This window comes from Streptomyces sp. NPDC048441, assembly GCF_043200235.1.
Classification (GTDB): Bacteria; Actinomycetota; Actinomycetes; order Streptomycetales; family Streptomycetaceae; genus Streptomyces.
Genome location: NZ_JBICXM010000014.1, coordinates 1 through 57671 on the forward strand (window position 1 = coordinate 1; position 57671 = coordinate 57671).

The 57671-nt window shown below is 70.1% G+C and carries 48 protein-coding genes and 1 pseudogene (1 of these 49 running past the window's edge); 21 read left to right on the forward strand and 28 right to left on the reverse strand.

Annotated features, from left to right (window positions below; genetic code table 11):
- The 6 genes from ACGFSB_RS29340 to ACGFSB_RS29365 form a co-directional block, all read right to left on the reverse strand.
- On the reverse strand, positions 1-4672 hold a 4672-nt coding region (locus ACGFSB_RS29340), incomplete at its 3' end, for a beta-ketoacyl synthase N-terminal-like domain-containing protein (protein ID WP_393405455.1).
- Positions 4673-4889: 217 nt separating this feature from the next.
- Positions 4890-5519 carry a LuxR C-terminal-related transcriptional regulator gene (locus ACGFSB_RS29345; RefSeq protein WP_393405457.1) on the reverse strand — a complete coding sequence of 210 codons (630 nt, stop codon included), beginning with the start codon at positions 5517-5519 and terminating at the stop codon, positions 4890-4892.
- Between the two features lie 194 nt (positions 5520-5713).
- Positions 5714-5932 (reverse strand): ferredoxin, encoded by a 219-nt coding sequence (locus ACGFSB_RS29350; protein ID WP_393405459.1) that lies wholly within the window; start codon positions 5930-5932, stop codon positions 5714-5716.
- 2 nt (positions 5933-5934) lie between these two features.
- Positions 5935-6984, reverse strand: a complete 1050-nt coding sequence (locus ACGFSB_RS29355; protein WP_393405461.1) for a cytochrome P450 — start codon at positions 6982-6984, stop codon at positions 5935-5937.
- Between the two features lie 322 nt (positions 6985-7306).
- On the reverse strand, positions 7307-8071 hold the full coding sequence (locus tag ACGFSB_RS29360) for a thioesterase II family protein (protein ID WP_393405463.1): 765 nt from the start codon (positions 8069-8071) through the stop codon (positions 7307-7309).
- A 20-nt stretch (positions 8072-8091) separates the two neighbouring features.
- The gene (locus ACGFSB_RS29365; RefSeq protein ID WP_393405465.1) at positions 8092-9030 is read right to left on the reverse strand and encodes an oxidoreductase; all 939 of its coding nucleotides are present in this window, start codon (positions 9028-9030) and stop codon (positions 8092-8094) included.
- A gap of 82 nt (positions 9031-9112) precedes the next feature.
- Between ACGFSB_RS29365 and ACGFSB_RS29370 the strand changes: the two genes are divergently transcribed.
- Positions 9113-9766 (forward strand): TetR family transcriptional regulator, encoded by a 654-nt coding sequence (locus ACGFSB_RS29370; RefSeq protein ID WP_393405467.1) that lies wholly within the window; start codon positions 9113-9115, stop codon positions 9764-9766.
- A 20-nt stretch (positions 9767-9786) separates the two neighbouring features.
- Here the strand turns inward: ACGFSB_RS29370 and ACGFSB_RS29375 are convergent, their stop codons facing one another.
- The gene (locus ACGFSB_RS29375) at positions 9787-10110 is read right to left on the reverse strand and encodes an HGxxPAAW family protein (protein ID WP_393405469.1); all 324 of its coding nucleotides are present in this window, start codon (positions 10108-10110) and stop codon (positions 9787-9789) included.
- Positions 10111-10186: 76 nt separating this feature from the next.
- On the opposite strand from ACGFSB_RS29375, the gene ACGFSB_RS29380 reads away from it, so the two are divergent.
- Positions 10187-10654, forward strand: coding sequence for a MarR family winged helix-turn-helix transcriptional regulator (locus tag ACGFSB_RS29380; protein ID WP_393405471.1), 468 nt, complete (start codon positions 10187-10189; stop codon positions 10652-10654).
- A 55-nt stretch (positions 10655-10709) separates the two neighbouring features.
- Here the strand turns inward: ACGFSB_RS29380 and ACGFSB_RS29385 are convergent, their stop codons facing one another.
- The 4 genes and pseudogenes from ACGFSB_RS29385 to ACGFSB_RS29400 form a co-directional block, all read right to left on the reverse strand.
- Positions 10710-11138: a DUF1214 domain-containing protein gene (locus tag ACGFSB_RS29385; protein WP_393405883.1), complete on the reverse strand. Its 429-nt coding sequence runs from the start codon at positions 11136-11138 to the stop codon at positions 10710-10712.
- A gap of 456 nt (positions 11139-11594) precedes the next feature.
- Positions 11595-12055 (reverse strand): annotated as a pseudogene (locus ACGFSB_RS29390) (DUF1254 domain-containing protein); the annotation flags it as partial.
- A 126-nt stretch (positions 12056-12181) separates the two neighbouring features.
- The gene (locus tag ACGFSB_RS29395) at positions 12182-12445 is read right to left on the reverse strand and encodes a type B 50S ribosomal protein L31 (RefSeq protein WP_393405473.1); all 264 of its coding nucleotides are present in this window, start codon (positions 12443-12445) and stop codon (positions 12182-12184) included.
- Positions 12446-12928: 483 nt separating this feature from the next.
- A complete protein-coding gene (locus tag ACGFSB_RS29400; protein WP_393405475.1) occupies positions 12929-13912 on the reverse strand; it encodes a Ku protein in 984 nt (327 codons plus the stop codon).
- Between the two features lie 78 nt (positions 13913-13990).
- Here ACGFSB_RS29400 and ligD point away from each other — a divergent pair, with 78 nt between their 5' ends.
- Together ligD and ACGFSB_RS29410 are read left to right on the forward strand one after the other, a co-directional pair.
- Complete coding sequence (ligD, locus tag ACGFSB_RS29405; RefSeq protein ID WP_393405477.1) at positions 13991-14938, forward strand: non-homologous end-joining DNA ligase; 948 nt, start codon at positions 13991-13993, stop codon at positions 14936-14938.
- Positions 14935-15876, forward strand: coding sequence for a DNA ligase (locus ACGFSB_RS29410; protein ID WP_393405479.1), 942 nt, complete (start codon positions 14935-14937; stop codon positions 15874-15876). The genes ligD and ACGFSB_RS29410 overlap by 4 nt, the downstream gene beginning before the upstream one ends.
- Before the next feature lie 38 nt (positions 15877-15914).
- Here the strand turns inward: ACGFSB_RS29410 and ACGFSB_RS29415 are convergent, their stop codons facing one another.
- Positions 15915-17060 carry an RNA polymerase sigma factor gene (locus tag ACGFSB_RS29415; protein WP_393405885.1) on the reverse strand — a complete coding sequence of 382 codons (1146 nt, stop codon included), beginning with the start codon at positions 17058-17060 and terminating at the stop codon, positions 15915-15917.
- Between the two features lie 8 nt (positions 17061-17068).
- Complete coding sequence (locus tag ACGFSB_RS29420; RefSeq protein WP_393405887.1) at positions 17069-17476, reverse strand: YciI family protein; 408 nt, start codon at positions 17474-17476, stop codon at positions 17069-17071.
- A 194-nt stretch (positions 17477-17670) separates the two neighbouring features.
- Between ACGFSB_RS29420 and ACGFSB_RS29425 the strand changes: the two genes are divergently transcribed.
- Positions 17671-18099: a nuclear transport factor 2 family protein gene (locus ACGFSB_RS29425; RefSeq protein WP_393405481.1), complete on the forward strand. Its 429-nt coding sequence runs from the start codon at positions 17671-17673 to the stop codon at positions 18097-18099.
- A 27-nt stretch (positions 18100-18126) separates the two neighbouring features.
- Here the strand turns inward: ACGFSB_RS29425 and ACGFSB_RS29430 are convergent, their stop codons facing one another.
- Entirely contained in the window at positions 18127-18930 is an 804-nt protein-coding gene (locus ACGFSB_RS29430) for a nuclease-related domain-containing protein (RefSeq protein ID WP_393405483.1), read from the reverse strand.
- 347 nt (positions 18931-19277) lie between these two features.
- Between ACGFSB_RS29430 and ACGFSB_RS29435 the strand changes: the two genes are divergently transcribed.
- From ACGFSB_RS29435 to ACGFSB_RS29460, 6 genes are all read left to right on the forward strand, one after another.
- Positions 19278-19940, forward strand: a complete 663-nt coding sequence (locus ACGFSB_RS29435) for a class F sortase (RefSeq protein ID WP_393405486.1) — start codon at positions 19278-19280, stop codon at positions 19938-19940.
- Between the two features lie 45 nt (positions 19941-19985).
- Positions 19986-20759: a hypothetical protein gene (locus ACGFSB_RS29440; protein ID WP_393405488.1), complete on the forward strand. Its 774-nt coding sequence runs from the start codon at positions 19986-19988 to the stop codon at positions 20757-20759.
- On the forward strand, positions 20756-22057 hold the full coding sequence (locus ACGFSB_RS29445; protein WP_393405490.1) for an ATP-binding protein: 1302 nt from the start codon (positions 20756-20758) through the stop codon (positions 22055-22057). The genes ACGFSB_RS29440 and ACGFSB_RS29445 overlap by 4 nt, the downstream gene beginning before the upstream one ends.
- Before the next feature lie 133 nt (positions 22058-22190).
- Positions 22191-22550: an SH3 domain-containing protein gene (locus tag ACGFSB_RS29450; RefSeq protein WP_393405492.1), complete on the forward strand. Its 360-nt coding sequence runs from the start codon at positions 22191-22193 to the stop codon at positions 22548-22550.
- Between the two features lie 79 nt (positions 22551-22629).
- Positions 22630-23997, forward strand: a complete 1368-nt coding sequence (locus ACGFSB_RS29455) for an FtsW/RodA/SpoVE family cell cycle protein (RefSeq protein WP_393405494.1) — start codon at positions 22630-22632, stop codon at positions 23995-23997.
- Positions 23994-25454: a peptidoglycan D,D-transpeptidase FtsI family protein gene (locus ACGFSB_RS29460; protein ID WP_393405496.1), complete on the forward strand. Its 1461-nt coding sequence runs from the start codon at positions 23994-23996 to the stop codon at positions 25452-25454. The genes ACGFSB_RS29455 and ACGFSB_RS29460 overlap by 4 nt, the downstream gene beginning before the upstream one ends.
- Positions 25455-25477: 23 nt before the next feature.
- On the opposite strand, the gene ACGFSB_RS29465 is transcribed toward ACGFSB_RS29460, so the two are convergent.
- Entirely contained in the window at positions 25478-26590 is a 1113-nt protein-coding gene (locus ACGFSB_RS29465) for a ferritin-like domain-containing protein (RefSeq protein ID WP_393405498.1), read from the reverse strand.
- A gap of 221 nt (positions 26591-26811) precedes the next feature.
- On the opposite strand from ACGFSB_RS29465, the gene ACGFSB_RS29470 reads away from it, so the two are divergent.
- The 4 genes from ACGFSB_RS29470 (at position 26812) to ACGFSB_RS29485 (ending at position 30217) form a co-directional block, all read left to right on the forward strand.
- Positions 26812-27750 carry a diiron oxygenase gene (locus ACGFSB_RS29470; protein ID WP_393405500.1) on the forward strand — a complete coding sequence of 313 codons (939 nt, stop codon included), beginning with the start codon at positions 26812-26814 and terminating at the stop codon, positions 27748-27750.
- Positions 27751-27858: 108 nt separating this feature from the next.
- Positions 27859-28587: a TetR/AcrR family transcriptional regulator gene (locus ACGFSB_RS29475; protein WP_393405503.1), complete on the forward strand. Its 729-nt coding sequence runs from the start codon at positions 27859-27861 to the stop codon at positions 28585-28587.
- Between the two features lie 34 nt (positions 28588-28621).
- Positions 28622-28900: a hypothetical protein gene (locus ACGFSB_RS29480; RefSeq protein WP_393405505.1), complete on the forward strand. Its 279-nt coding sequence runs from the start codon at positions 28622-28624 to the stop codon at positions 28898-28900.
- Positions 28901-29059: 159 nt separating this feature from the next.
- A complete protein-coding gene (locus ACGFSB_RS29485) occupies positions 29060-30217 on the forward strand; it encodes an NlpC/P60 family protein (protein WP_393405507.1) in 1158 nt (385 codons plus the stop codon).
- Positions 30218-30235: 18 nt separating this feature from the next.
- Here the strand turns inward: ACGFSB_RS29485 and ACGFSB_RS29490 are convergent, their stop codons facing one another.
- From ACGFSB_RS29490 to ACGFSB_RS29510, 5 genes are all read right to left on the reverse strand, one after another.
- Positions 30236-31468 (reverse strand): styrene monooxygenase/indole monooxygenase family protein, encoded by a 1233-nt coding sequence (locus tag ACGFSB_RS29490; RefSeq protein ID WP_393405509.1) that lies wholly within the window; start codon positions 31466-31468, stop codon positions 30236-30238.
- A gap of 84 nt (positions 31469-31552) precedes the next feature.
- On the reverse strand, positions 31553-32182 hold the full coding sequence (locus ACGFSB_RS29495; protein WP_393405511.1) for an ATP/GTP-binding protein: 630 nt from the start codon (positions 32180-32182) through the stop codon (positions 31553-31555).
- On the reverse strand, positions 32163-32564 hold the full coding sequence (locus ACGFSB_RS29500) for a DUF742 domain-containing protein (RefSeq protein WP_393405513.1): 402 nt from the start codon (positions 32562-32564) through the stop codon (positions 32163-32165). The genes ACGFSB_RS29495 and ACGFSB_RS29500 overlap by 20 nt, the downstream gene beginning before the upstream one ends.
- A complete protein-coding gene (locus ACGFSB_RS29505; RefSeq protein ID WP_393405515.1) occupies positions 32561-33082 on the reverse strand; it encodes a roadblock/LC7 domain-containing protein in 522 nt (173 codons plus the stop codon). Before ACGFSB_RS29505 ends, ACGFSB_RS29500 begins: the two co-directional genes overlap by 4 nt.
- Positions 33083-33090: 8 nt before the next feature.
- Positions 33091-36039, reverse strand: a complete 2949-nt coding sequence (locus tag ACGFSB_RS29510) for a nitrate- and nitrite sensing domain-containing protein (protein ID WP_393405517.1) — start codon at positions 36037-36039, stop codon at positions 33091-33093.
- Between the two features lie 357 nt (positions 36040-36396).
- On the opposite strand from ACGFSB_RS29510, the gene ACGFSB_RS29515 reads away from it, so the two are divergent.
- Positions 36397-37242: a protein phosphatase 2C domain-containing protein gene (locus tag ACGFSB_RS29515; RefSeq protein WP_393405519.1), complete on the forward strand. Its 846-nt coding sequence runs from the start codon at positions 36397-36399 to the stop codon at positions 37240-37242.
- 162 nt (positions 37243-37404) lie between these two features.
- Here ACGFSB_RS29515 and ACGFSB_RS29520 read toward each other — a convergent pair whose 3' ends face one another.
- Entirely contained in the window at positions 37405-37908 is a 504-nt protein-coding gene (locus ACGFSB_RS29520; protein ID WP_393405521.1) for a MarR family winged helix-turn-helix transcriptional regulator, read from the reverse strand.
- A gap of 285 nt (positions 37909-38193) precedes the next feature.
- Between ACGFSB_RS29520 and ACGFSB_RS29525 the strand changes: the two genes are divergently transcribed.
- Entirely contained in the window at positions 38194-39036 is an 843-nt protein-coding gene (locus tag ACGFSB_RS29525) for a lysozyme (RefSeq protein ID WP_393405523.1), read from the forward strand.
- Positions 39037-39129: 93 nt separating this feature from the next.
- Here ACGFSB_RS29525 and lon read toward each other — a convergent pair whose 3' ends face one another.
- Both lon and ACGFSB_RS29535 read right to left on the reverse strand, forming a co-directional pair.
- Positions 39130-41547 carry an endopeptidase La gene (gene lon, locus ACGFSB_RS29530; RefSeq protein ID WP_393405525.1) on the reverse strand — a complete coding sequence of 806 codons (2418 nt, stop codon included), beginning with the start codon at positions 41545-41547 and terminating at the stop codon, positions 39130-39132.
- Between the two features lie 183 nt (positions 41548-41730).
- Entirely contained in the window at positions 41731-42519 is a 789-nt protein-coding gene (locus ACGFSB_RS29535) for a rhomboid-like protein (protein ID WP_393405527.1), read from the reverse strand.
- A 170-nt stretch (positions 42520-42689) separates the two neighbouring features.
- On the opposite strand from ACGFSB_RS29535, the gene ACGFSB_RS29540 reads away from it, so the two are divergent.
- From ACGFSB_RS29540 to ACGFSB_RS29555, 4 genes are all read left to right on the forward strand, one after another.
- On the forward strand, positions 42690-43385 hold the full coding sequence (locus tag ACGFSB_RS29540) for a spermidine synthase (RefSeq protein ID WP_393405529.1): 696 nt from the start codon (positions 42690-42692) through the stop codon (positions 43383-43385).
- A 65-nt stretch (positions 43386-43450) separates the two neighbouring features.
- On the forward strand, positions 43451-44191 hold the full coding sequence (locus ACGFSB_RS29545; RefSeq protein WP_393405531.1) for a response regulator transcription factor: 741 nt from the start codon (positions 43451-43453) through the stop codon (positions 44189-44191).
- A gap of 13 nt (positions 44192-44204) precedes the next feature.
- Positions 44205-45290: an ATP-binding protein gene (locus ACGFSB_RS29550; RefSeq protein WP_393405533.1), complete on the forward strand. Its 1086-nt coding sequence runs from the start codon at positions 44205-44207 to the stop codon at positions 45288-45290.
- Between the two features lie 259 nt (positions 45291-45549).
- A complete protein-coding gene (locus tag ACGFSB_RS29555) occupies positions 45550-49356 on the forward strand; it encodes a multifunctional oxoglutarate decarboxylase/oxoglutarate dehydrogenase thiamine pyrophosphate-binding subunit/dihydrolipoyllysine-residue succinyltransferase subunit (protein WP_393405535.1) in 3807 nt (1268 codons plus the stop codon).
- A 73-nt stretch (positions 49357-49429) separates the two neighbouring features.
- Here the strand turns inward: ACGFSB_RS29555 and fxsT are convergent, their stop codons facing one another.
- From fxsT to ACGFSB_RS29580, 5 genes are all read right to left on the reverse strand, one after another.
- Positions 49430-52465 carry an FxSxx-COOH system tetratricopeptide repeat protein gene (gene fxsT / locus ACGFSB_RS29560; protein ID WP_393405538.1) on the reverse strand — a complete coding sequence of 1012 codons (3036 nt, stop codon included), beginning with the start codon at positions 52463-52465 and terminating at the stop codon, positions 49430-49432.
- Between the two features lie 55 nt (positions 52466-52520).
- The gene (locus tag ACGFSB_RS29565) at positions 52521-53798 is read right to left on the reverse strand and encodes an aKG-HExxH-type peptide beta-hydroxylase (protein WP_393405540.1); all 1278 of its coding nucleotides are present in this window, start codon (positions 53796-53798) and stop codon (positions 52521-52523) included.
- Entirely contained in the window at positions 53795-54073 is a 279-nt protein-coding gene (locus ACGFSB_RS29570; protein ID WP_393405542.1) for a hypothetical protein, read from the reverse strand. Before ACGFSB_RS29570 ends, ACGFSB_RS29565 begins: the two co-directional genes overlap by 4 nt.
- A 112-nt stretch (positions 54074-54185) precedes the next feature.
- Positions 54186-57308 carry an SAV_2336 N-terminal domain-related protein gene (locus ACGFSB_RS29575; protein WP_393405544.1) on the reverse strand — a complete coding sequence of 1041 codons (3123 nt, stop codon included), beginning with the start codon at positions 57306-57308 and terminating at the stop codon, positions 54186-54188.
- A gap of 7 nt (positions 57309-57315) precedes the next feature.
- A protein-coding gene (locus ACGFSB_RS29580; protein WP_393405546.1) for an AAA family ATPase crosses the window boundary here: on the reverse strand, positions 57316-57671 show its end. It continues 658 nt past the right edge of the window; 356 of the gene's 1014 nt are visible here — the last part of the coding sequence; the start codon falls outside the window, past its right edge — the gene reads right to left on this strand; its stop codon occupies positions 57316-57318.

Sequence of the window (57671 nt, forward strand, 5' to 3'; positions counted from 1 at the left end):
TACGAGCCGCAAACACCGGCGAAAACTCCAACAACTCCCGCGCCATACCCACCCACTGCGACCCCTGACCAGGAAACACAAACACCACACCACCAGCCCCAGCCCCAGCACGCCCCGCAATCACACCCGACGCCAACCGCCCCGCCGCCAACTCACCCAAACCCGCAACCAGCTCACCACGATCACCACCCACCACAACCGCCCGATGCTCCAACACCGCACGCCCCCCAGCCAACGTGAACCCCACATCACGCAGACCCAGATCCCCACCCTCACTCACCCACGCCAACAACCGCCCCGCCTGCTCCGCCAACCCCACCTCACTCCGCGCCGACAACACCCACGGCACCTCCGACGCATCCACCACAACCGGCACATCAGCCGACGGCAACTGCACCTCAACCGGCGCCGCCTCCAGAATCACGTGCGCATTCGTCCCGCTGATACCGAAGGCCGACACCGCCGAACGACGCGGCCTCTCCAGCTCCGGCCACTCCTGCTGCGACGTCAGCACACTGACGGCGCCGGACTCCCAGTCGACGTGACGCGACGGCGTGGAGACGTTCAGCGAGCGCGGCATGACGCCATGGCGCAGCGCCTGCACCATCTTGAGGACACCGACGACGCCCGCGGCCTCCTGAAGGTGACCGATGTTGGACTTGACGGAGCCCAGCCACAACGGCCGGTCCATATCCCGTCCTTGGCCATACGTGGCCAGCAGCGCCTGCGCCTCGATCGGGTCACCCAGCGACGTACCCGTACCGTGCGCTTCCACCACATCCACATCAGCCGACGTCAGCCGCGCACTGGCCAGCGCATCACGAATCACCCGCTGCTGCGCAGGCCCGTTCGGCGCGGTCAGACCATTACTGCCACCGTCCTGATTCACCGCCGACCCACGCACCACCGCCAGCACCTCATGCCCCAGACGCCGCGCGTCCGAGAGGCGTTCCACCACGATCAGGCCGACACCTTCGCCCCAGCCTGTGCCGTCGGCGTCGTCGGAGAACGGCTTGCAGCGGCCGTCGGCGGAGAGACCGCGCTGGCGGGAGAACTCGACGAACATGCCGGGCGTGGACATCACCGTCACACCGCCGGCCAACGCCAACGAGCACTCACCGTTGCGCAGCGACTGCACCGCCAGATGCAGCGCCACCAGCGACGACGAGCACGCCGTATCCACCGTCAACGCCGGACCCTCCAGGCCCAGTTGATACGAGATCCGGCCTGACGCCACGCTGGAGGTGTTGCCGGTGAGCCGAAATCCCTCCGTGCCGTCGGCGGGGGCGTCGAGGTGCGGGCCGTACTCCATGTTCGTGGCGCCGATGAACACGCCGGTCCTGCTGCGCCGCAGGCCGTCCGGGTCGATACCGGCCCGCTCCAGGGATTCCCACGCGGTCTCCAGGAGCAGCCGCTGCTGCGGGTCCATCGCCGCCGCCTCCCGCGGACTGATCCCGAAGAACTCCGCGTCGAAGTCCCCCGCCCCGGACAGGAACCCACCCCGGCGCGTGTAGGTCGTGCCCGGGTTCGCCGGGTCCGGGTCGTAGAGGTTCGCCAGATCCCAGCCACGGTCGTCGGGGAATTCGGATGTGGCGTCCACGCCGTCGGCGAGGGCCTGCCACAGCCGCTGCGGCGAGTCGATCCCGCCGGGCAGGCGGCAGGCCATGCCGACGATGGCGATGGGGTCGTCGTCGGCGGCCGTCGTGAGGGCGGCGTCCTGCACCGTGTCCGCGCTGTCCGCGCTGTCCGGGACGCCGAGGCCCTGGTCGTTCAGATGCGCGGCGAGGTCCCGCAGCGTCGGGTAGTCGAAAAGGATGCTGGCGGGCATCCGCAGGCCGGTCGCCGAGACGAGGCGGTTGCGCAACTGTACGGACAGGCCGGAATCCAGGCCGAGGTCACGGAAGGTCGCGTCGGGGTCGCCGGCGGCGGTACCGGTGATCTGCGCCATGTGGTCGGCCAGCCAGCGGACCAGGAAACCGTCCGGTTCGCTGCGGACGCGCTCGCGCAGGGCGAGCGTCGCGGAACTCAGGTGCTGTTCGGTCTCCTCGGGTGCCGGGCGTTCATCGAGCCAGTACCGCCGGCGCTGGAAGGCGTAAGTGGGGAGATCGACGGTGCGGGCCTCTCCGACTGCCGCGGCCCAGTCGACGGGGACACCGGCGGCCCAGGCTTCGGCGAGACCGGTGAGCAGCGCCTGCGGTTCGGGGCGGTCGCGGTGCTGCAGCGCCACCGCGAGTTCCGTCTCGGACGTCGCGACGAGCGGGGTCAGCGCGCTGCCGGGGCCGAGTTCGACGAACCGGGTCACGCCCTGCTCGCGGCAGGTGGCGAGCGCATCGTGGAAGCGGACCGTGGCGCTGAGGTGCCCGATCCAGTACTCCTCCGTCAGCTGCGCCCCGGCCTGTCCGGTGACGGTCGAGATGATCGGGATGCCGGGCTCGGACACGGTGATGCCACGGATGCGGCGGGCGAACTCGTCGAGCATGGGAGTCATCAGCGGCGAGTGGGCGGCGTTCTGGACGCGCAGCCGGCTCGTGCGGTGGCCGCGGGCGCGGAACGCGTCGGCGATCCGGGTGACCGAGGCGTCGGCGCCGGAGAGCACGACGGCGCGTGGTCCGTTGATGACACCGACCGAGACGTCGTCGACGCCGTCGAGGGCCTCGAGGAGCTCCTCCTCCGTCGCTTCGACCGCGATCATGGCGCCGCCGGGCGGCAGGTCCCCCATGAGTTCGCCGCGGGCGGCGACGAGTGCGGCGGCGTGGGCCAGCGGCAGCGCACCGGACACATGGGCGGCGACGATCTCGCCGAAGGAGTGGCCGACGAGCAGATCGGGGGTGACGCCCCAGGAGGTGACCAGGCGGTGGAGGGCAACCTGGAAGGCGAAGAGGGCGGGCTGCATGTAGCGCATACCGTCGAGTGCCTCGGCGGCGGCCTCGTCGTCGACGCCGCCGAGCAGCACCGCGCGCAGGTCGAGTCCGGGGACGAAATGGTCGAGCACCTCGTCGAGGGCCCGCGCGAACACCGGGTACGTCTCGTACAGTTCGCGCCCCATGCCGACGCGGTGCGAGCCGACGCCGGAGAACAGGAATGCGGTACGCCCCGCGGTGGCGACGCCGCTCAACGCTTCGTCGTGCAGCCGGGTCAGGCTCGCGGTGAGGCTCTCCCGGTCGTCGCCGACGACGACGGCTCGGTGCTCGAACGCGGACCGTCCGGCCGCCAGCGTCCGGGCGACGTCGGCGGCTTCGGCGTCCGGACGCTGCTCGAGGTGGGTGAGCAGCCGGCCGGCCTGGGCGTCGAGGGCGCGGCCGGTGCGGGCCGACAGGACCCAGGGCACGGGGCGGGCGGTCGCGGGCCGGGCCACCGGGGTGCCGGGCACGGCGGCGGGCGGTGCTTCGGTCAGGACGACGTGGCAGTTGGTGCCGCCGACACCGAACGAGCTGACGCCCGCGACGAGTTGGGCGTCGGGGGCGGGCCAGGCTGCGAGCTGGGTCTGTACCCGTAGATTCAGCTCGGCCAGCGGGATCGCCGGGTTGGGGGCGGCGAAGTGCAGGCTGGGCGGCAGCTGGCGGTGGCGCAGGGACAGCGCGGCCTTGAGCAGGCCCACGATGCCGGCGGCGGCCTCGAGATGGCCGACATTCGTCTTGACGGAGCCGACCCGCAGCGGCTCCCGGCCGACGGCGCTGCGGCCGATGACGTCAGAAACGGCGGTGGCCTCGACGGGGTCGCCGACCGGGGTGCCGGTGCCGTGCAGTTCGACGTACTGGACGGTGTCGGGGCTGATCCCGGCGTCGGCGTAGGCCCGGCGCAGGACGTCCCGCTGGCCCGCGACGTCGGGGTCGGTGAGGCGGTCGCCGCCACCGTCGTTGTTGACGGCGCTGCCCTGGATGACGCAGTAGACACGGTCACCGTCGGCGATGGCTCGGGCGAGCGGCTTGAGCAGGACCACACCGCCGCCCTCGCCGCGGACGAATCCGTCGGCGCTCTCGTCGAAGGTGGCGCAGCGGCCCTTGGCGGACAGGGCGCCGAGACCGGCGGTGGCCCGCATACTCTCCGGCGAGAGGATCAGGTTGACGCCGGCCGCGAAGGCCAGATCGGAGTCGCCGCTGCGGATGCTCTCGCAGGCCAGGTGGACGGCGACCAGCGACGATGCCTGCGCCGCGTCGACGGCGAGGCTGGGGCCCCGCAGGCCGAGGTACCAGGAGACCCGGTTGGCGATGATGGCTCGGTGCCGGCCCGTGAAGTCGTGCAGTTCACCGCTGCCGGCCGCGTCGCCGCGGGCGGCGAGGGTCGCGTAGTCGTCGGACGAGACGCCCACGAACACACCGGTGCGCGAGCCCCGCAGCCGGTCGCCGGGGACACCGGCATCCTCCATCGCCTCCCACATCAGCTCGAGTGCGAGCCGCTGCTGGGGGTCCATGGCGGCCGCCTCGTCGGGGCCGACGCCGAAGAACGCGGCGTCGAATCCCGCGACCTCGTCCAGGAAGCCACCACGCCAGGACCGGCTGCCCTCGCCGCGCTCCCGCGGCCAGGGCGAGACGGCGTCGGTGCCCTCCGACAGAAGCCGCCACAGCTCTGCGGGGGTTGACGCCGAGGGGACTCGGCAGGAGGCTCCGATCACTGCGATAGCGGTGTCGTGGGCGCCGCCCGTCCCCTGGTCACCTGACGTGGATGCCTTCATACGGCGAGTATCTGCTTCCGACCGGAGGCAGGACTTCGGCCAGAGGACGGTGCTCGGAAGCCGGGCTCAGGTACTGCACGGGGCCGTGGAACCTGGACCTTCGACCAGGGGCCGGCCCTGGTCCGACGACGGGGATAGGCCCTGGTCCGACGACGGGGGTAGGCGCACGGTCGGAACCGTGCGCCTACCCCCGTTCGTACGCTCTGCCGCTGCGCCCTTACACGGCCGGCGCCAACGCGATCAGCTGGGCCCGAGACGCCACATGGGCCTTCGCGAGCACATTGGAGACGTGGAACTTGATCGTCTTCTCGCTCAGGCCAAGGCGGCGGGCGATCTCTTTGTTCGCCATGCCCCACCGCACCAGCTGGAGCACCTCGGACTCACGCGAGGTCAGCGGTGCGTGGGTGGGCACCGCCGCCAGGTGTCGCGGGAGTACGGCGCGCGTCATCTTGAGCAGCGCCCCGCTGAGGCCGGGCGAGACATAGCAGGTGCCGTCCGTGGCCCGATGTACCGCCTCGACGAGTTCCTCCTCGGGATCGTCGCAATGCACGAGAGCGTGCACGTTCACCTGGGTGGAACGCATCCAGTGTGTGGCGGTGTCCATGTCGGCCACGATCACGAGGGCGGCGGCGCCGTCGAGTTCCTGAACATGGCTGATTTGCAACTGTCCTTCCAGCACCACGACGTCCGGTTCACATGACTCCGCCACCGACAGGAGCTCACCGGCGTCGGCGGCCTCGCCCACGACGGAGAATTCCGGATCCTGCTCCAGCGCCCTGCGAATACCGAGACGCGTGTAAGGATGCGCAGCACATACGATAATTCGCACCTTTATTCTATGATCCACCTCGAAGAACCCCCGCTCTTTTTAGCTGCTCTCCCCTGTCACGCAAAATTAACGCAGGGGCATAGAATGAGCTTGCGGGTAGCGCATTCCTCCGTCCGCCTGTGCCCACCGAGAAGAACTCGGCGGGCACAGGACGGGATTCGCTTCGCGAATCGAAATGCGTTTCCCGGCGCGTTTCCACCCTTACTGGGCGGTCACTTTTCCATTGCGTGGGGTACGCGATGCTCGACCTCGATCGCACCCACCGGGCACATCTGGGCGGCCGTCTCGACCAGCTCGTGCAGGTCCTCGGACGGCTCGGCGATCTGCAGCAGCACCAAGCCCTCCCGGTCGTCCTGGTCGAACACCTCCGGGACCGTCACCACGCAGTTCCCGGCCCCCGCGCACAGCTCCCTGTTCACCGTGACTCGCATGGTCACCACGTCACCGGCAGCTCGGCGACCCCGAACGTCACCGCCATGGGACGTTGCGGGACATCGGCGAGGGGCAGCTCGGAGCGCAGCTTCGGGAAGCGGCGGGCGAGTTCCACGAGCGCGACCCGCAGCTCCGCACGGGCAAGTGGCTGACCAATACACTGGTGCAGGCCGAAACCGAACGCCATGTGGCGGTGCGCCTCACGCCGCTTGGGGTCGAACAGCTCCGGGTCGGTGAAGACCGAGTGGTCCCTGTTGGACATCGCGAGCATCGCCACGACGCCCTCGCCCGCACGAATCCTCTGACCGCCGATCTCCGTGTCCTCCATGGCGAGGCGCGGCAGTCCCGTACGGACGACGGTGAGGTAGCGCAGCAGCTCCTCGACCATGCCCGAGGCCAGCTCCGGTTCCTCGCGCAGGGCCTCGAGGTGCTCGGGGTGTTGCAGGAGCACCAGGGCCGAGAGCCCGATCATGTTCGCAGTGGTCTCGTGCCCCGCGACGAGCAGGAGCATGGCCAGGCTGACCAGTTCGTCCTTGCGCAGCTCGCCGGTGTCCACCCGCTCGATCACGAGCCGGCTGAGCAGGTCATCGGCAGGATCGTTCCGCTTGGCGTCGACCAGGTCCCCGAGGAGACCGGCCAGGGCGCCGAGGGCCGCTTCGACCTCCGCCGGACCGGACTTCCGGTCCATGATCACGCCACTGTGCTTCTGGAAGAAGTCGTGGTCGGCGTACGGAACACCGAGCAGATGGCAGATCGTCATCGACGGCACCGGCAGCGCGAACTCGGACATCAGGTCCGCGGGCGCGCCCATCTCCCGCATCCGCTCCAGCGCCTCGACCACCGTCTCCTCGATCAGCGGCTCGATCCGCCGGATGTTCTTGATCATGAACTCGGCGGTCAGCATCCGCCGGAAGCGGCTGTGCGCGTCGCCGTCCATGAAGATGAACAGTCCCGACGCGTCGTCCTGCTTCGGCGGAATCGGGTTCAGCACCGGGAACCCCGGCTTGTACTGATCGGAGCTGAAGCCCGGGTGCCGCAGCAGCTGCCGCACATCCTCATGCTGGGTGATCAGCCAGGCCCACCCCCCGAAAGGAAGTCGGACTTTACCAACGGGCCCCTCGAGTCGTTCCAGTTCGGCCCCTTTGACAGGAATGAACGGATTGTCGTCCGGACCAATGAACGGGTATGCCGGCAGGCCGGCAACATCTATCTCGGTCACGTCCCCCACGTCGTACAACCCCTCGCAAGACTAGGCATCCGAAAGAGGAATTCAGCCTAACGGGTAGTTGCCGGAAAAACCTTCGGCAGTGAGCTAGTTCACACAGCCTGCGCCTTGCCATCTAGCTGTTAATTACCCACCTTGCAATAGCTATTTATAAAACTCGGGTCAAAATCCTCCGGGACACCACCGCGGCTACGCTCTGCCTCTGTTCTGTCAGATAGAAATGGTCGCCCGGGTAGGTATCCATCTCGAAACCGCCGTCGGTGTGGTCGGCCCATGAGCGCGCCTCGTCGAGGGTCACTCGGGGATCCTCGGTGCCGACCTGCGCGTGAACGGGAGCGGCCAGGCGGGGCCCGGGTGCATAGCGGTAGGTCTCGGCCGCCTTGTAGTCGCTACGGAGCGCGGGCAGCACCATCCGCAGCAGATCCTCGTCCTCGAAGACCCGCGGGTCGGTACCGCTGAGCGAGCACACCTCCGCGATCAAGCCCCGGTCGTCGCGCAGATGCACCGGGGCCGCGTTCTCGCGCAGCCGGGACGGTGCACGTCTGCCGGAGACGAAGACGGCGAGCGGCGTCATCCCTCGCTGCTCCAGGCGCAGAGCCAGCTCGAAGGCGACCATGGCGCCCATGCTGTGCCCGAAGATGGCGAACGGCCGGTCGGCCCACGGGAGCACCTCGTCGACCAGCGCGTCGGCCAGGCCGGTGATGGAGTCCACGCACGGCTCGTGCCGACGGTCCTGGCGCCCCGGGTACTGAACGGTGAGCGCCTCGATGTCGGGTCCGAACGAGCGGGCGAACGGAAGGTAGAACGACGCGGAGCCGCCTGCGTGCGGCAAACACAGCAGCCTCGCGCGCGCCTGCTCGGCCGGCTTGTACCGGCGGATCCAGGGACTGCTCTCGGCGGTCTTCGCGGTCACCTCTGCACCTTTCGGAACACTCAGGCGGCAGCCGGGAACGTGAACCGCACGGAGGTCATCTCCTCCGACAGGTCCCACAGCCGACGGCCGCTCTCCGCGTCCGCGGCCCGCGGCGCAAGCTCCACCGTCTTCGGGGCGCCGCGCAGCTCGGCCATGCCGTCAGGACCGATGAACTCTCCACCCTGCACACCGGGGGCGGTCGCCGCGAAGAGCGTGGACAGCGCGCCCTGGTCCGGCGTCTGGGCGAGCGGCAGCAGGAGACGGCCGAAGAGGAACTTCACCATGCCGGTCGGCGTGCTGGTCTGCAGGTTGGTCGAGGTGTAGCCGGGGTGGGCGAGCACGCTGCGGATCGAGCTGCCGGCCGTGGTCAGCCGCTGATGGAGCTGCCAGCCGAAGACGGCGTTGGCCAGCTTCGACTGGTTGTAGTAGCCCATGGGCGAGTACTTCTGCTCACCGGTGAGGTCGTCGAAGAAGAGCGTGGCCTGACGGTGATTGGGCGAGCTCACCGTGACGACACGAGGGTCGTCCCCGGCCTCGAGGAGGTCGAGCAACAGGCCGGTGAGCGCGAAGTGACCCAGGTGGTTCGCCGCGAACTGCACCTCGTAGCCCTGCGCGCTGAGCGTCCTGCTGGGCGGCGCCATCAGGCCGGCGTTGTTGACGAGCACATCCAAGCGCGCGTGATCCGCGTGCAGTTGGTCAGAGAAGTCACGGACCGAGTCCAGATCCGCCAGGTCGACGCGGCGCACCTCAAGATCGGCACCGGGGATCTCGGCGGTGATCTGCGCGACCGCGGCGCGCCCCTTGGCCTCGTCCCGCACGGCGAGGATCACGTGCGCGCCCTTGCGGGCCAGTGCCCGGGTGGTCGCCAGGCCAAGACCACTGTTGGCTCCGGTGACGACGAACACACGCTTGCTCAGGTCGGAAATCTGCTCGGCGGTCCAGCCACGCTGATTACTCATACGACACACGCTGCCCGACGTGGCATCCAGTGTCAAGCTGAACCCTTGGTGCCAGAAAGGGCATGAAGTGTATTCTGAGGCAGTGAGTACCCACCCTGAAGTGAGCCTGGCCCAGCGCAAGCGTCAGCTCGTCTCGGACGAGCTGACGGGAGCCGCACTGCATCTGCTGGCCCGGAAGGGGTTCGACGCGGTCACGGTCGACGAGATCGCGTCCGTCGCAGGCGTGTCCAAGCGGACCTTCTTCCGGTACTTCGCGTCCAAAGAGGACGTGGTGATCCAGTTCCTGGCGGAGATGGGCACCAACATGCGCGCGGAGCTGGCGGGCCGCCCGGCGCGGGAACCGCTGTCGCTGGCACTGCGGCACACCGTCCGGGTCTCCGTCGACGCCTGCGCGGGCCACACCGAACAGGCCCTGCGCATCGTGCAGTTGATACTGGGCACGCCCGCCCTCCTCGCCCGCTTCCTGGAGCGCCAGGCGCAGTGGCGCGACGAGCTGGCCGAAGAGCTGGCTGCCCGCCTGGAGCTGGATCCGCGTGCCGGCCTGTACGCGCAGCTGGCCGCCGGTATCGCCCTGTCCGCCTTCAGCACGGTGCTGCAGCGGTGGAGCACCAGCGGCGGCGCCGAGGACCCCACCGCGCTGACCGACCAGGTCTTCGCCATGATCGCCCCGGCACTGGACGCGGTCGCGAAGTCGGCGTCCCAGGAACGGGTGGAGGGGTTCACGGCACCGGAGTGAGCCCCTCGCACCGATGGCCGTCAGGAAGCGTCGGCCGTACGAACCCGGCCGCCACGCCGTCCAGCCATCCGGCACCCGAGGCAGTCCGTGTGCCCCGCACGCACGGACAGGTCCCGCACCGACATGCGACGCTGGTCGGCGCTCCGCGGAACGGGCGGCTTACCCCACCCCGCGAGATGCAGGACCCACGTGACCAGCAGTGCGGCCACCAGGACTCCGAGGCCCAGCCAGATTCCCGGGCGCCAGCCGACAACGCCCACCCCGATGACCAGAGCCCCCACCGTGGCAACGGCAGACCCTACCCATCCCGCGACGGTGTGCCCGTCGTCGTGGTGTCCACTCACGTACCTGCCTCCTTGCGCCTGCGGGCTACAATGCCTTAGCAAGTGAGGAATTTATCTTACGCACTAAGGGAATTCAATGGAGGGCAAGCCGCGCCCCACCGCCGCCGCCGCGGAAGCGATCGCCGCACTGGACGATCTCGTGGCGACGAACCTCGTCGGCCGCGAGGAGTTCGCCCGGAATCTGGGGCTGAGCGTCAAGGACCTCGTCTGCTTCGCGCACGTCCTGGAAGCCGATGGCACGCCGGTCACGGCTGGTGATCTGGCCGGACGCGCTCACGTCACGACGGGTGCGGTGACCGGCATCCTCAACCGACTGGAGCGCGGGGGCTTCGTGGCCCGCTGCCCGGACACCGCCGACCGGCGCCGGGTACTCATCACCGCGGTCCCGGCCGCCACCGAACGCGTGCAGGCCGTCTACGGTCCGTACACCACGCTGCTCACCGAGCTCAGCGCGGACTACTCGCCGGACGAGATCGCGGTGATCGCCGACTGGCTCAAGCGTGCCGGCGCGCTGGCACACACGTACCTGGACGGATCGTGCTGAGGTGGGCAGCCGCCGGCCGCCGACAGGCCCTTGAGGGCGGCGTGCCAGACGGTTCCTAGCCGCGGCGGATCGGCGGCAGCTCGTACGTGCCGTCGAAGACCGCGGCGTGCGGCGTGTACATCCGCAGGATCGGGCGGAAGTGGCCGCTGGGGGTGGGCAGCCAGTTGGCGGCCGTCTTGTCGTCCGCGGGGCGCTGAGGCTGGAGGCGAAGAGTGAGGGAGCCGTCGTCGTCGTAGCTCAGGCCGGGGGTACGGTCGCCGATCGAATAGCGTTCGATGGAATTCGCGACCAGGTAATAGTCCGGCAGTCCGTACATCGTGATCGACCAGAACGCGTCCACGGGTGGCGGCTTCTCGAAGCGCAGGGTGTACGACTGCTCGCCCTCCAGGGGCTGTCCGTCGCCGTCGTTCCACGCCATCGCGTACGCCGCTTCATAGGCGTGATTGCCCCAGAGCCCGGCGCGGGCCGACGCGGCGCGCACCATGCGGCCCAACTCCCGGTCTGTGTAGATCCATTGGGCATCCTTGAGCGTGCCGACCTCGAAGTAGTCGGCGTTGTAATCGAAGGCGTGGTACGTCAGCCGCCAGCCGTTCTGCTCCGGGCTTTCGCCGTTCCGTGAGGCGTCCTCGACCTTCTCCCGACCTACGGCGAAGCCCGCGCGAAGGGCTTCGGCGAGCTCCGGCTCCGGCAGCGCGTAGGGACTCTGCGCGTCCAACAGGCCGAGCGGGGCGAAGCGTTGCTGATACCTGAGGTCGGCCGGCGCGGGCGGGAAGGCGGCCGTTCGGGCCCGCAGCTTCTCGAAGAAGAGCAGCTCCGGCTCGTCATCGGAGATGTACGTGTAGGTCGGAAGACCGCGGGGCTCGCCGGAGGCCGTCCAGTACGGCTCCAGGAGCGTGTCCTCCTGGAGGGCCCGCACCGCCGCCACGTCGTCCGGCCCTGCGCACGCCCACCGCCCGACGATCGTCGCCACCTCGGTCGGTACGGAGATCTGCGTGGCGCCCAGCGGGACCTCCTCGTCCCAGCCGGGCGGCGTGAGCAGGTAACTTGCCGCCCCGGTGCCGGTCGCGCGGCGTCCGACGTACGCGAAGTTGTTGGTCCACGCGTCCACGAACTGCAGGACGTAGTAGCGCCCTGCCGTGTCCGGCACGTCAGAAGCAGGGCGCCACCGGACAGGTCGAGCAGGGCCAGCGAATAGATGGTGTCGTTGTTGACGCTCACGAAGGGGTCGTCCGGGCCCGCCAGTTTGTCGGCGTGACTGAACTCGTTGAACGGCGCGGGGCCCATCGAGCCCATGCCCTTGCGGGAGAAGCGGTCGACTTCATCGAGGTTGGACACCATCGGGTAGCCGTAGATGTACGCCTCGGCCGCCAGCGCCTGGAGATCGGTCGTGCCGTCGGTCATACCCGCCGCCTTCTCGTGGTCGAGCTCGTCCGTGATCAAGGTTCTAGGGCCATGGTCGGGCCGCCGTGCCCCTCTTGCCACTCCTGCGGCACTTCGCGGCGTGGCGCGGTTCGGTCGGCCCGCTGATCACTCCGGGGCACCCGGGGGTCCCTGGTCGCCGAACCGGCGCTCGAACTTGGCCACCTGCCCTTCGGAGTCCACGACGCGGGCGCGGCCGGTGTAGAAGGGGTGGCTCTCGGAGGAGATCTCCACCTCGACCAGCGGATACGTCTCACCGTCGTCCCACTCGATCGTCTGATCGCTAGCTGCGGTGGACCGAGTGAGGAAGGCGTAGCCCGCCGATCGATCCCGGAAAACCACGGGGCGGTAGTTGCCCTTGTCCTGAGTCATTCCTCAAGGGTCACCGCGAGGCGCGGTCCAGGCGAGCCTGGGGACGCCAGGCGGAGTACGGGCCCCTGCCGGGGGTGGGGCGGGGGCCTCTCCCCCCGCAGCCTTGCCTGCACCGAACAAGCCTTTCCCGCCCACCCGCCCGATTGCCCCGCAGCGATTGAGGGGGTGGGCGGGTGGGTCGGCAGCGGGCAGGGCGTGTGGGCAGGGCGGTGTGGTGGGGTGGTGAACTCGTCGGCAGAGGAGCGAACACGCCCCTGCCGACGAGGGCTCGGCCCCGATGCACCTGCTGTCGGCAGCGCTCGCGCGGGGTCGTGTCGGTATTTCCGCCCGGAGCACGGTTCCCAGAACTCCGGTGCCGCAGCACCCACGCGCTCAGACCGTGATAGCGAGGACGGACATACCGGCGCGGCCCCGCTGCCCAGACAAACCGAAGCCGCTACACAAACCCCCACCCCACCCGCCACAGGCGCCGCAGGCCTCCCCCTAAGCCGACGTCCGCTTCTTCGCCGCAGGCTTCTTCGCAGCGGCCTTCGACGTGGACTTCTTAGCCGCCGCCTTCGACGTGGACTTCTTAGCCGCCGCCGTCGACTTCTTGCCGCCCACCTCCTTCGGCGCCGAAGGAGCGGCCCGCTTCCGCCCGCCCCGCGCCAGCGGCGTCACCTTGCCCTCGCCCTCACCCTCGCCCCGCGCCGTCTTCGCCGCGCGAACACTGCTCTCCAGGGCCGCCATCAGATCGATCACCTTGCCCCCACCCGCCTCCGCCCCCGCAGCAGCCGGCTCCGCAGGACTCGTACCGCCGACCTTGGCGGCGATGAGTTCCTCCACCGCCGAGCGGTAGTCGTCGTGGAGGGAGTCCATGTCGACCTCCCCCAGCGTGTCCATCAGCGCGTCCGCCAGGTCCAGCTCCGCGTCCCGCACCGTGACGTGGGACTCCGGAGCCACTCCCTCCGGAGCACGGATCTCGTCCGGCCACAGCAGCCCGTGCATCGCGATCACGTCGTCCACCACCCGCAACATGCCGAGCCGCTCCCGCCCCCGCAGCGCGAACTTGGCGATCGCCACCTTCTGGCTCCGCTTCAGCGCCTCCCGCAGCAGCGTGTACGGCTTCGCAGCGGGGACCCCGTTTGCCGACAGGTAGTACGCGGCGTCCATCTGCAGCGGATCGATCCGGTCCGCCGGGACGAAGGCGACGATCTCGATCGTCCTGGCCGTCGGGATCGGCAGCGCCGAGAGATCCTCGTCCGTGATCGGGATGATCGAGCCGTCCGCGTCCTCGTACCCCTTGCTGATCTCGGCGGACGTCACCTCCCGCTCCTCCAGCTCGCACACCTTGCGGTAGCGGATCCGGCCCCCGTCCTCCGTATGGATCTGCCGGAAGGAGACCGAGTGGTTCTCGGTGGCGTTCACGAGCTTGATCGGGATGCTGACAAGACCGAAGGAGATCGCACCGTTCCATATGGATCGCACGTCAGGCACCTCTCAGCAGCCGAGTATCGATTCGATACGACTCACACCGATACATCCCATTCGTGGGATTCTCATCGTATGACGCCGATCACCGAAGTGGAGGGGCGGCGACTGGCCCTCAGCAATCTCGACAAGGTCCTCTACACCGCATCCGGGTTCACCAAGGGCGAGATGCTGCACTATTACGCAAGCACCGCCGACGCCCTCCTCCCCCATCTCCACAACCGTCCGCTCTCCTTCCTCCGCTACCCGGACGGCCCCGACGGCCAGCTCTTCTTCGCCAAGAACGTGCCGCCCGGCACCCCCACCTGGGTGCACACCGCAGACGTTCCCCGCTCGGACGGACACGGCCGGCAGATCCTCGTGAACGACCTGGCCACACTGATGTGGGCGGCCAATCTCGTGACCGAGTTCCACACCCCGCAGTGGCAGGCGGACGCCCCCGCCCTCGCCGACCGGCTCGTCCTCGACCTGGACCCCGGCGCCCCCGCCACCGTCGTCGAGTGCTGCCGGGCAGGACTCTGGCTGCGCGAGCGCCTCCAGGCCGACGGCCTGCGCGCCTACGCGAAGACCTCAGGATCCAAGGGCCTGCACCTGCTCTGCCCCCTGGAGCCGACGCCCTCCGATCAGGTCACCGCGTACGCGAAACAGCTCGCCAAGGAGGCCGAGGCCGAGCTCCCCTCCCTGGTCGTCCACCGGATGACGCGCAGCCTGCGCCCCGGGAAGGTCTTCGTCGACTTCAGCCAGAACGCCGCGGCGAAGACGACCGCCACCCCCTACACGCTCCGAGCCCGCGCCGAACCGACGGTCTCCACGCCCGTGACCTGGGAGGAAGTCGAGGAGTGCGGCACCCGGGCAGGCCGCCCGACCGACGACCCACCACTCCGCAACCCACCCCGCGAACCAACAGACCTCCTCTTCCTGGCCACCGACATCGCACCCCGCCTCCAGCAGCACGGAGACCTCCTGGCCCCCCTCACCGACCCGGACCAGGCACGCCCCCTCCCCCGCAAGGCCCGTTCATGACCACCCCGAACCCGATGCCCACTCCCATCGAGGTCCGACCACCGGTCGACGTCATGCGCCCCCGCCCGGTGGACGAGATCCCCGGGCACGACACCGGCAGCACGGCTGGAGGCTTCCAGTACTCCGTCAAGCTCGACGGATTCCGCGCCCTCGCCTTCGTCCTCGACGACGGAAAGGTCTTCTTGCAGTCACGCTCGCACAGGGACCTCTCCAGGGAATTCCCCGAGATCGCCGCATACCTGCGAGACCACCTGCCCCCCGGAACCGTGCTGGACGGCGAATTGTGCGCCTACCGCGAGGGCCGACTGAGCTTCACCGACCTGCTCCGGTCCCACAGCGATCGCGAGCGGTCGGGAGTCCCGGTGTCCTACATCGCGTTCGACATCCTCGCCGTCCCCGGCCGGGACGTCAGGGCCCTGCCCTTGAGGGACCGGTGGGAGCTGCTCGGAGCGGCGCTTCAGGACATCGACCCGCCCCTTCAGCGCGTACTGGCGACGCTGGACGAGGAAACAGCCCACACCTGGTTCCACGACATGAGAGCCGTGGGCGTCGAAGGGATCGTGGCGAAGGCACTGAACTCGCCCTATCGGGCAGGAGGAACCTGGGCCTGGCGGAAGATCCGCCATTCCGATACGCGGGACGGCGCACTGCTCGGCGTTTTCGGCCCGGCAGAGCGACCGCGGGCACTTCTCGTCCAGCTTCCTGACGATCGCCCCGATGACCGCACCGATGACCGCACCGTGAAGACGTCGCCCCAATTGACCCCGACGCAGTCACAGCAGGTCGGCGAGCTGGTCCGCGGTCGCGTGGGAGAGCTGACGGAGCACCCGGATCACGGGCCCGTGCGGCTGCTCACCGAGCCTTTCCTCGTGGAAGTGCGCCAGGCGGTAGGACGCCACGAGACGACCCGCTTCATCCGCGTACGACCCAACGAGTGAGCACCGCCGCGACATCAGCGGCAACAGCAACATCAACGTCAGCGCCGGCGAAGCGCGTTGAGCCGCGCAGCCTGGCGCATCAGGTGATCGCGTTCGGGGAGGTTGGGTGCCGTGTGGGCCGCCTCGGCGTAGAGGCGCGCCGCAGTGGCCAGGTCGCCGTCGCGTTCGTAGAGGTACGCGGCGACGGCGGTGTGGCGGGGCAGCGAGTCGTCCAGGGGCGCGAGCGCGGCCAGACCCGCGCGCGGTCCGTCGGCCTGGCCGACGGCGACCGCGCGGTTGAGCTGGACGACCGGGCTGTCGGTCAGTTGCGCGAGCTCGTCGTACCACTCGACGATCTGCACCCAGTCGGTCTCATCGGCGGTGGGCGCGTCGGCGTGGAGTGCCGCGATGGCGGCCTGGGCCTGGAACTCGCCGAGACGGTCACGGGCGAGCGCCGCCTGGAGGATGTGGACGCCCTGGGCGATCGAAGCGGTGTCCCACCGCCCGCGGTCCTGCTCGGCGAGCGGCACCAGGCTGCCGTCGGGCGCGGTCCGGGCGGCGCGCCGGGCATGGTGGAGCAGCATGAGGGCGAGCAGCCCTGCCACCTCGGGGTGATCGACCTGGGCCGCGAGCTGCCGGGTGAGCCGGATGGCCTCGGCGGCCAGGTCGACGTCGCCGGAGTAGCCCTCGTTGAAGACGAGGTAGAGGACACGCAGCACGGTCGCGACGTCGCCGGTCTTGTCGAAACGCACGGCGGAAACGGTGCGTTTGGCCCGGCTGATGCGCTGGGCCATGGTCGCCTCCGGCACCAGGTAGGCCTGGGCGATCTGACGGGTGGTGAGACCGCCGACGGCGCGCAGCGTCAGCGCGACCGCGGACGACGGCGTCAGTGAGGGGTGGGCGCACAGGAAGTAGAGCTGGAGCGTGTCGTCCACCGCGGGTGCGGGTCCGGGCGCGGGCTCCTCCTCGACGCGGTCCTCACGCCGACGGCGGGCGGTGTCCGCGCGGGTCGCGTCGAGGAACTTGCGCCAGGCCACGGTGACCAGCCAGCCCTTGGGCTCCCGCGGGGGGTCGGCGGGCCAGACGCGAGCCGCCTCGACCAGGGCGTCCTGCACCGCGTCCTCGGCCGCCGCGAAGTCTGCTCCGCGGCGGACGAGGACGGCGAGCACGCTCGGCGTGAGGCTCCTGAGCAGGACCTCGTCCATCTGGGCGGTCACTCCGTGACGATGTCGTGCGAGCCCAGGAAGGGGCGCAGCTCGAGCCACTCGTGGATCGGCTTCCCGCCCGCCCCGGGAGCGGCCGACAGCTCCCCGGCCAGCTCCAGGGCACGCTCGTGACTGTCGACGTCGATCACCATCCAGCCCGCGATGAGGTCCTTGGTCTCGGCGAAGGGGCCGTCGGTGACCGGCGGGCGGCCCTCACCGTCGTACCGCACGAAGGTGCCCTCGGCGGCGAGCGCCTGACTGTCGACGAACTCGCCGGTCCCCTCGAGACGGGCCGCGAAATCCCTCATGTACTGCACGTGGGCCGTGATCTCCTCCGGCGTCCACTGGTCCATGGGCACGTCGTTGTGCGAAGCCGGAGCGCCACGGTAGTGCTTGAGCAGCAAGTACTTGGCCATGATGTTCTCCTCGGTGCTGGTGCGGTCCATTGTGGCCGCGTTCACTACGGGGACGGAGCCGATCACGGGTTCTCGACATCGCCGCCCACATCCTTCTTTGTGACTGGCGTCACAGCTAATCAAGTTTGACTACTGCCCGAATCGAGCATACATTCCTCCACGTAGGCAAGCTTGACTAGAGAACCGGAGACCACATGACCGTTCTGCCCGAGACCGGATACGTCCCGACCGACGAGGACCGCGCGAGCCTCGCCGCCTGGTTCACCGAGTACGACGCCCACAGCGCCAAGCGCGACGTGGAGCGCATGGCCGACCTGGCCGTCTTCCCGCTCAACCTGGTCAGTGACGACTCCGCGGGCGACGGGCGCTCCGCGCAGTGGGACCGGGAGCAGTTCGTCGGGACGATGACGCAGGTGATGGGGGACGGGAGCGACGACATCACCTTCGAGTCCACGCGCACCCCCGTCTTCCTCTCCCCCGCCATGGCTGTGGTCTTCACCGACTCGGTGATGACCGCCAACGGCGAGACACAGCGGCTCCGCTACGCCGACATCCTGCTGAAGCGGGGCGGAGCCTGGGCGTTCCAGACCATGATCCAGGGCGGCTGGGGGGACAACCTCTAGAAGGGCCCTGGATCCGCTGGAAGGGCCCTAGATCCGCAGCCACGTACCTCTGTCCCGCGCCATCGCGTGCAGCGCCTCCACATCCGCCGGTTTCAGTACGCCGCCCACGCCCGCCAGCGAGGACACCTCCCCGTCGCGCACGACACGCACCTCGCGCGGCGGGGCCGCCATGTCGAGATCCGTCGCCCCGCAGAGTGCGAGGACGGGGCGGATCTCGGCGGTCAGCGCGAAGGAGGCCCGGCCGGCGTCGGCGCGGATCTCCCTCAGGAGTGGACGCGGGTCCGCGCGGCCGACCATGACCATCGGGTCGGCGACGCGGACCCGCTGCTTGCGGGCGGCGAGCGTGTGGACGCTGAACAGACCGCCGGGGCCGATCAAGAGGTGGTGGATGCGGGCACCGCCGGGCAGCGGGACCGAGTGCAGGGTGTGCCAGCCCGCGCCTTCGAGGCCGTCCAGCACCTCGCCGACGGCCTGCTCCGCGGCGAGCGCCCGCTGCCGGGGATCGGCGCGCAGCCTGCGGGCAGGGGCCGGGTCGCGGTCCAGGGAGATCAGGAGGGCCTCGCCGGGGCGGTTCGGGGCGAGGTCGTCGTCCGGGTGCAGGGCGAGGCGGGCCAGCTCCACGGGGGTCGGGACGGGCGGCGGGCCGACCGAGAAACCGCCTGCCAGGAAGGGTGCGAGGACGCGAAGGACATCGTCCCTGCGGTCCTCGCTGAGCAGGTTGACGCGCGCCGCGTCCCTGTCGTACCACGCGATGTTCCTGCCGTCCGCGAGACAGACGTACAGCCGCTCCTGCCCGTGCCGCCAAGCCGGTATGACGCGCAGTCCGCTCATGCATCACCACCCCACGGACCATGGGAGCAGCAAGGACATGCCTGGGGCAAGAACCTGGGCAAGAACCTGAGCGACGCGGAAGCAGGTCGGGGCTCACGCATCAGCACCCGTAATCGCACCGTCGATCCCACCCGCAACAGCACCCGCAACAGCACCCGCAACAGCACCCGCATCAGCACCCGCATCAGCACCCGCATCAGCACCCGCATCAGCACCCGTGACAGCACCGCTCCCGCAGTTAAGTCCCGCTGTTACATAGTCGACGAATCGCCGCAATGGCGGACATCTAGGTTCGGAGAGACGTCTGACGCCCCTCCCCCGCAGCAAGGCCACCCCCAGGAGCCCCCGTGAGCACCCCCACCGAAGAAGCCTCCGCCCCCACCCCTGTCCCCACCAAGCGCCGCCCCACCACCCGCATCGCTGCCGCCGCCACCCTGACCGCCGCCCTCGGCATCGGCCTCATCGCCTGCGGCCAGGGCGGCTCCGGCCCGCCGGCACCCGACGTCAAGGTCGACAACGCCGCCGCCGCACCGACAGCACGCACCGCCCACACCCCCCTCGAGAAGTCCCGGCCGACCGGCCTCCGGATTCCGGCGGCCGGTGTCGACGCCACCTCGATGCTCGGCCTCGACCTCGGCCCGGACGACGCGCTCGACGTGCCACCCGTCGACAAAGCGGACGAGCCGGGCTGGTGGACCGGCGGCGTCACGCCGGGCGAGAAGGGGGCGGCCGTACTGGTGGCCCACTACGACACGGCGAAGGGCCCCGCGCTGATGAAGGACGTGGGGAAGGTCAGAATGGGGGACAAGATCGAGGTACCGAGAGCGGACGGGAGTACCGCGACGTTCAAGGTGCGCGCGATTGAACAGGTGGATAAACAGAACTTCCCCACCCATAAGGTGTACGGGGCGACCGACCGCCCCGAGCTGCGCCTGCTGACCTGTGGCGGACCGGTCAAGGACGGTCACCGCACCGACAACATCATCCTCTACGCCGACCTCACGCCGTAGCCGAGCCGCCCCCCGGCGGCCCCGCCGCAGGCAGGCAGGAGTGCAGTGAACCGCAGCCGTGCCGCCGGCCGGGCCGCGCTCACCGCAGCCCTCGTCCTGTCCGCCACCCTGCTGGCCGGCGGCTGTGGCGATCCCGGCGGGCTGCAAGGCGCGGGGCCGACGCCCACCGTCGAGGGGCCCACCCGCCTGTGGCCCCGGCTGCCGCCGCCGTCCGCTCCCGCCGAGGACTACGGCGCCATAGAGAGCCTGCCGGTCAAGGGCGTCGACGTACCGGGCGGAGATCTGCGCAAGGCGGACCCGACCGCCGTCGCGAAGGCTGATTTCGACGCCCATCCGGGGACGTACAGCCGCTCGGACTCCGCGTACAAGAAGACGGTCCAGAAGTTCGACGCCTGCGGCGGCGCCCACGCGGACGCCGCCGACCACGCCGAGTGTCCCGTCCTCAACGCCTACTACCGCGATCTCACAGGCGACGGCAAGGACGACCTCATCGTCGGCATCCGGCTGCCCGAGCAGAACCTGGACATCCGCGCCTACGCCCTGGACGAGCGGAAGTTGATACAGATCATGGAGATGGGGGACGCGGTGCTCGGCGTCGAGATGGCAGGGCGTGAAGTGATCGTCCGTGCCGTCTCCAGCCTGCCCGGATACGAGTACCGCACCGTCTGGTCCTGGGACTCCCACCAGAAGACCATGCTGCCGACGAGCGACGAGATCGTACGCTCCCCGAACGCGCCGACGACGAAGCCCGACCGCAAGCCCGTGCCCAAGCGCACACCGGAACCGGAACCGGAACCCTCCCCGAGCGGCACCCCATGAGCGACCGGCAGCCGCGCAGACCGCGGTTCCCCGCCTGGACGGCGACGCTGACCTGGAAGGCCGCGGTCTTCATCACCGTCATGTGCTGCGCGCTCGCCGCGCTGCTCGGCGCGCTCGTCCATGTCTCGGTGACCAACCAGACCGTGGGCCAGGCCCGCGACCACGCACTCAGCAGGCTCGACGACGTCACCGAGGCGTTCGAGGCGGGCGACCGGCTCGGCCCCGGCGCGGGTGTCGACCCACCCGGCCTGCCCGCCGGACTGCGGGAGCTCGCGGTGGGCGGGGAGCGCGGGACGATGGTCGACGCACAGGACTCCACGCCGACGATGTGGGCCGCGGGGCCCGCCGCGGGCAGGCGCGCCATCGCCGTCCAGGTCGACTACGCCCAGGGCGCCCGCACCATCGACGGGCTCGACCGGGCCATCCTCGGCTCCTCGGCCCTCGCGATCGGGGCGACGCTCCTGGTCGGGGCCTTCGCCGTGACGCGCGTGACGCGGCGCCTGCACCAGACGGCGACGGTGGCCCGCCGGATCAGCACCGGCGATCTCGACGCCCGCGTGAACGACCCGCGCACCCGCGAGCCGTCGCGCCGCCAGGACGAGGTGGCGGCGGTCTCCGGCGCCCTCGACACGATGGCGTCCTCGCTACAGGGCAAGCTCCAGAGCGAGCAGCGGTTCACGGCGGACGTGGCGCACGAGCTGCGCACCCCGCTGACCGGCCTGCACGCGGCGGCCGAGCTGCTGCCGCCCGGCCGCCCGACGGAGCTGGTGCGTGACCGGGTCGCCGCCCTGCGCACCCTCACCGAGGACCTCCTGGAGATCTCCCGGCTCGACGCGAAGAGCGAGCATGTCGACCTGGACGACCACCATCTCGCCCCACTGGCGGATCGCGCGGTGCGGGGTTCCGGAGCCCTGGCCGAGCTGGTCCTCGTGCGCGATGTCTGTGTGGTGACCGACCGGCGGCGCCTGGAGCGGGTGCTCGGAAACCTCATCGCCAACGCGGCCAAGCACGGGCGCGAGCCCATCGTGGTGACCGTCGACGGGCCCGTGGTCTCCGTGCGCGATCACGGCGACGGGTACCCGGAATACCTGGTGGAGCACGGGCCGCAGCGGTTCCGCACGGAGGGGACGACCAAGGGGCACGGGCTCGGCCTGACGATCGCGCTCGGCCAGGCGGCGGTGCTCGGCGCGCGTCTCACGTTCGCGAACGCGACGGACGGCGGGGCGGTGGCGACCCTGACGCTGCCGTACGAAGAGTCCGCGGGGGCCGCCGCCAAGGGTGCCGAAGGGGCGGTTTGACGCCGCGTGACCTTTTGCGTGCGCAGCGTGCTGATTTTATTGTGAATTGCGACCTACGACCCATATGTACCCCTGCTTCAGGGCCTACGGGCTACGGGCCGCACGCATCCGCCCCTTCCCTAGAGGAGGCCCCATGTCCCTTCGGCCCACCGCGACCATCGCCCGGCTCGGCATACTCGCCGCCGGTGGCGCACTCGCCGCGCTCACCATCACCGGCCCCGCCGTCGCCGCCGACGGCGCGAACAACGACCACCCGCGCATCTACAAGGGCCGGATCACGGCCAAGTCCGGACTGCTGCTTCGCACCGCCCCCACCCGGGGCAGCCAGGTGATCCGCAGCGAGCCGTACGGCAAGGTCGTCTCCATCTTCTGCAAGACGACCGGCGACCACGTGAGCGGCAACAACCGCTGGTACCTGCTCACCGACGGCACCTGGGCCTGGGGCGCCGCGCACTACATCGCCAACATCGGTCCGGCGCCGCGCTGGTGCTGACGCGCTGACGTCCTGACGCACCACCAGCGCACGGTGACATAAACGGACATTGGAGCCTATCGCTTGCTACGTTCCGGGCATGACCGGAACGACAGCGAGCTCGGCACCACCTTCCGTCCCCGCTGTTCGCGTACCCCGGCGCCGTGGCACCGAAGTCGCCCTGATCGTCGTGGCCGTCCTGCTCTCGGTCTACGGCTACTGCGACGTCGGCCTCGCCAAGAGCGGCTCCGTCCCGCCCGGCGCCGTCGGTTACGGCGCCGGGCTCGGGGTGCTCGCGCTCCTTGCCCATCTCGCGGTCCGCTTCCGCGCGCCGTACGCCGATCCGCTGCTCCTGCCGATCGCCGTGCTCCTCAACGGCCTGGGCCTCGTCCTGATCTACCGGCTCGACCTGGAGACCCCCGGCGACGAGGCGGCACTCACCCAACTCGTCTGGTCCACGGTCGGCGTGGCGCTCTTCATCGCCGTCGTCGTCCTCCTGCGCGACCACCGCGTGCTCCAGCGGTACGCGTACATCTCCGTCGTGGCCGCGCTGATCCTGATGATCGTGCCGATCTTCTTCCCGGCCGTGAACGGCGCCCGCATCTGGATCAGGATCGGCGTGTTCTCCATCCAGCCGGGCGAGTTCGCGAAGATCCTCCTCGCGATCTTCTTCGCCAGCTACCTCTCCGCCAACCGCAACGCCCTCGCCTACACCGGCCGTACGGTGTGGAAGCTGACGAAGCTCCAACTGCCGACCGGGCGCGTGCTGGGCCCGATCGTCGCGATCTGGCTGCTGAGCGTCGGGGTCCTCGTCCTCGAGCGCGACCTCGGTACGTCACTGCTCTTCTTCGGGCTCTTCGTGATCCTGCTCTACGTCGCCACCGGGCGCACCGGCTGGCTCGCCGTCGGCCTGGTGCTCGCCGGGGTCGGTGCGTTCGCGGTGGGCTCGCTCGAACCCCACGTACACAGTCGCGTCCAGGACTGGCTGCACCCCTTCGCCTCCATCGACGCGGGAGAAGGACCCAACCAACTCGCCCAGTCCCTCTTCGCGTTCGCGGCCGGCGGGATGCTCGGCACCGGGCTCGGGGCCGGGCACTCCATCCTCATCGGCTTCGCCGCCAAGTCCGACTTCGTCCTGGCGACGGCCGGTGAGGAGCTGGGCCTCGCGGGTCTGACAGCGATCTTCCTTCTCTACGCACTCCTGGTGGAGCGCGGTTTCCGGGCGGGGCTCGCCCTGAGGGACTCCTTCGGGCGGCTGCTCGCGGTGGGGCTCGCCTCGATCGTCGCGCTCCAGGTGTTCGTGATCGCGGGCGGGGTGTCGGGGCTCATTCCGCTGACCGGCATGGCGATGCCCTTCCTGGCACAGGGCGGCTCGTCGGTCGTCACCAACTGGATCATCGTGGCGCTGCTGATCCGGCTCAGCGACTCGGCACGCAGCCAGCCAGGGCCGCCAGGGGAGGCCGCATGACCCGATACATCCGCCACGCCGCCGCCTTCTGCGCCCTTCTCCTCATCGCCCTGCTCGTGAACGCGACCCGCGTCCAGGTCGTGCAGTCCAACTCCCTCGACGACAACCCCGCCAACCGCCGCCAGGCCATCGCCCGCTTCGGCCAGCCGCGCGGCGACATCATGGTCGACGACCGCGCGGTCACCGGATCCAAGGACACCGGGGAGCAGCTCCGCTATGAACGGACGTACAAGAACGGCCCGTTGTACGCCCCGGTCACCGGCTACGCCTCGCAGGTCTACGGCACCACCCTCCTGGAGAACGCCGAGGACGACATCCTCTCCGGCACCGACCCGATGCTCGCCCCGATCCCCCTGTGGAACGACATCACCCGCGCCCAGAACCCCGGCGGCAAGGTGCGGACCACCATCAGAGCGGCAGCGCAGCAGGCCGCTTATTCCGGGCTCGGCGGCAAGAAGGGCGCGGTCGCCGCGATCGATCCTTCCACCGGGAAGATCCTCGCTCTGGTCAGCACCCCCTCATACGATCCCGAGCGGCTCTCCGGCACCAGTGAGTCGGTGGCGCGGTCCTGGTCGTCGCTGAACTCCAGTACCGACAAGCCGATGCTGAACCGGGCCATCCGCCAGACGTATCCCCCCGGTTCGACGTTCAAGGTGGTGACGGCGGCGGCCGCCCTGGACGCGGGCAAGGTCACGGACCTGGACGCCGCCACCAAGTCCCCCAGCCCCTACACCCTGCCCGGCACTTCCACGCAGCTGACGAACGAGGTCGACGGCTGCACGAACGCGACCCTGCGCTATGCCTTCGAGTGGTCCTGCAACACGTTCTTCGCCAAGCTGGGCGCGGACACCGGGCTGAGCGCCATGGTGGGCACGGCCGAGAACTTCGGCTTCAACGACAGCGGCCTGAAGATCCCGTCATCGGTGGCGGCCAGCAACTTCGACACCCACATGGACGACGCCCAGCTGGCACTCTCCTCGATCGGCCAGTACGACACGAGAGCGACGCCGCTCCAGATGGCGATGGTCTCGGCGGCGGTGGCGAACGGTGGCTCCGTCCAGTCCCCGAGCCTGGTGGACGAGACCACGACCGACGACGGCGACGTGGTGGAGAACACCGGCACCGAGACCCTCCACCAAGCCATGAACCCAGCCACGGCGATGCAGCTGCGGGAGCTGATGACCGGCGCCGTCGAGGAGGGCACGGGCTCCAACGCGGCGATCCCCGACGTGACGGTCGGCGGCAAGACGGGCACGGCCCAGCACGGCGTGGACAACACCGGCACGCCGTACGCCTGGTTCATCTCCTGGGCCCAGAAATCCGGTGACGCACAGCCGTCGGTGGCGGTCGCGGTGGTGGTGGAGGACGCGGCGGCGGACCGGGGCGACATCAGCGGGGGCGGGAGCGCGGCGCCGATCGCGAGGGCGGTGATGGAGGCGGTGATCGACGGTCCCTGACCTGGGGTCGACCACCTGGGCGGTCAGGGGCCCGACGTGCCACCGGAGGCGATCATGTCCTCGACCTCCGCGACCCGTTGCCCCTCCTCCTCCGCGAACCGCTCCGCGTCCAGCTTCTCGGCGATCTCCTCGTCCTGTGCCATCAGCTGATCGAGGTTGGCGTTGCCCATCTCGAACACGCCCATGTCGACGTACGCCTCCTGGAGCCGCTTGCCCCACAGGCCGATGTCCTTGACGCACGGCACGATGCGGCTGAAGAGCAACTGCCGGAAGAGGGCGAGGAATTCGGAGTTCTCGCTGCACTCCTCGGCCTCCGCCTTCGGGATGCCGAAGTTCTCGAGCACTTCGACACCGCGCAGCCGGTCACGCATCAAGTAGCAGCCCTCGATGACGAATTCCTCGCGCTCGCGCAGTTCGGCGTCGGAAAGCTGCTTGTAGTAGTCGCGCAGGGCCATGCGGCCGAAGGCCACGTGCCGGGCCTCGTCCTGCATGACGTACGCGAGGATCTGCTTCGGAAGCGGCTTGTCCGTCGTGTCGCGGATCATGCCGAAGGCGGCCAGGGCCAGGCCCTCGATGAGGACCTGCATCCCGAGATAGGGCATGTCCCAGCGGGAGTCGCGCAGGGTGTCGCCGAGCAGCGACTTGAGATTGTCGTTGATGGGATACAGCATCCCGATCTTGTCGTGCAGGAAGCGGCCGTAGACCTCCGCGTGCCGCGCCTCGTCCATGGTCTGGGTCGCCGAGTAGAACTTCGCGTCCAGGTCGGGGACGGACTCCACGATGCGCGCCGCACACACCATCGCGCCCTGCTCGCCGTGCAGGAACTGGCTGAACTGCCAGGAGGCGTAATGCTTGCGCAGCTCACCCTTGTCGCGCTCGGTCATCTTGTCCCAGTGCCGGGTGCCGTAGAGCGACATGGACTCGTCGGGGGTGCCGAGGGGGTCGTACGGGTCGACCTCCAGGTCCCAGGCGATGCGCTTGGCGCCGTCCCACTGCTTGTCCTTGCCCTTCTGGTAGAGGGCGAGCAGCCGGGCGCGACCTTCGTCGTACTCCCAGCTGAAGCGGGCCGCGCCGGTCGCCGGTATCTGCCAGGTGATGTCGTCCGGGGCGTGCGTGTACAACTCGTGCGTGGACACTGACGGCTCCTAAGAGTTGACCTCGGGCTCTCCGCAATCCCCCGTCTGCCTTCGACTGTCTTGTACTGGTTGGTAGTTGGCAGGCTCACACGTTCGTAGACGCTGGGTCAACAAGTCGTGCGCAAGGGATTGACTGCCTTGCTGACAGGCAGTCTCATAAGTCGTGACCGCCGGTAACTGTGACTGCGACGACGAAGCAGACGACGAGGCAGGGGCAAGTCATGACGACCATCACGGAGGACGCGGCGATCGAAGGGCTGCGGGACGCGCTGGGACTGCTCAAGGACCGGGAGCAGGTGGCCGAGCGACTGCTCGACTCGTCCGCCAAGCACTCCTTCGACCCCGACAAGGAGCTGGACTGGGAGGCGCCCTTCGAAGAGGGCAAGTGGTTCTGGCCCCCGGAGCTGCTCTCCCTGTACGGCACGCCCATGTGGCAGCGGATGAGCGAGGAGCAGCGCATCGCGCTCTCCCAGCACGAGGCCGCGGCGCTCGCCTCGCTCGGCATCTGGTTCGAGCTGATCCTGATGCAGCTGCTCGTACGGCACATCTACGACAAGCCGGCTACGAGCTCGCACGTGCGGTACGCACTGACCGAGATCGAGGACGAGTGCAGGCACTCGAAGATGTTCGCGCGCCTGATCACCCGCGGGGACACCCCGTACTACCCGGTCAGCACCGTGCACCGGAACCTCGGCCGCCTCTTCAAGACGATCTCGACGACGCCGGGTTCCTTCACGGCGACGCTGCTCGGCGAGGAGATCCTCGACTGGATGCAGCGCCTCACGTTCCCCGACGAGCGCGTCCAGACCCTCGTCCGCGGCGTCACGCGGATCCACGTCGTGGAGGAGGCGCGCCATGTGCGGTACGCCCGTGAGGAGCTGCGGCGCCAGATGGTGACGGCACCGCGCTGGTCCCAGGAGTTCACCCGCCTCACGTCGGGCGAGTTCGCCCGCGTCTTCTCCATCGCCTTCATCAACCCCGAGGTCTACACGAACGTGGGCCTGGACAAGCGGGAGGCCATGGCGCAGGTCAAGGCGAGCGCCCACCGCCGGGAGATCATGCAGACGGGAGCGAAGCGGCTCACCGACTTCCTGGACGACATCGGGGTGCTGCGGGGCGCGGGGCGACGGCTGTGGAAGAGCTCGGGGCTGCTCGCGTAGGGCTCGGGGCCGTCGGCGTGGAGCTCGGGGCCGGTTGCGTAGCGAAGAGGGTACGGAGGGTTCCAGGGCGCGTGTTCGAAAGGGCGAAGGGCGGATACGCTGCGGGGCATGACCTCGCCTGCTCCCACCCGCGCGTACCGGCGCCTCAGTGTCGAAGAGCGGCAGCGGCAGCTCAAGGAGGCCGCCCTGTCCCTCTTCGCGGTGCGCGCGCCCGACGAGGTGTCCCTCGACGACGTGGCGGAGGCGGCCGGGGTCTCACGGCCGCTCGTCTACCGCTACTTCCCCGGCGGCAAGCAGCAGTTGTACGAGGCCGCGCTGCGGTCCGCCGCCGATGAGCTTGAGCAGTGCTTCGCCGAGCCGCCCGACGGCCCGCTCACCCAGCGCCTGGCCAACGCCCTCGACCGCTACCTCGCCTTCGTCGACCAGCACGACGCGGGGTTCAGCGCGCTGCTCCAGGGCGGCAGCGTCGTGGAGACCTCGCGTACGACCGCGATAGTGGACGAGGTGCGCAGGACGGCCGCCGAGCACATACTCGCCCACCTGGAGGTCGTGGGGGCCAGGGGCCCGCGGCTCCGGATGACCGTGCGGATGTGGATCACCTCCGTCGAGGCGGCGTCCCTGATCTGGCTGGACGAGGAGAAGCAGCCGCCGCTCGACGAACTGCGGGACTGGCTCGTCGAGCAGTTCATGGCGGTCCTGGTGGCCTCCGCGGGCCGCGACCCGCAGACCGCGGAGGCGGTGCGGGGCGCGCTTGCCATGGAGACGGCGGACGGCCCGGCGGGCTCGCTCGCGCGGCGCGTGCTGCCCGTGGTGAGCGACGCGGCGCACCTGCTGTGACGCACGGTGGGCCATCTGCTGTGACACTGGCCGGGTGAAGAGCGAAGACACCCCCTTTGTGGGTGGCCCCCTGGACGGCCGCGTACTGCCCATCCTGCTCGGCCCGACCGGCCACCCCCCGAAGGTGTACCGCGTCCCGGTCCCCGACGAGGCGGGCGGCACCCCCACGGTGCTCGTGTACCGCCGGGTGGCCAAGGCGGCGGGCAAGCGGCTCGGGCTGCATCCGGGCTGGAAGTACGAGTACGACCCCGAGGGCGACCAGGCCGGGACCGGCCTGAAGTGGCCGTGGTCGAAGCCGGGCGGGACGGGCTGAGCCCTGCCGGGTTCCCGCCAGGGCAAGGGTGACGCGCCGTCACCCCCTGGACGAGTGAAGGCATTGCGCCACCCCCTCCCCTCCGGAGGCGGACCCCGCCCGCACGGCTGATGCTCCCGGTGCGGGACGGAACCGCCGTCACGCACCGGAGGTGATGGCATGTCAGGCAGATTGCTGCGGTGGGTCGGTGCGGGAGCGGCGGTCGGGGCCCTGCTGGCGACGACTCCCCCCGCGTACGGCGTCCCGGAGCCGGGCGGCTCCGGTGAGCGCCCGGTCTCCGAACTCCTGACGGACCTTCAGGAGCTGTACCGGAAGGCCGAGGAGTCGACGGAGAAGTACAACGCCGCCGAAGAGAAACTGAAGAAACAGCGCACCGAGGTAACCCGCCTGAACGGCGGCCTGGCCAAGGCACGGGCCTCGGTGCACGACGGCCGGGGCGAGGCGGGCCTCTTCGCCCGGCAGCAGTACCAGGGCACCACGCAGATCTCCCCCTACGTCCGCCTCCTCCTGGCCCGGAATCCACAGCAGGCGCTCGACCAGGGTCATGTGATCGGGCGGGTGGCGGCGGAGCGGGCCGCGGCGGTGCGTCGCCTGGAGAGCGGCGAGAAGAGGGCAACCACGCTCGCGGCCTCGGCCCGTAGCGCCCTGGAGACCCAACTCGCCCTGACCGCCCGCCAGAAGGAAGCACGGGACACGGTCAAGGGGCAGCTGAAGGAGGTCGAGGAGCTGCTCTCCTCGCTGAGCGCGGAGCAGCTCGCGGACCTCGCGCGGGCGGAGGAGACGGGCACGGCGGACGCGCAGCGGAAGTTCCTCGCGTCGGGCTCCCTGGGCGGCTCCGCCGGTTCGCCGGCGACGCGTCCGCCCTCTCGGCGCGGGGACGAGGCGCTGGACTACGCGGTGCGGCAGATCGGCAAGCCGTACAAGTGGGGCGCGGAGGGCCCCGCCTCCTACGACTGCTCGGGTCTCACCTCACAGGCATGGGCTGCGGCGGGCAAGGTGATCCCGCGGACGTCGCAGGAGCAGTGGGCCCAACTGCGCCGGGTCTCACTCCGGAAGCTGCGCCCCGGCGACCTGGTCGTCTACTTCCCGAAGGCGACGCACGTGGCGATGTACGTGGGCAACGGCATGGTGATCCAGGCCCCCCGGCCCGGGGCACACGTCAAGGTCTCCCCCATCGCTTCGAATCCCCTGCTGGGTGCGGTACGCCCCGACCCCTCGGCCAAGGCGATGAAGCACTACGCCCCGCCGAAGCTGCCGCGCGGGGCGAGGGCGGGCGGCGACGCGGGGTACGGCTCGACGGAGCCGCCCCCCGCGTGAGGGCCTGTGCCGGGGCGACTAACCGGTCAGCCCCGCCAGGTACGCCCCCGTCTTCTCCGGGTCGTAGAAGAAGTTCTCGAAGTCCGACGGGTCGTTGAAGCCGTTCGCGAACCTGTCCGCGGCCGGCTGTAGCTGGCCCGCCGCTCCGATCAGGTTCAGGACGTGCTCCGGCGGCGGCGAAAGCATCGCGTTCGTCCACTTGGTGACGTGCTGTGCCGTCTCCCAGTAGCGGTCGAACGTGGACTGCATCCACGCCTCGTCGAACGGCTTGTCGCCGTGGGAGACGATCGAGGAGAGGTACGAAGCCGCGCACTTCGACGCCGAGTTGGAGCCCTGGCCCGTGATCGGGTCGTTCGCGACGACCACGTCCGCGACGCCGAGGACGAGGCCTCCGCCCGGCAGCTGCCCGATCGGCTTGCGCACCGTCGGCGCGTAACGGCCGGACAGCGTGCCGCCCGCATCCGTCAGCTCGACCTTGGTCGCCCGCGCGTACTCCCAGGGCGTGAACTTCTCGAGGAGTTCGAGGGTCAGCGCCAGGTGCTCCGAGGGGTCCTTGATGCCCTGGAAGACGTCGAGAGGGCCGCCCGGTACGCCCTCCCAGAACAGGATGTCCGCGCGCCCGGACGTCGTCAGGGTCGGCATGACGAAGAGCTCGCCCACGCCAGGCACCAGGTTGCACCGCACCGCGTCGAACTCGGGGTGCTCGGGGCGCGGCCCCATCCCGTGGACGTACGCGACCGCCAGCGCGCGCTGCGGCGCGTCGTAGGGGGAGCGTGACGCGTCCCGCTCGAACATCGAGACCAGCTCGCCCTTGCCCGCGGAGACGAGCACCAGGTCGTACGTGCGGGAGAAGTAGTCGAGGTCCGAGACCGCCGCGCCGTGGATGACCAGCTGGCCACCGCGCTGCGCGAACGTCTCCATCCAGCCCGCCATCTTCACGCGCTGGTCGACGGACTGGGCGATCCCGTCCAGCTTGCCCACCCAGTCGATGACACGGGAGGAATCCGGGCCCGCGACCGAGACGCCGAGGCCCTCGATCTTCGGGGCCTGGGACTCCCAGAAGTTCAGCTGGAGGTCGCGCTCGTTCTGCAGCGCCGTGTGGAACATGCACTGCGTGGACATCACACGGCCGGACCGGACCTCGTCCGCCGTGCGGTTGGACATCAGGGTGACCTCGTACCCCTGCGACTGGAGTCCGAGTGCTATCTGGAGCCCGGCCTGACCGGCTCCGACGACGAGTATCTTCCGCATACGGCTGCTTCTCCTACGTACAAAAAGAGCTAAGAACTACAAGAGCTACAAGAACGGCAAGAACGGCAAGAACGGCAAGAACTACTACTCGGGGGTTGCTGCCAGCGCGTGGCCCACCAGCGAAAGCAGCGACTCGATCACCGAGATCCGCTGTCTCGCGTCCATGATCAGCACCGGTATGTGCGGTGGGATCGTCAGGGCGTCACGGACGTCCGCGGGCGCGAACTCCTCGGTGCCGTCGAAGTGGTTGACGGCCACGACGTACGGCAGTCCGCAGCTCTCGAAGTAGTCGAGCGCCGGGAAGCAGTCGGAGAGGCGACGGGTGTCGGCAAGGACCACGGCGCCGATCGCGCCGCGCACCAGGTCGTCCCACATGAACCAGAAGCGCTGCTGGCCCGGCGTGCCGAAGAGGTAGAGCACCAGGTCGTCGTCGAGCGTGATCCGGCCGAAGTCCATGGCGACCGTGGTCGTGGTCTTGTCCGGGGTCGACGTGAGGTCGTCCGTGTCCTCGCTCGCCTGCGTCATCAGCGCCTCCGTCTGGAGGGGCGTGATCTCGGAGACCGCGGTGACCAGGGTCGTCTTGCCGACACCGAAGCCGCCCGCCACCACGATCTTCGTCGCGATCGGGGCCCGGGTGCGGTCCGTCTGCCAGGCTTGGAGGTTCTCGTCCGGGTCGGGGCCCGGGTGGCGGAGTTCAGAGACGGCGGAGTCCACTCAGCACCCTTTCCAGCAGTGCGCGGTCCGGCTGTCCCGGGCCGTGGCCCGTTCCGTACACGCGGATCTTTCCCTGGTCTGCGAGGTCGCTCAGGAGTACGCGGACGACGCCGAGCGGCATCTTGAGGAGCGCGGCGATCTCCGCGACCGTACGCATACGGCGGCAGATCTCGACGATGGCCCGCATCTCCGGCATGACACGGGTGGAGAGGTTGCCCTGCGGCAGTTCGAGGCGTTCCTCGGGGGCCTCGAGCGCGGCCACGAAGGTCTCGACGAGCAGGACGTGCCCGAAGCGGGTGCGCCCGCCGGTGAGCGAGTACGGGCGTACGCGGGAGGGTTTGCCGCCGCCGCGCTGCGGCAGCTTGCCGGGCTTACTGCTCATCGGACGCTCTCCATCGACTGGCGCAGCTCACTGCGGAGTTCGGGGGTGAGGACATGCCCGGCGCGGCCGACGAAGAGCGCCATGTGGTACGCGACGACGCTCATGTCGCAGTCCGGGGTCGCGTGCACGCCGAGCAGTGAGCCGTCACTGATCGACATCACGAAGAGGCTGCCTTCTTCCATGGCGACGACGGTCTGCTTGACCGACCCCGCGTCCATCAGCTTGGCGGCGCCGATGCAGAGGGAGCCGAGGCCGGAGACGATGGTGGCGAGGTCCGCGCTCGACCCTTTGGGGCCTGAACTGTTGTCCACCGCGTCTTCGTTGTTCCGTGCGGGGTCGGAGGAGAGCAGCAGCAGGCCGTCGGAGGAGACCACCGCGACCGAAAGGAGGCCGGGCACCTCCTCGACCAGGTTCGTGAGCAGCCAGTGCAGGTTGCGGGCTTCGCTGCTCAGTCCGAACGCGGCCCCGGATCTACTGCCGGTGGAAGAACTGCCGGTGGAAGAACTGGGCGAGCGCATGGGCGCAGTCAACTACTTGCCTCCTCGACTGTGTCCCCCATGTTTGTTTCGGTCTCTTCGGTCGCTTCAGTACGTTGGGTCTCTTCAGTACGTTCTGTCAGCTCGGCCTCTACGTCGCGACGGCCGCTGATGGCTCCCTGGTGGAAGCCCCCGAGCCGCTTGCGCAGCGCCTCGGCGTCTACGGAACCGCTGCGCGGCTTGGGCACGGTGGGCTCGGGCGCGGTGATCTTGGGCGTGCGCTTGGGAAGCCCCTTGTCGGTGACGCGCTCCCACTTGGGGGCGTCGGGGGCGGGGGCGACGGGCTCGGGCTCGGCTTCCGGCACGGGCTCGGGCTCGGGCTCGGCTTCCGGCACAGGCACGGGCTCGGGCACAGCCGCCGCTGCCGGGTCCTCGGAGACCGCCGGAGGGGTCAGCTCCAGAGTCGTCTCGGGCGAAGCTTCGGGCTCAGGTCCGGACTCCGCCTCCCGCACCGCGTGCTCCGCGGCCGCGATCAACGGATCCTCAGCGGCCCCCTCGGCAGCGGACAGCGCGGAGCGCCCTCGCAGCACATTGGAGTTGGCCTCGGCTTCCGAGCCCGGATGGTGCAGGACAGGCGCCCCGCCGGCGACAGGCACACCGACCGGCGGCGCCCCCACCGCGGGTGCCGCCGCGAGGATCGACTTCGGCAGGACCACGACCGCCGCGATCCCGCCCTGCTTCTGCTCCCGCAGGCGGACCCTGGCCCCGTGCCGCGCGGCGAGCCGCGCCACGACGTACAGACCGAGCCCGAGGCCGTCCCCGCTCTCCTGGTCGTACACGTCGTCGGGACGGAACTCCGCGAGGCGGGAGTTGAGCTCGCCCATCCGGTCCGGGGTGACGCCTATGCCCTCGTCCTGGACGGAGAGCATGACCTCGCCGCTCTCCAGGAGCCAGCCGGAGACCTCGACGGAGGCGTCCGGCGGCGAGAACGAGGTCGCGTTCTCCAGGAGCTCGGCCACCAGGTGGCTGATGTCGTCCGCGGCGAAGCCCGCGACGTGCGCGTGCGGCGGCAGCGTGGCGATGCGCACCCGCTCGTACCGCTCGATCTCACTGACCGCGGCGCGTACGACGTCGACCAGCGGGACCGGGCCCGGGTGCTGGTGCCCGTGCTCGGCACCGGCGAGGACAAGGAGGTTCTCGCTGTGGCGGCGCATCACCGTGGCGAAGTGGTCGAGCTTGAAGAGCGTGGCGAGGCGGTCGGGGTCCTGCTCGCGGTCCTCGAGGTTCTCGATGACGGAGAGCTGCCGCTCGACCAGGCCGAGGGTGCGCAGGGCCAGGTTGACGAACGTGCCGTGGATGGACTGCCGCACCCGGTCCAAGTGGGCGGACGCCTCGGTCAGTTCGGCGCGCAGCTTCTCGCGCTCTTCGGCCATGGACCGGCGCTGGCCGATGAGGTGCTTGCGGTCCGCTTCGAGTGTGGTGAGGCGCTCGGTGAGGGCCGACGCGTGTTCGTGCAGCGCGTTGACGGACCGTACGACCTGGGCGAACTCGTCGTCACGGCCCGTGAAGCGGATCGGCTCCTGGGGCACGGGTTCGGTGGCGAGGCGGGCCGAGCCGATGCGCAGGACGGCGAGCGGGCGGGTCAGGCTGCGGGCCATCGCCATGGAGACGCCGACCGCGACGAGCAGCGTGAGGCCGATGAGCGCGATGCGGACCTCGAGCGCCGTCACGTCGTCGTCGCGGAGTGCGGCGAGGTCCTTGGTGCGCTGGACGGTGAGCGCGGACTCGGCGCCGCGCATCATCTCGATACGGGCGGAGAGCGCGGTGTCGAGGTTCTTACGGTCGTAGCCCTGCTCGGCGGTGGAGAGCGTGGGCTGATCGGTGAGGCGGGAGAGGTACTTCTCGGCCGTCGTCACCTCGCTGCCCGTGACCGTCGAGTCGTACGTGCCGCGGGCGCTGTCCGTGGCCGCGTCGTGGAAGTCGGCGAGGGCCGCCTGTTCCCGGAGGTGGGCCTGCTGGGCGGCGGCACTGAGGCCGTCGCGGCTCTTGCTTCCGGCGGGCGACTCGTCGACCACCGTCTTGGGCAGGCCGGTGACGGGGTCGACGGTGGTGCTCGTCTCCGTGGAGCGCGGGACGGCGAGGGCGGCGAGGAGCAGGCCGCGGGCGCTTGCCGCCTGCTCGACGGCGTGGTCGAAGTCGGAGAGCGCGTACGCGCCCGAGCCTGCGCGGGCGGGCGTCCGCTCGGCGAGTTTGCGGGTGAGGCTGTGCAGTTCGGTGATGACGCCGGAGTACGCCATGTGCGCTTCGAGAGCAGTGCTCTTGCCGGTGAGCGCCGCTCTGCGGACGGCGCCGATGTTGTCGAGTTCGCTGCGCAGGGACAGCGGCCCGTCGACCGTCCGCAGCTCGGCGACCTGGCGGTCGACGCGGGCGCTGCGGCTCTCGGAGAGCCCCTTGCCCTGCGGGCGGCCCGCCGCGATGAACGATGTGACCTCGTCGCGCTCGTCGGCCAGCGAGTGGCCGAGGGACACGGCGTCCTGGGTGCGCTCAGCGAGCGTCACCAGGTTCTGTGCGTCGCTCAGTTGACCTGACGCGGCGACGATGGCGGGCGCTCCGGCCCCGGCGATGGCGGCGGCCACGACGGCTACGGCGACGATGAGCCGATTGCGTACGCGGGCGGTGGGCTTGGAGCTGGCAGCGTTCGCGGAGCCGGCGGACTTTCCGGAGGCGGCGGACTCCCCGGAGGCGGCGGACTCCCCGGGCTTCGAGGGCTTCGCGGGGCCCGGCTCGGGGGCGTTCTCCGCAGGCTTCGGGCCGTCAGGAGGCGTCAGGCCGGGGGCTGTGTGCTCTCCCGCGTTCTCTCCCGCCGCGGTACCTGCCGCACCTGCCGCCGTGTGCTCGGGCGAGCGCTCTGTAGGGGTGGTCGCGTCCGGCGTGGCCCCGTCAGGAGCCGTCTGCTTGCCCTTGCGCCCAGGCCGCATCTTCTGCACCGGTGCTCGCATTCTTGTTTCTTCGTCTGCCCAGGGCCCCGGGTGACGATCCGTCAACACACGCGCCCCCCGGCACGGCTCCTGACCCTTCCAGTGCCGATGGGTGGCAGTCGCGCATCACATGCCTGGCCACCCGAAGGAGTGAACATCGGCAGGGAGTTGGCAAGCAAGTCCCGACTTGGGCCGAATCCCGCCACCTCGGTGCGCCGGTTGGACGTCGCCCGCAGGCTTTGGCAGGATGCGCCGCCACACGCCGCCGGAAGTGATCATTCCGACTGAAATCCGGCGCCTGACCTGCTGGTCCGGGCCAACTCTCGCGTTCTCGCGACCTTCGGATGACCTTGTGAAGGCCTCGTGCAGACTGACCGAATGCGTATCGAACTCGCCACCGAGCCAGGTGACCCCGCACGCCCCAACGAGGACTACGCCGCGGTCATGCTTCCCGCGGCCGGACAGGGCGGATCACTCATCCTTCTGGACGGGGTGACTCCGCCTGCCGGAGATGACGGCTGTCTGCATTCCGTCCCTTGGTTCACGGCGCGACTCGGGGGCGCACTGGGTGAACTGTCCGTTTCACGGCGGGATATGACGCTCTCCGAGACCCTCGCGGCGGCGATCGCGCGCACCGCGGACGCCCATCGTCAAACCTGTGACCTTTCTCACCCGCGTACGCCTCAGGCCACCGTGGTTCTGGTGCGTTGGGGCGACGAGCGGGTCGAGTACCTGGTCCTGTCGGACTCCGCGCTCCTGATGGCGGGCCCGGACGGCCAGGTCACGCCCGTACTCGACGAACGCCTCGCGGAACTGCCGCCGAGGATCCGCGAGATGCGCGACGCGGTGCGGGCGCTGCCGCGGGGCTCGGCCGAGCGTGAGGTGGCGGGCCGTGCGTACGGGGCGGCCGTCGAGGCCCTGCGGAACGCGGAGGACGGCTTCTTCACTGCCGCCGCGGACCCTTCGGCGGCGGCACGGGCGGTCACCGGCGAGCGGCGGCGCTCCGACGTGACGGCGGTGGCGGCCCTGACGGACGGGGTGGGCCGCTGGGTGGAGACGTTCCGGGAGGGTGACTGGGCCCAGTGCTTCGAGCTGCTGCGGAAGGATGGGCCGCAACGGCTGGTGGACCGGGTCCGGGAGTTGGAGCGGGGAGATCCGGAGGGGGCGGGGTTCCCTCGGGGGAAGCGGCATGATGATGCGGCGGTCGTCTATGCGGAGTTTTGAGGGGGCTCTCCCCACCGGGAGGGGGCCCGCAAGGGGCGCGGGGAACTGCGCGACAAGCCACGGGCGACCCGCAGATCCCAAACCGGCCGGGGCTCCGTAGGGGGCGCGGGGAGCTGCGCACCGCCCAGCCACAGCGCACCCGCTGACGCCCCTGCCGGGGTCTCAGGACTCTGCTGAGTCGTTCAGCTGGCGTAGCAAGCGGGCCAGTTCCGCTACCTCGGAGCGGTCCCAGCCGGACAGTTGCCGGACGTAGCGTTCCCTGCGCCCCGCCCGCACCTCGCGGAACCGCGTGCCGCCCTCCTCCGTGAGGCGGACCAGCCAGGCCCTGCCATCGGCGGGGTCGGGCTCGCGGGCGACGAGCCCCAGGTCCTCCAGGGCCCGCAGCTGACGGCTCATCGTCGCCTTGCCCACGCCGATGTACGCGGCCAGAGCCGTGGCCCGCTGTGGGCCCGAGTCGTCGAGGCAGACCAGGAGTCCGTACGCGGCGGGCTCCAGATCGGGGTGGACCTGGCGTGCCATCTCGCCGGACGAGGCACGCGCCCGGCGCAGGAGCAGCGTCAACTCCCGCTCGAGGGAGAGGAACTCACGGTCGACCAGCCTGTTCACGCCCGCCCTGCTCCCGTCGGCTCCACCGTCGTTCTCGCCCTCGTGCACTTCAGCACCCATGGCACGCTTTCTTTCCGGTTCATCAGGTTTCTGGAGGTTTCCCGCCCCGCTCGGCGCAGGCCGCCGTCGCCGCAGCTCCGCCAGTATTTCGTAACGCACCGCAGGTCCACGCCGAGGACGTCGCCGAAGGAGTAGACCAACGGCAGACGCCGGGCCCCCTTCCCAGCCACGGGTCTACGTGCGTAGCGTCGTAGATGACATGTTCACACCACTACATGTCGACAGGTCCCCCCACGAGCTCCATCGACCTCATGGAGCTCAACCGAGGCCTTCGGAGGCACGCACATGCCCGTGCACAGACCCGGAACGCCCCGCCGCTCGCGCTGGTCAGCGGCCGGAATCCTGCTCTCAGTCCTCTCCGCCCTCTCCCTCCTCATCACCCTGCCAGGCGCCGCACAGGCCGCCGGCGGGGACGACATACCGCCCCGCGGCTCCGCCCGTATGGGCCAGGGCGTCATCGAGCACGACGGGCAGGGCAGTCTGCCGCCCGGCAGCGACGCCGTACAGACCGAAGGCGTCGACGTCAGCAGCCACCAGGGCAACGTCTCCTGGTCGACGCTCTGGAACAGCGGCGTGAAATGGTCCTACGTGAAGGCGACGGAGAGCACGTCGTACAAGAACCCCTACTTCGCCCAGCAGTACAACGGCTCGTACAACGTGGGCATGATCCGCGGCTCCTACCACTTCGCCACACCCGACACCACCGGCGGCGCCACCCAGGCCAATTATTTCGTGGACAACGGCGGTGGCTGGTCCAAGGACGGCAAGACGCTGCCCGGGGCGCTCGACATCGAGTGGAACCCGTACGGGGCCGCCTGCTTCGGCAAGTCCCAGTCCGCGATGGTCACCTGGATCCGTGACTTCCTGAACCAGTACAAGTCGCGCACCGGGCGCCACGCCGTGATCTACACGGCCACCAGCTGGTGGAAGCAGTGCACGGGCAACTACGGCGGTTTCGCCGCCAACAACCCGCTCTGGATCGCCCGTTACGCCAGCGCTCCGGGCGAACTGCCCGCCGGATGGGGCTTCCAGACGATGTGGCAGTACACCTCGACGGGCCCGACGGTCGGGGACCACAACAAGTTCAACGGCGCGTTGGACAGGGTGGTGGCGCTCGCCAACGGCTGAGCGACCCCCTGGACGCACGTGAACGCACGCGGACGCACCGCGGGCCCGGGTCCCGAAAGGCGATGGGACCCGGGCCCGCAGTACGTCCAGCCCTTACGCGGCGGCCGGAACCCTCAACTCAGCCTCCGTCAGGGCGAGTTCGAGCACCTGGCGGACGTCCGTGACGGGGTGCACGTCCAGCTTCTCCAGGATCTCCGCCGGGACATCGTCCAGGTCGGCCTCGTTCCGCTTCGGGATGATCACTGTGGTGATCCCGGCGCGGTGCGCGGCGAGCAGCTTCTGCTTGACGCCGCCGATCGGCAGGACGCGCCCGGTCAGCGAGACCTCGCCGGTCATGGCCACATCCGTACGGACGAGCCGTCCGCTGAGCAGCGACGCGAGGGCGGTCGTCATGGTGACGCCCGCGCTCGGCCCGTCCTTGGGGACCGCGCCCGCCGGGAAGTGGATGTGCACGCCGCGTTCCTTCAAGTCGGCGACGGGCAGCTCCAGTTCGGCGCCGCGCGAGCGCAGGAAGGAGAGTGCGATCTGCGCGGACTCCTTCATCACGTCGCCGAGCTGACCGGTCAGGGTCAGGCCCGCCGCGCCGGTCTCCGGATCGGCGAGTGACGCCTCGACGAAGAGGACATCGCCTCCCGCGCCGGTGACCGCGAGCCCGGTCGCCACGCCCGGCACCGCCGTGCGCCGCTCGGCCGGGTCCTGCGCGGACTCGGGCACGTGGTGCGGCCGCCCGATGAGCGCCCGCAGATCCGCGTCCGACACGGTGAACGGCAGCTCCTGCTCGCCGAGTTCGTGCTTCGCCGCGACCTTGCGGAGCAGCCGCGCGACGGACCGCTCCAGGTTGCGTACGCCCGCTTCCCGCGTGTACTCCCCCGCGAGCTTGCGCAACGCGCTCTCGTCCAGGGTCACTTCGTCCGTCTGGAGCCCTGCCCGCTCCAGCTGGCGCGGGAGCAGGTGGTCGCGGGCGATGACGACCTTCTCGTCCTCGGTGTAGCCGTCGAGCCTGACCAGTTCCATACGGTCGAGCAGCGCCTCGGGGATGGCTTCGATGACGTTCGCCGTCGCCAGGAAGACGACGTCGCTCAGGTCGAGCTCGACCTCCAGGTAGTGGTCGCGGAAGGTGTGGTTCTGCGCCGGGTCGAGGACTTCGAGGAGGGCGGCGGCAGGGTCGCCGCGGAAATCGGAGCCCACCTTGTCGATCTCGTCGAGCAGCACGACCGGGTTCATGGACCCGGCCTCCTTGATGGCCCGCACGATCCGTCCCGGCAGCGCCCCCACGTATGTACGACGGTGTCCGCGGATCTCCGCCTCGTCGCGTACGCCGCCGAGGGCGACCCGCACGAACTTGCGCCCCATGGCGTGCGCGACGGACTCGCCGAGGGAGGTCTTGCCGACGCCGGGAGGCCCGACGAGGGCGAGCACGGCGCCGCCGCGGCGACCACCGACGACCCCGAGGCCCCGGTCCGCGCGCCGCTTGCGTACGGCGAGGTACTCGGTGATGCGCTCCTTCACGTCCTGGAGGCCCGCGTGCTCGGCGTCGAGGACGTTCTGGGCGCCCTTGATGTCGTACTCGTCCTCGGTCCGCTCGTTCCAGGGGAGTTCGAGGACGGTGTCCAGCCAGGTCCTGATCCAGGAGCCCTCGGGCGACTGGTCGCTGGACCGCTCCAGCTTGTCGACTTCCTTGAGAGCGGCCTCACGGACGTGTCCGGGGAGGTCGGCGGCCTCGACACGGGTGCGGTAGTCGTCGGACTCCTCTCCGTCCTGCTCGCCGTTGATCTCACGCAGCTCCTTGCGCACGGCGTCGAGCTGGCGCCGCAGCAGGAACTCGCGCTGCTGCTTGTCGACGCCTTCCTGTACGTCCTTGGCGATGGACTCGGCGACGTCCTGCTCGGCGAGGTGCTCGCGCAGCTGCTCGGTGGCGAGCTTCAGGCGGGCGATCGGGTCGTCCGTCTCGAGAAGCTCCACCTTCTGCTGGCTGGAGAGGAAAGGTGAGTAGCCGGAATTGTCGGCAAGGGCGGAGACGTCCTCGATCGCCTGTACGCGGTCCACGACCTGCCAGGCCCCGCGCTTCTTCAGCCAGCTGGTGGCCAGGGCCTTGTACTCCTTGACCAGCTCGGCGACAGCGCCGGGAACAGGGTCGGGCACGGTCTCGTCGACCTTGAGCCCCTCCACCCAGAGCGCGGCACCCGGCCCGGTCGTACCAGCACCGATCCGCACGCGGCCGCGGCCGCGGATGAGGGCGCCCGGGTCGCCGTCGGAGAGCCGGCCGACCTGCTCGACGGTGCCGAGGACACCGGTCGACGCGTACGTCCCGTCGATACGCGGAACAAGAAGGACCTGCGGCTTGCTGCCACTACCAACGGAGGGGGCTGCCGCTTGGGCGGCCTCCACGGCGGCGCGCACATCGGCGTCGGACAGGTCGAACGGAACCACCATGCCGGGCAGGACAACTTCGTCGTCGAGCGGCAGCACGGGCAGCGTAAGTGGTGTGGACGCCTTGGACTCAGAAGTCATGATCTCCCTTTCGGCATTCAAGTTGAGCTATACCGACTCAATGCTCATGAGCTCTTGAATGTTCCCCGGGGATGTTCGCTGTGAGCGATCACTTCGACACGGGTCGATACGGGTTGGCACGGATCGATACAGGTCGATGCGTGTCGATGCGGGTCGATGCGGGTCGACACCCGCACGGCACCGTCAAGCGGACTGACGCCACCGTCGCACCAGCGGCCACGTGGCGACGCCGATCGACAGGGCCAGGAGATGGCCCCAGTTGGTCATCGGGTCCGTGAACGCGATGAGGTCGTCGATCAGCATTCCGCCGAACCCGGCGATCACAAGACACCGCAGCCACGGCCTGAACAGGCCCGCCAGCGCGCCGACGCTCGCCGCGACGCCGAAGCTGATGCCGTAGTCGAGGCGGTGCAGGGAGCTGTCGGGCAGGTGGCCCGCCAGGACCGAGAAGCCGACCGGGACCTCGGTCGCGAGGGTCGCCACTACATGGCCGAGCAGGAAGACACCGGCGGTGCGCAGTGCGCCGATGCGGCGCTCCAGGGCCGTGAGAACCAGCAGGAAGCCGATCGCGTAGGGCGAGGCGATGCCGCCCGCTATCCACAGCGCGCTCGCCACCAGGACGAGCACCGGCTCCTGCGTCAGATGGGCCACGTCCGTGCTCGAGTGCTGGTGCAGGGTCGCGATCAAGGACGGGTCGGCGTACTGCGTAAGGAGTGAGGTGACGGCGAGGACGGCCGCGTATCCGAACGTGAACGGCGTACCGGCCGGAGTCGGAAGCAGGCGCCACAGACGCGGGCGGCGCCGGGCGGGTGAGGCATCCGCCCGGGATGCCTCATACGTCCTGGGGGCGACCGGCTGAGGCCCACGCTGGCGGGGGATGCCGTCCAGGCCGGGCACGGCCCTCTCGTCCGGTGCCGTGGGGGCAGCCGACGCACTCCGGTGCACGTGAGGCGCTCCTTCCGTCCCGGCCATGTCCCGGCCAACCACATGTCCCGGCCAACCCTTTGCCGATTTTTCCGGCATTGTCTATGACCCGCACCACGTGAGACGCACATCACAGCAACCCCACAGGCCGAACCCGCGTCCGCCCCATCGTCCCAACCTCCCGGCGGGCCCTCCTGACGGCCCCTACCCTGGCCGCCATGCACACCCAGACCACCACCCCCGTCGTCATCGACCGGCGTGAGGGGCCGTACGGCGAAGTCGTACTGCGGCGCCACGGTGCGCTGCTACAGATCATCGCCAACGGCTGCTTCCTCATGGACACCTCGGACGGCCGCTCGGAGCGGCTGCTCATCGACGCGGCGTACGACGCCCTGGACCGGCCCTCGAAACCCGGCCTCCTCATCGGCGGCCTCGGTGTCGGCTTCTCCCTCGCCCATGCCGCCGCTGACCCGCGCTGGGGGCGTATCGCCGTGGTCGAGCGGGAGCAGGCCATCATCGACTGGCATCGGGAAGGGCCGCTCGCCGAGCTCTCCGGCGCCGCGCTCGCCGATCCGCGTACGGAGATCCTGCACACAGACCTTGTCGCGTACGTCTCCGGCTCGGATGCCCCTTCCCATGCCCCGGAAACGTATGACGCGCTCTGTCTGGACATCGACAACGGGCCCGACTGGACGGTGACGGACGGCAACAACTCCCTCTACTCGCCAGCCGGTCTGGCCGCCTGCCAGGCCCGCCTCAACCCCGGCGGCGTACTCGCCGTGTGGTCCGCCAAGCCCTCGTCCGCTTTCGACGACGCTCTACGGAATGCCGGGTTCCAGGCGGTAAGGACGGAAGAGATCCCCGTTGCCCGAGGCGTACCCGACGTGGTTCATCTCGGTGTAAGGGCTGCGTAGCCGAGGTGCCTTCGCGACCCGTACTCTGCTGACCGAACACAAGCGATCAGTGTCAGGGGCGGGCGATGGAGCAGACACACACCTCCCAGAACGGCGCGACGGCGGCGATGCCGGGCGCCCAGCGCCGGGTTCTGGTGGTCGAGGACGACCCGACGATCGTCGACGCCATCGCCGCCCGGCTACGTGCCGAGGGTTTCGTAGTGCAAACGGCGGGAGACGGTCCTTCGGCGGTCGACACCGCACAGGCTTGGCAGCCCGATCTGCTGATCCTGGACATCATGCTGCCGGGCTTCGACGGGCTCGAAGTGTGCCGTCGGGTGCAGGCCCAGCGGCCGGTTCCCGTCCTCATGCTGACGGCCCGCGACGACGAGACGGACATGCTGGTCGGGCTCGGTGTCGGCGCCGACGACTACATGACCAAGCCGTTCTCCATGCGGGAGCTCGCGGCCCGCGTGCACGTCCTCCTTCGCAGGGTCGAGCGGGCCGCGCTCGCCGCGACCACGCCGCGCAGCGGGATCCTGCGGCTCGGCGAGTTGGAGGTCGACCATGCCCAGCGGCGGGTCAGGGTCCGCAGCGAGGACGTACATCTGACGCCGACGGAGTTCGACCTGCTCGTCTGCCTGGCCAATACGCCGCGTGCGGTGCTCTCGCGCGAGCAGCTGCTCGCCGAGGTGTGGGACTGGGCCGACGCGTCGGGCACCCGGACCGTCGACAGCCACATCAAGGCGCTGCGCCGGAAGATCGGCGCCGAGCGGATCCGGACGGTGCACGGCGTGGGTTACGCCCTGGAGACCCCGACCCCGTGAGGCCGGGCAGCTGATGACCAGGCCTTTCGGAGGGCTGCGACCGTTCTCCATCAAGACCAAGCTCGGCACTCTGGTGGTCGTCTCGGTCTTCATCACCACCGGTCTGCTGATGGTGGCGATGGAGACGGAGACCGAGCTGCGCTTCATCACCGTCTTCTCGGTGATCGCCACGCTGCTGATCACGCAGTTCGTGGCGCACAGCCTCACCGCGCCCCTGGACGAGATGAACTCGGTGGCGCGCGCCGTCTCGCACGGCGACTACACGCGCCGGGTGCGCGGCGCCGACCGGCGCGACGAGCTGGGCGACGTGGCCACCACGATCAACCGCATGGCGGACGACCTGGAGGCCCAGGACCAGCAGCGCAAGGAGCTGGTCGCCAACGTCTCGCACGAGCTGCGCACCCCCATCGCGGCCCTTCGCGCGGTCCTGGAGAACGTCGTCGACGGAGTCTCCGCCGCCGACCCGGAGACCATGCGTACGGCCCTCAAGCAGACGGAGCGGCTCGGGCGTCTCGTGGAGACCCTGCTCGACCTGTCCCGCCTGGACAACGGCGTCGTACCGCTGCGGGCCCGCCGCTTCGAGGTGTGGCCCTATCTGTCGGGCGTCCTGAAGGAGGCCAACATGGTGGCCTCCGCGCGCGCGGGCATCGCTTCGGGCTCCGGCAGCCACACCCGTACGGACGTGCATCTGCACCTGGACGTCACGCCGCCCGAGCTGACCGCGCACGCGGACGCCGAGCGCCTGCACCAGGTCGTGGCCAACCTCATCGACAACGCCGTCAAGCACAGCCCGCCGCACGGCCGCGTCACCGTGCGCGCCCGGCGCGGCCTCTACCCCGAGTCCCTGGACCTGGAGGTCCTCGACGAGGGCCCCGGCATCCCGGAGTCGGAGTGGCACAAGGTCTTCGAGCGCTTCAACCGGGGCAGCCACGTCCACGCCGCCGCGCAGGGCCCCGGCAGCGACGGCGGCACCGGGCTCGGGCTCGCCATCGCGCGCTGGGCGGTCGATCTGCACGGCGGGCACATCGGAGTGGCCGAAAGCGCTCGTGGCTGTCGCATCCAGGTCACCCTTCCGGGCCTGCCCGAAGTGCGAAGTTGACGTAGGGTTCGAAAAGGAAGCGATTCGCGGGCGCATCGAAAGCGCGCCCGGGGGACGCCGCCGCGCTGGGGCAGACCCGCGCGGCCATCTGGCGTTGCGGAACCTCGCTTGTTTCCCGCCATTTACGCCGCCGAAACCCCGGATCCAATGTGACTTACACGACGGTTGACGGGGCCGGTCTGCACCTGACGGCGATGGAGGCGTAGCCTTTATTTCCGCTGTCCATCACCTTGTGAAGCGGAAGAGGGCGGTTACCGCCGTGTCGCCACAGTCCCCCAGTAACTCGAGCATCTCGACCGACCAAGACGGGCAGGGCAAGAGCCCTGCCGCCGCCTTCGGTCCCAATGAGTGGCTCGTCGACGAGATCTATCAGCAGTACCTCCAGGACCCGAATTCGGTCGACCGAGCCTGGTGGGACTTCTTCGCCGACTACAAGCCGGGAGTAGCGGCGTCCGCCGCGCCTCCGGCCAAGCCGGCGGGTGACGCAGCCGCGGGGGCTGCGGCCACCACGTCCCCCGCAGCTCCCGCCGCATCCGCAGCGGCTCCGGCCGCGCCTGCGGCTCCCGCAGCGCCCGCCGCGCCCGCAGCTCCGGCTGCGAAGCCCGCGGCGGCCGCACCGGCCCCCGCCGCCAAGCCCGCGGCCGCGAAGCCCGCCGCCAAGGCGGAGCCCACGGCCCCTGCTGAGGCAGCCCCGGCAGGACCCGAGTACGTGACGCTGCGCGGCCCCGCCGCCGCGGTCGCGAAGAACATGAACGCCTCCGTGGAGGTCCCGACGGCGACGTCGGTCCGCGCGGTCCCGGTGAAGCTGCTCTTCGACAACCGCATCGTCATCAACAACCACCTCAAGCGCGCCCGCGGCGGGAAGATCTCCTTCACGCACCTCATCGGGTACGCGATGGTGCAGGCCATCAAGGCCATGCCGTCGATGAACTACTCCTTCGTGCAGAAGGACGGCAAGCCGACCCTGGTCAAGCCGGAGCACATCAACTTCGGCCTCGCCATCGACCTGGTGAAGCCCAACGGCGACCGCCAGCTGGTCGTCGCGGGCATCAAGAAGGCCGAGACGCTGAACTTCTTCGAGTTCTGGCAGGCCTACGAGGACATCGTCCGTCGCGCCCGCGACAACAAGTTGACGATGGACGACTTCACCGGCGTCACGGTCTCGCTGACCAACCCCGGCGGCCTCGGCACGGTCCACTCGGTCCCCCGCCTGATGCCCGGACAGTCGGTCATCATGGGCGTCGGCTCGATGGACTACCCCGCGGAGTTCCAGGGCACCTCCCAGGACACCCTGAACAAGCTCGGCATCTCGAAGGTCATGACGCTCACGTCGACCTACGACCACCGGGTCATCCAGGGCGCCGCCTCCGGCGAGTTCCTGCGCGTCGTCGCGAACCTCCTCCTCGGTGACGGCGAGTTCTACGACGAGATCTTCAAGGCCCTTCGCATTCCTTACGAGCCGGTCCGCTGGCTCAAGGACATCGACGCCTCGCACGACGACGACGTCACGAAGGCCGCCCGCGTCTTCGAGCTGATCCACTCCTACCGCGTCCGCGGCCACGTCATGGCCGACACGGACCCGCTGGAGTACAAGCAGCGCAAGCACCCCGACCTGGACATCACCGAGCACGGCCTCACCCTGTGGGACCTCGAGCGTGAGTTCGCGGTCGGCGGCTTCGCCGGCAAGTCCATGATGAAGCTGCGCGACGTCCTCGGCGTCCTGCGCGACTCGTACTGCCGCACCACCGGCGTCGAGTTCATGCACATCCAGGACCCGAAGCAGCGCAGGTGGCTCCAGGACCGCATCGAGCGCCAGCACGCCACGAAGCCGGAGCGCGAGGAGCAGCTGCGCATCCTGCGCCGGCTGAACTCCGCCGAGGCCTTCGAGACCTTCCTGCAGACGAAGTACGTCGGCCAGAAGCGCTTCTCTCTGGAAGGCGGCGAGTCCGTCATCCCGCTGCTCGACGCCGTCATCGACAGCGCGGCCGAGTCGCGTCTGGACGAGGTCGTCATCGGCATGGCCCACCGTGGCCGCCTGAACGTCCTGGCGAACATCGTCGGCAAGTCGTACGCCCAGATCTTCCGCGAGTTCGAGGGCAACATGGACCCCAAGTCCATGCACGGCTCCGGCGACGTGAAGTACCACCTGGGCGCCGAGGGCACCTTCACCGGCCTGGACGGCGAGCAGATCAAGGTCTCCCTCGCGGCGAACCCGTCACACCTGGAGACGGTCGACCCGATCATCGAGGGCATCGTCCGCGCCAAGCAGGACATCATCAACAAGGGCGGCACGGACTTCACGGTCCTGCCGGTCGCCCTGCACGGTGACGCGGCCTTCGCGGGCCAGGGCGTGGTGGCCGAGACCCTGAACATGTCGCAGCTGCGGGGCTACCGCACCGGCGGCACGGTCCACATCGTCATCAACAACCAGGTCGGCTTCACCGCCGCTCCGGAGTCGTCGCGCTCGTCCATGTACGCCACCGACGTGGCCCGCATGATCGAGGCGCCGATCTTCCACGTGAACGGTGACGACCCCGAGGCCGTCGTGCGCATCGCGCGCCTGGCCTTCGAGTTCCGCCAGGCGTTCAACAAGGACGTGGTCATCGACCTCATCTGCTACCGCCGCCGCGGGCACAACGAGTCGGACAACCCGGCGTTCACGCAGCCGCTGATGTACGACCTGATCGACAAGAAGCGCTCGGTGCGCAAGCTCTACACCGAGTCCCTCATCGGTCGCGGCGACATCACTCTGGAAGAGGCCGAGCAGGCCTTGCAGGACTTCCAGGGGCAGCTGGAGAAGGTCTTCACCGAGGTCCGCGAGGCCATCTCGCAGCCCGCCGAGGCCGAGGTGCCGCCCGCGCAGGCCGAGTTCCCGGTGAAGATCGACACCTCGATCTCCCAGGAGGTCGTCAAGCGGATCGCCGAGTCCCAGGTCAACATCCCCGACCGGGTCACCGTCCACCCGCGTCTGCTGCCGCAGTTGCAGCGCCGCATGTCGATGGTCGAGGAAGGCACGATCGACTGGGGCATGGGCGAGACCCTCGCCATCGGTTCGCTGCTCCTCGATGGCACGCCGGTCCGTCTGTCGGGCCAGGACTCGCGCCGAGGCACGTTCGGTCAGCGTCACGCGGTCCTCATCGACCGTGAGACGGGCGAGGACTTCACGCCGCTCCTGTACCTCTCCGAGGACCAGGCGCGCTACAACGTGTACGACTCGCTCCTGTCCGAGTACGCGGTGATGGGCTTCGAGTACGGCTACTCGCTGGCCCGTCCCGAGTCCCTCGTGATGTGGGAGGCGCAGTTCGGCGACTTCGTCAACGGCGCGCAGACGGTGGTGGACGAGTACATCTCGGCCGCCGAGCAGAAGTGGAACCAGCACTCCGGCGTCACGCTGCTCCTGCCGCACGGCTATGAGGGCCAGGGACCGGACCACTCGTCCGCCCGTATCGAGCGCTTCCTCCAGCTGTGCGCGCAGAACAACATGACGGTCGCGATGCCCACCCTGCCGTCGAACTACTTCCACCTCCTGCGGTGGCAGGTGCACAACCCGCACCACAAGCCGCTGGTGGTCTTCACCCCGAAGTCGATGCTGCGCCTCAAGGCGGCGGCCTCGAAGACGGAGGAGTTCACCACGGGTGGCTTCCGCCCGGTCATCGGCGACGACTCGGTCGAGGCGTCGGCGGTCCGCAAGGTCGTCTTCTGCTCCGGCAAGCTGTACTACGACCTCGAGGCCGACCGGAAGAAGCGCGGCGTCACGGACACCGCGATCATCCGCATCGAGCGCCTGTACCCCCTGCCGGGTGCGGAGCTCCAGGCGGAGATCGCCAAGTACCCGAACGCCGAGAAGTACCTGTGGGCGCAGGAGGAGCCGGCGAACCAGGGCGCATGGCCCTTCATCGCCCTCAACCTCATCGACCACCTGGACCTGGCGGTCGGCGCGGACATCCCGCACGGCGAGCGCCTGCGCCGCATCTCGCGGCCGCACGGCTCGTCGCCTGCCGTGGGCTCGAAGAAGCGGCATGAGCAGGAGCAGGAAGCGCTGCTCCGCGAGGTCTTCGAGGCCTGAGGCCCTGAGCGACGGGCCCGGCACTCCCTCCAGGGGGTGCCGGGCCCGTCGTCGTCTCTGCCCGCTCTGCCCGCTAGCCCAGGTACGCCTCGAAGTCCCAGTACGGGCGGGTGCGCTGGCGCGCCGACATGGTGTGCGGATGCTGGGCGCCGAGCGTCCGGGTCAGCGCGAGCAGCCCGTCCTCCTCCAGCTTCCCGGCTTCCTCCCTCTCCTCCCGGTCCCGCAGAGCCCGCAGGTCGCCGGCGAACGCCATCTGGCAGGACAGGGTCAGCGGATGCTCGTCGCCAAGCGTGCGGCGGGCCCGCCGCAGGGTTTCGCGGCTCAGCTCGGCGGCTTCCGCGATGCGGCCGTTGAAGTTGCGTGCACCGGAAGCATTGAGCGCACAGCCGAGCACCCAGGGGTGATCGGCGCCGAGCGTGGCCGTGAGACCGCCGAGCGCGGACTCGAACATCGACATGGCCTCGGCGCGTTCACCGGCCGCCTGCATGATCATTCCGGTGTTGGCGACCATGCCGGTGGCGACGGGGTGTGCGGGGCCGAGCAGGGCGCGGTATCCGGACTCCGCCTCGGCGATCAGATCCCTGGCCTGGCTCAGGTCCCCGTGCTCGCGCAGATAGTTGCCGTAGTCCGTGATGAACGACAGCGTGCGGTAGTGGCTCCGGCCGTGCACCTGCTCCAGCTGGTCGAGGAGGCTGGCCATCATGGCCCCGACGTCCTGCCCGAAGCCGCCCTCGCGGCGGCGGCAGAGTGCCAGTTGGGCGCGGGCGTTGAGGGTCTGCGGGTGCTGCGGCCCGAGCACCTGTACGTGGAGCCGCAGCACCGACTCCTGGCGGGCCACCGCGTCGCGGTAGCGACCGAGCAGCCGCAGGTCGTGGGCGCAGGCGTTGCCGGAGTGGAGGGTGTTGATGTGCCGGGCGCGCAGGATGCTCTCGCGCCGGGTGAGGGTCTCGACGTCGACGTCGTACGCCTCCTGGTAGCGGCCGAGGAGCCGCAGGCCGACGCCGAGGTTGTGCCTGGCGATGAGCGTGAGGATCTCGTCGTTCCCAAGGAGGCGTTGGGCGTCCGCAAGCACCTTCGACTGGAGCTTGTCGGCCTCCTCGTACTGCCCGAGGTGGCGCAGGCTGTTGGCGATATTGGTGTTGGTGATCAGTTCGCCGAACTCGTTCTGCGGCTCGGCGGCGCGCAGCCGTTCGATGAGGTTCCCGTCGAGGTTGTAGGCGTCCCGAAAGCGGCCGCTGGCCCGCAGGATGTTGCTTTCCTGGGCGGTCAGGTCCAGCATCGGCTGGGCCAGCGCGTCCATGAACCCGGACCACCGGTGGCGGATCTGCTCGGCCAGCTGGAGCCCGGCCTTGAACTCGCCGCTGCGGAAGCAGTAACGCAGGCAGTTGAGTACGGCGACCTGGACCCGTTCCCTGGTGCTTTCGAGTGCGCCGGAGGGCTCCAGGTGGGGCAGCAGCTCCGCGTACCGGGGCCAGTGCCTGCTGTCCATGGGGTTGCCGGGGTCGGCCTCGGCGAGCAGCGCGTGAACGGCCTTGCGGTGCAGCGCGCGGTCTTCGTCACTGGTGAGCTTGGTGACGATGTCGTGGACGAGCCGGTGCATGTGCACCGACTCCTGATGGGGACCCATGTCGGCGTTGGCGGGCCCTCGGATCTCCCGGGTGAGCACCGAATAGTTGACGAGCGTGTCCAGGGCCCTGGACCAAGCGGGCAGATCGGTGGCCATCCAGCGCAGGTCCTCGGGCAACTCGGCCTGCGGATAGGCGCGGATCAGTCCGAGCGGGATCCGTCCTGGGGCGAAGGACGTACACAGGCTGAGCACTTCGATGGTCTGCGGCTGGGACCGACGGAGCCGATTGAGCAGTATCGACCAAGAGGTCAGGGACGCATGGGGCAGGCCGTCACCGATGGCCGCTTCGTCGGTGGCGGACAGCCGTCGTTCCCGCACCATCCGCAGATACTCGGGCACTTCCATGCCCGACTCACCGAGCCAGGAGGCCGCCTGCACCAGCGGCAGGGGCACATCACCGAACTCGACGGCCACCTCGTCGGCCTGTTCCGCGGTCACATGCGGCGCCCGGCGCATCAGATAGCCCGTGGACTCGGACCGGTCGAAGCTGGGCACTTCGAGTACGTCGGTGTCCTCGCCCCAGCCGCGGTTGCGCGAGGTGATCAGGACGTGTCCTGGACCGTTCGGCAGCAGGACGTTCGCGCCCTCGATGTCGTCCCAGCCGTCGAAGATGACGAGCCAGCGGGAGTGCGGTTCGCCGCGTCGCAGCGCTTCCCGAACCGCGCGGATGCGCTCGCCGGGCTCGTTTCCGCTGTTCAGGCCGAGCGCGACAGCCAGTTCACCGAACCGGTCGCGCTGGATGTTGCGGTCGTCGGAGTTGACCCACCAGACCGCGTCGTAATCGGGGCGGAAGCGGTTGGCGTACTCGGCTGCGATCTGGGTCTTGCCGATGCCGGACATACCGACGAGCGTGCAGGCCGCGTCGCCTCGTTCGGCGTCGGTCAGCCGCTGGTGGAGTTCGAGCAGCAGGTCGTCCCGTCCGGTGAACCGGGCGTTACGGCGCGGCACTTCGCCCCAGATCTCGGGCTGGGTCTCCGGGAAGCGGACGCCGCGGCCGGGGACGGTCCTGCGCGCGACGGGCCGGATGGCCAGACCGAGCCGGCTGAGGAGGCGTTGTTCGGCTTCCTCTTCGCCGAGGCCCCACAGGGCGGCCGGTTCGAGGACCGCGGTGGAAGGCAGGAGGGGACGGTTCGTGAGGTTGACGGCGGCGAACCGGTCCGCGTTGGCGGCCACGAAACCGCGAAGGACGTCGTTCCACTCGCTGGCGGGCCGCGGGCCCAGTTCGAAGAACCAGTCGTTGAGAACGAGGAGCACCCGCCCCCGGGCGAGCAGCAGGTCGCCGAGCGCGTCCTCGAGCGGGTCGTCGCGGCGCGGGTCCCAGCGCTGGAGCGTGGCCTGGTGGCCGTGGCTCTCCAGACGGTGAGCGATCCAGGCGGCCCACGGCCGGTGGTAGCCGGGGAAGACCACCAGAAATCGCTCCGGCTCGGTCGTGCCGCCCCGGTCCGACGCACCGGCACCGCCCGACCGCCGCTGTTCCGCCATCTGTACTCCCTATCGCACCTGTACCTGCACAACGTCACTTCGTGTGGACACAGTGTCACCCAAGGGTCCGGGAGGTCCGGCCCAGGCTCGCGTGATGTCTGTCCATTTCCTGGGCGAACTCCCGCCCCGCAAAGGTCAGTTCATCGGATTCAAGCAGGATGGACAAGGCTCCTTCGACCTGTTCGCGGTATATCTCGAACTGCTCTGTTGCCCGCCGCCGCCACGGTTCGGCCATACCGGTCCCCGCACGCACCCGTCGCCACAGATCGGTGAGCGCGAGATGGGCGTAGGCGCCCTGAAGGACGCCCGCGATGGGGCGGAGGTCGGGTCGCCAGCCGACGCGGTGCACGGCGTCCCCCGTCGGCTCGCACAGCGGCACGAGTTCTTGGAAGGCGGCCAGCTTGGTGTGGTGCGCCTCATGGACCAGGACCTCCGCCATCTCCTCCGCCCCGGCGGGCAGTGACGCCAGTACGGCTCCGGGGGCGGCCCGAAGCGTCGCACTCATCGGGTGCTGACCGGCCCTCCGCGGGCCGGAGGAGATGGGGACCACGGCACGCAGGACGGCCCCGATCTCGGCGGCCCGGTCGGGGTCAGTGGCCGCGAGGAGCTCCTGGGCGCCGCGCCAGCGCCGGGCCCAGGGCCGGTAGAGGTCGTTCTTCCGCTCGGCGGCGGGAAGGGCTGCGGGTCCGACGCCGGAGGGTGGCACACGGTACGGATCGAGATCGTCGAGGACGACCGCGGCGTCGGGCAGGGTGCGAAGACCGGACCAGTGGGAGCTGCCACCGTGCAGCCGACGGTCGCCCGGCTGTGCGTACAGCACAACGCCTCCGGAAGGTCCGCTGCCCATGATCCGCAGCAGCCCGGCCCCGATGCGCAACCGGGCCCGGCCGGCCGGGCAGCGCAGCACACCGAGACCGGGGAGTGCGAGCAGACCCGAGGGGACCTCGATGTCCATGGTCACCCGACAGCCGGCACGCACGGCGGCGGTGGCGGCGACAGCGCCGAAGTGCGCGAGGTGCCGCTCGAAGGCGTGGCCCTCGGGTGCGGCGAGGATCTCGGCGAGCCAGGCGCCGGTCATGGGGTAGTTCACGACATCGCGGACGGCGGTGGGGTCGGCCTCCTCGGCCCGCTCAAGGACGCTCCAGTCACGGTCGAACCGGTGGCGTACGGCGGGGTCCACCCGGTCGCGCTGCCGGTCGATCCGGGCGAGGAGAGACTTGAGGAGTACCAGACGGCGAGCGTGCAGCCCGGCACGCAGTGCCGCCTCACCCGCCTCGGTAGGCCTGGTCCTGGCGAGCTCCGCAAGGACGGAGGATGCCGACGCCAGGGTCACCCCGCCCTTTCCTCACCGTGCCGCGGCGCACCACTTCCGGCCGGAACCATGCGGCCGGCGTGTGCTTCATCGACATAGGTGGGACCGTCGCCGCTGAACCAGGACTCGCCGAGCTCCCGGGAGTGGGCAAGCACAAGGTCGACCGCCTCAGCCAGCCGTGGATCGTCCATGGCACGCAATGTCCGCAGGTCGACATGGGCCAGATCGGGCAGCAGCAGCGCTCGCCCGTAGCCCTCTTCGGGGCCAGCCGCCCATTCCCCCTGCTCCGACACCATCAGCTCCCCTCTCACGTCGTCCGCCCCGTACGACCGGCGCGGCTGCACGGTTCTTCCCGAGGCCGGTGAAACAGAAACATGTTCGACTTAACTCCGGCCACACACCCGCGTATTACGCGGTGATCACTGCCCGCACCCCTCCCCAGGTGCACCACGGCGGGGTCGCCCGGTCCCAGTCCTCGTCGGACAACCGGTCGATGCCGGGGAATCCGGGCTCGTCCGCATCGGTGGCAGCCACTCTCGCCCGCGTCAACTCCACTTCCTGCCAGTCCACTTCATGCAACGCTCCGGTCAGTTGCCGCCACTCGTCGGCGGCCGACCGGTAGGCGCCGCGCGCAGCCGCCGAGCGCCCCATCAGCTCCAGCACCCCGCCCTGCCCGTGCAGCGCACGCGCGGCCGTCACCGATCCCGGTGTGCGGCCGTAGGCGATGCGGGCCTCCTCTTCGGCGTGCTCGTAGGCCTGCAGGGCCTCGGCGAGTACGGGTGATCCGGTGCGGCGCCTCAACTCGACGATGACACGGCCCATTTGGAGCCGCCCCTCGGCACGTACCCCCGCGTCGCGCGCACCCCGGATCGCCTGGCCGAGGAGATGGCGGCTCTCGAACAGGTCGGGCAGGAAACCGAGATGACGGAAGCGCTGGGCGAGCGCGCTGCCCACCAGGCCAAGCAGCCTGCCCCGGTCGGGGGCGCGCGCGGGCAGCGCCGTGAGCGCCTCGCGCAGCACGTTCTCGGCCCGGTCGACGATCGCCGCGCCGGTGTCCGCGGCGGCGCGGCGCAGCAAAGATTCGCCCCAGGCGGTGAGCAGTCCGCTGCGGCGGGCGCTGTCGGGCGGCGCGAGGCCGGCGGCGGCTTCATAGGCACGGTCGGCACGCTGGTGGTCGCCGGTCGCTTCGTGGAAGGCCGCCTGGGCGGAGAGGCAGCGCAGCCGCAGCGCGGGGTCCGTACCGGCGGCCTCCTCCGCCCTGGCGAACACGGCGGCGGTCGCTTCGGGCGTTTCGATGCCCCGCAGGGCCTCGGCCAGGTCGAGCAGGGCAGAGCAACGGACGCTGTCAGGGGCTCCCTCGGCGTCCAACAGGTCGCAGGCGGCGCGCAGTTCGCGGGCCGCGGCGGCCGGATTCCCGTCGGCGAGCAGCAGCCGCCCGCGGCGAAGGAGCAGGGCGCGGCGGCGGTCCGCGGGCCACCGCGCGGCGTTCCCCGGCAGCGCGGCGAGTGCCTGCTGAAGAAAGTGCGTGTCCTGTGTGGCGTGCCACAACTCATGGTTCACAGCGGCGAGTTCGAGCGCCACGTCGGCGAACGCCACGCTGCTGTCGGCAGCCGCGCCCAGGGCTTCGTCGAGTACGGCCGCGGCCTCGTGCAGCAGGGTGAGGCGGCGCCCGGCCCCGCGCACGCGGGCCGTGGTGGACTCGGCGCGCAGCACCCGGCCGAGGACGAGGCGGGCCCGTACGCTGTCGGCGTCCCCGGTGGTCCCGCCTCCGCGTAAAGCCGCCTCGGCCTGCGTCCGTGCCCTGAGCAGCACGGAAGGGTCCGCCTGGTCGTGCCACCTGGCAAGGAGGCGCTCGGCCTCCAGGAGGGGCTCGGCGGCCACCAGATCCGGTTGGTAGAAGCGCAGCACGCGCGCGGGGACCGTGGCGAACAGCTCGGACTCGACCCCGGCGGGCGTCGTGTCGGCGGTGTCGGTGGTGTCGGTGGGGCCCTCGTCGGCGCCCAGTGCGGGGGCTGGGTCCTGTCCGTCCTGCCCGTCGAGCCGGGCCGCGGCGAGGGCGGCGAAGTTGCGGGTGCCCCGGTCGAAGTGGTGTTCCACATAGGCGGAGCAGTGCTTGAGCACGAGTCCGGCGGCGGCCCGGCCGAGGGAGCTGAGGAGCAGTTCCTGGACGCGTGCAGGGTAGACGAAGCAGGGCCGGGCCTCGGTCCCGGGGAGCTGCCTGAGCAGCCCGCCGAGCAGGACCTCGGCCAGCTCCATGGGCCCGGTGTCGGGAAGCATGGTGCGCTGGACGAGCTGCATGACGGGCAGCGAGAGCGGAGCCGCCGCGAGGCAGACGGCGAGCCGCAGGGCGCCGGGCGACGCGGTGGCCCTGAAGGCCCGCAGCAGTTCGTCGTCGCTGCGCCCCGCGGGCGGCGCGGGGGCGAGCGGGACTCCGGAGCCGTCGGACGCCGGTCCCACCCAGGCCGCCCAGCCGCGCACCGGGCCGCCCTGACCGGACAGCAGCCGCGCCCAGGCAGCGAACGCCTCGGGGGTCGGCTGTAGTACGGGGACCGCCTTGGCGCCCGCGGGCCGCGGTTCCCACGGCTCGTCGTCGGGATCGAAGACGGTGCGGCCGCCCGGTTGCGGCGTACGCGTGAGGAGTCCCGGCTCGGCGGGCAGTGCCGTACGCGTCCACAGCCGGGACGGCAGCGGCTGGACCACGGCGATCGGTGAGCCGCCGGGCCAGGAGTGCAGCAGCCGCTGGACCGCGCCGCTCTGCCACAGCGGGCCCACGCAGTCGCTGACGACCAGGGTGAGGCGGCGGCCCGCCGGGTCGTGCAGCTGGTTGGCCGAGCGCAGGCGGGTTCGGCTGTGCGGTCCCGTGGTGGTGCCGACGAGCAGGCTGCCGTCTCCGCTGTCGTACAACTGGTGGACCTGGACGTCGCGGAAGACACCCGACTGCTCGCACGCCTGGCGCAGTTCCTCGACAAGGCGCTCCCACACGGCCATCGCGGGCCCGGTGTCCATGAGGAGCTGGATGTCGGCACTCCGGTGGCGCGCGTCGCGCAGGACGGGGGTGATGAGGCCGGTCGCGGCGGACTGCTCGGCGGTGGCTTCCTCGTCGATGCTGCCGTCGGCGGAGTGGACGGTGTAGGGGGCGTAGCGGCGCAGGGGGCGCAGGGCCTGCTGCAGTCCGAGCAGTCCGGGCAGTGCGGCCGCCGCCGGGGCTCGTACGGGAAGGCCGGGGCCTGTACCGCCGGAGCCTGCCGTGCCGCCGCCGGGCAGATGCAGGGGCACCTCGGCGGACGTCGCCGCCGCGGGCGGGGGTTCGGGATCTTCGGCGGGGGTCCCCTCGGTCACCTCCCGCGCCGGCTCCCGGGTGTCGTCGGACCGCGGCGGGGTGGCCGCCGACGGGGCGCCCGGCTCGCCGGGCCGGGAGGCGCGCGGTAACCACTGGGCGAGCCAGACGGCGTCGGCGACCTCCTCGGCGGTGGGGTCGAGGCCGCCGTCCCTGAGCCTGCCGATGAGCTCTCCCAGATGCGTCCGCGGCATCCGGCCATCACCTCGAACGGTCGAGAGGCCGCATGAGCAACGAGGCGATCCGCTCCCGGGTGAGGCGCTCGGCGTGCGGGGTGTGCTGGGTGAGATAGAGGGCGTTGAGGAGCTGGTCGGCGGCGATGACCTCGCCGGGCTCGCGCTCCAGGAACCGGTCGATCAGATCACGGCCCTCGGTGGCGCCCTCGCCGCCGAGGTGGGCCTCGACCATGGACTTGAGCTGATCCTCGCCCGGCGGCTCCAGTTCGAGCTGGACGCAACGCCTGAGCAGGGGGGCCGGGAAGTCCCGCTCGCCGTTGGAGGTGAGCACGATGAACGGGAACGTGGTGCAGGCGATCCGGCCACCGGTGACGGTCACCT

Excerpts from the sequence above, each read along its gene's own strand:
- ACGFSB_RS29505 (WP_393405515.1), bottom strand. The coding sequence starts at position 33,082 with ATGCGCTCGCCCAGTTCTTCCACCGGCAGTTCTTCCACCGGCAGTAGA.
- ACGFSB_RS29395 (WP_393405473.1), bottom strand. The coding sequence starts at position 12,445 with ATGACTCAGGACAAGGGCAACTACCGCCCCGTGGTTTTCCGGGATCGA.
- ACGFSB_RS29485 (WP_393405507.1), top strand. The coding sequence starts at position 29,060 with ATGTCAGGCAGATTGCTGCGGTGGGTCGGTGCGGGAGCGGCGGTCGGG.
- ACGFSB_RS29535 (WP_393405527.1), bottom strand. The coding sequence starts at position 42,519 with ATGGCCGGGACGGAAGGAGCGCCTCACGTGCACCGGAGTGCGTCGGCT.
- ACGFSB_RS29455 (WP_393405494.1), top strand. The coding sequence starts at position 22,630 with ATGACCGGAACGACAGCGAGCTCGGCACCACCTTCCGTCCCCGCTGTT.
- ACGFSB_RS29475 (WP_393405503.1), top strand. The coding sequence starts at position 27,859 with ATGACCTCGCCTGCTCCCACCCGCGCGTACCGGCGCCTCAGTGTCGAA.
- ACGFSB_RS29450 (WP_393405492.1), top strand. The coding sequence starts at position 22,191 with ATGTCCCTTCGGCCCACCGCGACCATCGCCCGGCTCGGCATACTCGCC.
- ACGFSB_RS29380 (WP_393405471.1), top strand. The coding sequence starts at position 10,187 with ATGGAGGGCAAGCCGCGCCCCACCGCCGCCGCCGCGGAAGCGATCGCC.
- ACGFSB_RS29430 (WP_393405483.1), bottom strand. The coding sequence starts at position 18,930 with ATGAGCGGACTGCGCGTCATACCGGCTTGGCGGCACGGGCAGGAGCGG.
- ACGFSB_RS29510 (WP_393405517.1), bottom strand. The coding sequence starts at position 36,039 with ATGCGAGCACCGGTGCAGAAGATGCGGCCTGGGCGCAAGGGCAAGCAG.
- ACGFSB_RS29385 (WP_393405883.1), bottom strand. The coding sequence starts at position 11,138 with ATGGTGCGCGCCGCGTCGGCCCGCGCCGGGCTCTGGGGCAATCACGCC.
- ACGFSB_RS29570 (WP_393405542.1), bottom strand. The coding sequence starts at position 54,073 with ATGGTGTCGGAGCAGGGGGAATGGGCGGCTGGCCCCGAAGAGGGCTAC.
- ACGFSB_RS29350 (WP_393405459.1), bottom strand. The coding sequence starts at position 5,932 with ATGCGAGTCACGGTGAACAGGGAGCTGTGCGCGGGGGCCGGGAACTGC.
- ACGFSB_RS29410 (WP_393405479.1), top strand. The coding sequence starts at position 14,935 with ATGACCACCCCGAACCCGATGCCCACTCCCATCGAGGTCCGACCACCG.
- ACGFSB_RS29460 (WP_393405496.1), top strand. The coding sequence starts at position 23,994 with ATGACCCGATACATCCGCCACGCCGCCGCCTTCTGCGCCCTTCTCCTC.
- ACGFSB_RS29500 (WP_393405513.1), bottom strand. The coding sequence starts at position 32,564 with ATGAGCAGTAAGCCCGGCAAGCTGCCGCAGCGCGGCGGCGGCAAACCC.
- ACGFSB_RS29365 (WP_393405465.1), bottom strand. The coding sequence starts at position 9,030 with ATGAGTAATCAGCGTGGCTGGACCGCCGAGCAGATTTCCGACCTGAGC.
- fxsT (WP_393405538.1), bottom strand. The coding sequence starts at position 52,465 with ATGGCGGAACAGCGGCGGTCGGGCGGTGCCGGTGCGTCGGACCGGGGC.
- ACGFSB_RS29575 (WP_393405544.1), bottom strand. The coding sequence starts at position 57,308 with ATGCCGCGGACGCATCTGGGAGAGCTCATCGGCAGGCTCAGGGACGGC.
- ACGFSB_RS29420 (WP_393405887.1), bottom strand. The coding sequence starts at position 17,476 with ATGGCCAAGTACTTGCTGCTCAAGCACTACCGTGGCGCTCCGGCTTCG.
- ACGFSB_RS29515 (WP_393405519.1), top strand. The coding sequence starts at position 36,397 with ATGCGTATCGAACTCGCCACCGAGCCAGGTGACCCCGCACGCCCCAAC.
- ACGFSB_RS29550 (WP_393405533.1), top strand. The coding sequence starts at position 44,205 with ATGACCAGGCCTTTCGGAGGGCTGCGACCGTTCTCCATCAAGACCAAG.
- ACGFSB_RS29445 (WP_393405490.1), top strand. The coding sequence starts at position 20,756 with ATGAGCGACCGGCAGCCGCGCAGACCGCGGTTCCCCGCCTGGACGGCG.
- ACGFSB_RS29525 (WP_393405523.1), top strand. The coding sequence starts at position 38,194 with ATGCCCGTGCACAGACCCGGAACGCCCCGCCGCTCGCGCTGGTCAGCG.
- ACGFSB_RS29415 (WP_393405885.1), bottom strand. The coding sequence starts at position 17,060 with ATGGACGAGGTCCTGCTCAGGAGCCTCACGCCGAGCGTGCTCGCCGTC.
- ACGFSB_RS29425 (WP_393405481.1), top strand. The coding sequence starts at position 17,671 with ATGACCGTTCTGCCCGAGACCGGATACGTCCCGACCGACGAGGACCGC.
- ACGFSB_RS29490 (WP_393405509.1), bottom strand. The coding sequence starts at position 31,468 with ATGCGGAAGATACTCGTCGTCGGAGCCGGTCAGGCCGGGCTCCAGATA.
- ACGFSB_RS29470 (WP_393405500.1), top strand. The coding sequence starts at position 26,812 with ATGACGACCATCACGGAGGACGCGGCGATCGAAGGGCTGCGGGACGCG.
- ligD (WP_393405477.1), top strand. The coding sequence starts at position 13,991 with ATGACGCCGATCACCGAAGTGGAGGGGCGGCGACTGGCCCTCAGCAAT.
- ACGFSB_RS29545 (WP_393405531.1), top strand. The coding sequence starts at position 43,451 with ATGGAGCAGACACACACCTCCCAGAACGGCGCGACGGCGGCGATGCCG.
- ACGFSB_RS29520 (WP_393405521.1), bottom strand. The coding sequence starts at position 37,908 with ATGGGTGCTGAAGTGCACGAGGGCGAGAACGACGGTGGAGCCGACGGG.
- lon (WP_393405525.1), bottom strand. The coding sequence starts at position 41,547 with ATGACTTCTGAGTCCAAGGCGTCCACACCACTTACGCTGCCCGTGCTG.
- ACGFSB_RS29540 (WP_393405529.1), top strand. The coding sequence starts at position 42,690 with ATGCACACCCAGACCACCACCCCCGTCGTCATCGACCGGCGTGAGGGG.